This window comes from Ruegeria sp. BA2, from assembly GCF_056539605.1.
This window is the reverse complement of the sequence record NZ_JBQFVE010000006.1, coordinates 110,988-167,151: the sequence shown is the minus strand read 5'-3', so window position 1 is coordinate 167,151 and position 56,164 is coordinate 110,988. Positions and strand designations below refer to the sequence as shown.

At 56.8% G+C, this 56,164-nt stretch carries 55 protein-coding genes, 1 tRNA gene and 1 other RNA gene (2 of these 57 only partly in view); 33 read left to right on the top strand and 24 right to left on the bottom strand.

The genetic code is table 11. The annotated features are described in order from the left end of the window. On the top strand, positions 1–187 hold the end of the coding sequence (locus ACR0NN_RS14770; protein WP_170723544.1) for an FAD-binding dehydrogenase. The gene continues 1,475 nt to the left of window position 1, outside the view; the window shows 187 of its 1,662 coding nt (coding positions 1,476–1,662); its start codon lies off the left edge, out of view; the stop codon is at positions 185–187. Here ACR0NN_RS14770 and ACR0NN_RS14765 read toward each other — a convergent pair whose 3' ends face one another. The 5 genes from ACR0NN_RS14765 to mgtE all read right to left on the bottom strand — a co-directional run bounded on the left by ACR0NN_RS14765 (position 188) and on the right by mgtE (position 5,741). Beyond that, on the bottom strand, positions 188–934 hold the full coding sequence (locus ACR0NN_RS14765; RefSeq protein WP_170723545.1) for a YbaY family lipoprotein: 747 nt from the start codon (positions 932–934) through the stop codon (positions 188–190). Positions 935–1,030: 96 nt separating this feature from the next. After that, positions 1,031–2,809, bottom strand: a complete 1,779-nt coding sequence (locus ACR0NN_RS14760; RefSeq protein ID WP_170723546.1) for an SLC13 family permease — start codon at positions 2,807–2,809, stop codon at positions 1,031–1,033. A gap of 91 nt (positions 2,810–2,900) precedes the next feature. Beyond that, complete coding sequence (locus tag ACR0NN_RS14755) at positions 2,901–3,713, bottom strand: TIGR00282 family metallophosphoesterase (RefSeq protein ID WP_170723547.1); 813 nt, start codon at positions 3,711–3,713, stop codon at positions 2,901–2,903. A gap of 70 nt (positions 3,714–3,783) precedes the next feature. Continuing rightward, complete coding sequence (locus ACR0NN_RS14750) at positions 3,784–4,350, bottom strand: 5-formyltetrahydrofolate cyclo-ligase (RefSeq protein ID WP_480684961.1); 567 nt, start codon at positions 4,348–4,350, stop codon at positions 3,784–3,786. Further along, complete coding sequence (gene mgtE, locus ACR0NN_RS14745; RefSeq protein WP_170723548.1) at positions 4,347–5,741, bottom strand: magnesium transporter; 1,395 nt, start codon at positions 5,739–5,741, stop codon at positions 4,347–4,349. The genes ACR0NN_RS14750 and mgtE overlap by 4 nt, the downstream gene beginning before the upstream one ends. 138 nt (positions 5,742–5,879) lie before the next feature. On the opposite strand from mgtE, the gene guaD reads away from it, so the two are divergent. Continuing rightward, positions 5,880–7,169: a guanine deaminase gene (gene guaD / locus ACR0NN_RS14740; protein WP_170723549.1), complete on the top strand. Its 1,290-nt coding sequence runs from the start codon at positions 5,880–5,882 to the stop codon at positions 7,167–7,169. 65 nt (positions 7,170–7,234) lie between these two features. Here the strand turns inward: guaD and ACR0NN_RS14735 are convergent, their stop codons facing one another. From ACR0NN_RS14735 to ACR0NN_RS14725, 3 genes are all read right to left on the bottom strand, one after another. Continuing rightward, a complete protein-coding gene (locus tag ACR0NN_RS14735) occupies positions 7,235–8,569 on the bottom strand; it encodes an 8-oxoguanine deaminase (RefSeq protein ID WP_170723550.1) in 1,335 nt (444 codons plus the stop codon). Between the two features lie 115 nt (positions 8,570–8,684). Continuing rightward, a complete protein-coding gene (gene hisN, locus ACR0NN_RS14730; protein ID WP_170723551.1) occupies positions 8,685–9,476 on the bottom strand; it encodes a histidinol-phosphatase in 792 nt (263 codons plus the stop codon). A 44-nt stretch (positions 9,477–9,520) separates the two neighbouring features. Then, complete coding sequence (locus ACR0NN_RS14725; protein ID WP_170723552.1) at positions 9,521–9,892, bottom strand: helix-turn-helix domain-containing protein; 372 nt, start codon at positions 9,890–9,892, stop codon at positions 9,521–9,523. Between the two features lie 336 nt (positions 9,893–10,228). On the opposite strand from ACR0NN_RS14725, the gene ACR0NN_RS14720 reads away from it, so the two are divergent. Next, positions 10,229–11,197 carry an NADPH:quinone oxidoreductase family protein gene (locus ACR0NN_RS14720; protein ID WP_170723553.1) on the top strand — a complete coding sequence of 323 codons (969 nt, stop codon included), beginning with the start codon at positions 10,229–10,231 and terminating at the stop codon, positions 11,195–11,197. On the opposite strand, the gene ACR0NN_RS14715 is transcribed toward ACR0NN_RS14720, so the two are convergent. Further along, complete coding sequence (locus ACR0NN_RS14715; RefSeq protein WP_170723554.1) at positions 11,181–12,059, bottom strand: LysR family transcriptional regulator; 879 nt, start codon at positions 12,057–12,059, stop codon at positions 11,181–11,183. The two genes, ACR0NN_RS14720 and ACR0NN_RS14715, sit on opposite strands and share 17 nt — an antisense overlap. 127 nt (positions 12,060–12,186) lie before the next feature. On the opposite strand from ACR0NN_RS14715, the gene ACR0NN_RS14710 reads away from it, so the two are divergent. From ACR0NN_RS14710 to ACR0NN_RS14675, 8 genes are all read left to right on the top strand, one after another. Then, entirely contained in the window at positions 12,187–12,405 is a 219-nt protein-coding gene (locus ACR0NN_RS14710) for a YjiS-like domain-containing protein (protein ID WP_170723555.1), read from the top strand. Between the two features lie 195 nt (positions 12,406–12,600). Next, a complete protein-coding gene (locus tag ACR0NN_RS14705; protein ID WP_170588520.1) occupies positions 12,601–13,338 on the top strand; it encodes a Bax inhibitor-1/YccA family protein in 738 nt (245 codons plus the stop codon). 523 nt (positions 13,339–13,861) lie between these two features. Beyond that, positions 13,862–14,953: a LacI family DNA-binding transcriptional regulator gene (locus tag ACR0NN_RS14700; protein ID WP_480684956.1), complete on the top strand. Its 1,092-nt coding sequence runs from the start codon at positions 13,862–13,864 to the stop codon at positions 14,951–14,953. A gap of 29 nt (positions 14,954–14,982) precedes the next feature. Next, entirely contained in the window at positions 14,983–16,308 is a 1,326-nt protein-coding gene (locus ACR0NN_RS14695) for an ABC transporter substrate-binding protein (protein ID WP_480685007.1), read from the top strand. Positions 16,309–16,365: 57 nt separating this feature from the next. Further along, positions 16,366–17,598: a carbohydrate ABC transporter permease gene (locus ACR0NN_RS14690; protein WP_170723557.1), complete on the top strand. Its 1,233-nt coding sequence runs from the start codon at positions 16,366–16,368 to the stop codon at positions 17,596–17,598. Beyond that, complete coding sequence (locus tag ACR0NN_RS14685; protein WP_170723558.1) at positions 17,598–18,806, top strand: carbohydrate ABC transporter permease; 1,209 nt, start codon at positions 17,598–17,600, stop codon at positions 18,804–18,806. The genes ACR0NN_RS14690 and ACR0NN_RS14685 overlap by 1 nt, the downstream gene beginning before the upstream one ends. Positions 18,807–18,811: 5 nt before the next feature. Further along, the gene (locus ACR0NN_RS14680) at positions 18,812–20,059 is read left to right on the top strand and encodes an MGH1-like glycoside hydrolase domain-containing protein (protein WP_480684953.1); all 1,248 of its coding nucleotides are present in this window, start codon (positions 18,812–18,814) and stop codon (positions 20,057–20,059) included. Further along, on the top strand, positions 20,059–21,114 hold the full coding sequence (locus ACR0NN_RS14675) for an ABC transporter ATP-binding protein (protein WP_170683296.1): 1,056 nt from the start codon (positions 20,059–20,061) through the stop codon (positions 21,112–21,114). The genes ACR0NN_RS14680 and ACR0NN_RS14675 overlap by 1 nt, the downstream gene beginning before the upstream one ends. A gap of 116 nt (positions 21,115–21,230) precedes the next feature. Here ACR0NN_RS14675 and ACR0NN_RS14670 read toward each other — a convergent pair whose 3' ends face one another. Beyond that, positions 21,231–21,737, bottom strand: coding sequence for a membrane lipoprotein lipid attachment site-containing protein (locus ACR0NN_RS14670; RefSeq protein ID WP_170683297.1), 507 nt, complete (start codon positions 21,735–21,737; stop codon positions 21,231–21,233). A gap of 222 nt (positions 21,738–21,959) precedes the next feature. Beyond that, the gene (gene rpmG / locus ACR0NN_RS14665; RefSeq protein WP_010441901.1) at positions 21,960–22,127 is read right to left on the bottom strand and encodes a 50S ribosomal protein L33; all 168 of its coding nucleotides are present in this window, start codon (positions 22,125–22,127) and stop codon (positions 21,960–21,962) included. A 377-nt stretch (positions 22,128–22,504) separates the two neighbouring features. Here rpmG and ACR0NN_RS14660 point away from each other — a divergent pair, with 377 nt between their 5' ends. After that, the gene (locus ACR0NN_RS14660) at positions 22,505–22,837 is read left to right on the top strand and encodes a GYD domain-containing protein (protein ID WP_170723560.1); all 333 of its coding nucleotides are present in this window, start codon (positions 22,505–22,507) and stop codon (positions 22,835–22,837) included. 6 nt (positions 22,838–22,843) lie between these two features. Here the strand turns inward: ACR0NN_RS14660 and rnpB are convergent. From rnpB to gatC, 5 genes are all read right to left on the bottom strand, one after another. Next, positions 22,844–23,237: RNase P RNA component class A (gene rnpB / locus ACR0NN_RS14655), an RNA gene on the bottom strand. A 122-nt stretch (positions 23,238–23,359) separates the two neighbouring features. Continuing rightward, positions 23,360–24,064 carry an N-acetylmuramoyl-L-alanine amidase gene (locus ACR0NN_RS14650; protein WP_170723561.1) on the bottom strand — a complete coding sequence of 235 codons (705 nt, stop codon included), beginning with the start codon at positions 24,062–24,064 and terminating at the stop codon, positions 23,360–23,362. After that, on the bottom strand, positions 24,015–24,719 hold the full coding sequence (locus tag ACR0NN_RS14645; RefSeq protein WP_170723562.1) for a hypothetical protein: 705 nt from the start codon (positions 24,717–24,719) through the stop codon (positions 24,015–24,017). The genes ACR0NN_RS14650 and ACR0NN_RS14645 overlap by 50 nt, the downstream gene beginning before the upstream one ends. A 41-nt stretch (positions 24,720–24,760) precedes the next feature. Next, the gene (gene gatA, locus ACR0NN_RS14640; RefSeq protein ID WP_170723563.1) at positions 24,761–26,248 is read right to left on the bottom strand and encodes an Asp-tRNA(Asn)/Glu-tRNA(Gln) amidotransferase subunit GatA; all 1,488 of its coding nucleotides are present in this window, start codon (positions 26,246–26,248) and stop codon (positions 24,761–24,763) included. Between the two features lie 3 nt (positions 26,249–26,251). After that, positions 26,252–26,539, bottom strand: a complete 288-nt coding sequence (gene gatC, locus ACR0NN_RS14635) for an Asp-tRNA(Asn)/Glu-tRNA(Gln) amidotransferase subunit GatC (protein ID WP_170683302.1) — start codon at positions 26,537–26,539, stop codon at positions 26,252–26,254. A gap of 224 nt (positions 26,540–26,763) precedes the next feature. Here gatC and ACR0NN_RS14630 point away from each other — a divergent pair, with 224 nt between their 5' ends. Then, positions 26,764–26,922, top strand: a complete 159-nt coding sequence (locus tag ACR0NN_RS14630) for a hypothetical protein (protein WP_170723564.1) — start codon at positions 26,764–26,766, stop codon at positions 26,920–26,922. A gap of 153 nt (positions 26,923–27,075) precedes the next feature. After that, complete coding sequence (locus tag ACR0NN_RS14625) at positions 27,076–27,639, top strand: DUF4202 domain-containing protein (protein ID WP_170723565.1); 564 nt, start codon at positions 27,076–27,078, stop codon at positions 27,637–27,639. Positions 27,640–27,668: 29 nt separating this feature from the next. On the opposite strand, the gene ACR0NN_RS14620 is transcribed toward ACR0NN_RS14625, so the two are convergent. After that, on the bottom strand, positions 27,669–28,352 hold the full coding sequence (locus ACR0NN_RS14620; protein WP_170723566.1) for a ceramidase domain-containing protein: 684 nt from the start codon (positions 28,350–28,352) through the stop codon (positions 27,669–27,671). Between the two features lie 58 nt (positions 28,353–28,410). Between ACR0NN_RS14620 and ACR0NN_RS14615 the strand changes: the two genes are divergently transcribed. The 3 genes from ACR0NN_RS14615 to ACR0NN_RS14605 are packed head-to-tail and all read left to right on the top strand — an operon-like array spanning position 28,411 to position 31,237. Continuing rightward, positions 28,411–29,103 carry a metal-dependent hydrolase gene (locus tag ACR0NN_RS14615; RefSeq protein WP_170723567.1) on the top strand — a complete coding sequence of 231 codons (693 nt, stop codon included), beginning with the start codon at positions 28,411–28,413 and terminating at the stop codon, positions 29,101–29,103. After that, a complete protein-coding gene (locus tag ACR0NN_RS14610) occupies positions 29,103–30,272 on the top strand; it encodes a M24 family metallopeptidase (RefSeq protein WP_170723568.1) in 1,170 nt (389 codons plus the stop codon). The genes ACR0NN_RS14615 and ACR0NN_RS14610 overlap by 1 nt, the downstream gene beginning before the upstream one ends. Beyond that, positions 30,269–31,237: an adenylate/guanylate cyclase domain-containing protein gene (locus ACR0NN_RS14605; protein ID WP_170723569.1), complete on the top strand. Its 969-nt coding sequence runs from the start codon at positions 30,269–30,271 to the stop codon at positions 31,235–31,237. The genes ACR0NN_RS14610 and ACR0NN_RS14605 overlap by 4 nt, the downstream gene beginning before the upstream one ends. 4 nt (positions 31,238–31,241) lie before the next feature. On the opposite strand, the gene ACR0NN_RS14600 is transcribed toward ACR0NN_RS14605, so the two are convergent. Continuing rightward, a complete protein-coding gene (locus ACR0NN_RS14600; protein ID WP_170723570.1) occupies positions 31,242–31,691 on the bottom strand; it encodes a nucleoside deaminase in 450 nt (149 codons plus the stop codon). On the opposite strand from ACR0NN_RS14600, the gene ACR0NN_RS14595 reads away from it, so the two are divergent. The 14 genes from ACR0NN_RS14595 (at position 31,690) to ACR0NN_RS14530 (ending at position 46,782) form a co-directional block, all read left to right on the top strand. Further along, the gene (locus tag ACR0NN_RS14595; protein WP_170723571.1) at positions 31,690–32,568 is read left to right on the top strand and encodes a pseudouridine synthase; all 879 of its coding nucleotides are present in this window, start codon (positions 31,690–31,692) and stop codon (positions 32,566–32,568) included. The genes ACR0NN_RS14600 and ACR0NN_RS14595 overlap by 2 nt on opposite strands. A gap of 177 nt (positions 32,569–32,745) precedes the next feature. Then, a complete protein-coding gene (locus ACR0NN_RS14590; RefSeq protein ID WP_170723572.1) occupies positions 32,746–33,660 on the top strand; it encodes a 5-bromo-4-chloroindolyl phosphate hydrolysis family protein in 915 nt (304 codons plus the stop codon). Positions 33,661–33,689: 29 nt separating this feature from the next. Continuing rightward, on the top strand, positions 33,690–34,880 hold the full coding sequence (locus ACR0NN_RS14585; RefSeq protein ID WP_170723573.1) for a toxic anion resistance protein: 1,191 nt from the start codon (positions 33,690–33,692) through the stop codon (positions 34,878–34,880). Further along, positions 34,880–35,851 (top strand): DUF2927 domain-containing protein, encoded by a 972-nt coding sequence (locus ACR0NN_RS14580; protein WP_170723574.1) that lies wholly within the window; start codon positions 34,880–34,882, stop codon positions 35,849–35,851. Before ACR0NN_RS14585 ends, ACR0NN_RS14580 begins: the two co-directional genes overlap by 1 nt. A 22-nt stretch (positions 35,852–35,873) precedes the next feature. Next, on the top strand, positions 35,874–37,022 hold the full coding sequence (locus tag ACR0NN_RS14575) for an SPFH domain-containing protein (protein WP_170723575.1): 1,149 nt from the start codon (positions 35,874–35,876) through the stop codon (positions 37,020–37,022). Positions 37,023–37,057: 35 nt separating this feature from the next. After that, on the top strand, positions 37,058–38,149 hold the full coding sequence (locus tag ACR0NN_RS14570) for a TFIIB-type zinc finger domain-containing protein (protein ID WP_170723576.1): 1,092 nt from the start codon (positions 37,058–37,060) through the stop codon (positions 38,147–38,149). A gap of 62 nt (positions 38,150–38,211) precedes the next feature. Further along, the gene (locus ACR0NN_RS14565) at positions 38,212–38,880 is read left to right on the top strand and encodes a nitroreductase (protein WP_170723577.1); all 669 of its coding nucleotides are present in this window, start codon (positions 38,212–38,214) and stop codon (positions 38,878–38,880) included. A 24-nt stretch (positions 38,881–38,904) separates the two neighbouring features. Then, positions 38,905–39,342 carry a D-aminoacyl-tRNA deacylase gene (gene dtd / locus ACR0NN_RS14560; RefSeq protein ID WP_170723578.1) on the top strand — a complete coding sequence of 146 codons (438 nt, stop codon included), beginning with the start codon at positions 38,905–38,907 and terminating at the stop codon, positions 39,340–39,342. Further along, the gene (locus ACR0NN_RS14555) at positions 39,342–40,445 is read left to right on the top strand and encodes a DUF4147 domain-containing protein (RefSeq protein ID WP_170723579.1); all 1,104 of its coding nucleotides are present in this window, start codon (positions 39,342–39,344) and stop codon (positions 40,443–40,445) included. Before dtd ends, ACR0NN_RS14555 begins: the two co-directional genes overlap by 1 nt. 329 nt (positions 40,446–40,774) lie before the next feature. Further along, on the top strand, positions 40,775–42,361 hold the full coding sequence (locus ACR0NN_RS14550; protein ID WP_170723580.1) for an ABC transporter substrate-binding protein: 1,587 nt from the start codon (positions 40,775–40,777) through the stop codon (positions 42,359–42,361). A gap of 1 nt (position 42,362) precedes the next feature. Then, entirely contained in the window at positions 42,363–43,319 is a 957-nt protein-coding gene (locus ACR0NN_RS14545; protein ID WP_170683320.1) for an ABC transporter permease, read from the top strand. Beyond that, the gene (locus ACR0NN_RS14540; protein ID WP_170683321.1) at positions 43,316–44,173 is read left to right on the top strand and encodes an ABC transporter permease; all 858 of its coding nucleotides are present in this window, start codon (positions 43,316–43,318) and stop codon (positions 44,171–44,173) included. Before ACR0NN_RS14545 ends, ACR0NN_RS14540 begins: the two co-directional genes overlap by 4 nt. Then, a complete protein-coding gene (locus ACR0NN_RS14535) occupies positions 44,170–45,807 on the top strand; it encodes an ABC transporter ATP-binding protein (RefSeq protein ID WP_170683322.1) in 1,638 nt (545 codons plus the stop codon). The genes ACR0NN_RS14540 and ACR0NN_RS14535 overlap by 4 nt, the downstream gene beginning before the upstream one ends. 138 nt (positions 45,808–45,945) lie before the next feature. Continuing rightward, the gene (locus ACR0NN_RS14530) at positions 45,946–46,782 is read left to right on the top strand and encodes an alkaline phosphatase family protein (protein ID WP_170723581.1); all 837 of its coding nucleotides are present in this window, start codon (positions 45,946–45,948) and stop codon (positions 46,780–46,782) included. 10 nt (positions 46,783–46,792) lie between these two features. On the opposite strand, the gene ACR0NN_RS14525 is transcribed toward ACR0NN_RS14530, so the two are convergent. From ACR0NN_RS14525 to ACR0NN_RS14510, 4 genes are all read right to left on the bottom strand, one after another. Continuing rightward, entirely contained in the window at positions 46,793–47,716 is a 924-nt protein-coding gene (locus tag ACR0NN_RS14525; RefSeq protein ID WP_170723582.1) for an alpha/beta hydrolase, read from the bottom strand. A 12-nt stretch (positions 47,717–47,728) separates the two neighbouring features. After that, entirely contained in the window at positions 47,729–49,618 is a 1,890-nt protein-coding gene (locus ACR0NN_RS14520) for an acyl-CoA synthetase (protein WP_170723583.1), read from the bottom strand. 159 nt (positions 49,619–49,777) lie between these two features. Then, positions 49,778–51,598: an ABC transporter transmembrane domain-containing protein gene (locus tag ACR0NN_RS14515; RefSeq protein ID WP_480684945.1), complete on the bottom strand. Its 1,821-nt coding sequence runs from the start codon at positions 51,596–51,598 to the stop codon at positions 49,778–49,780. 279 nt (positions 51,599–51,877) lie between these two features. Further along, positions 51,878–51,952: transfer RNA gene (locus tag ACR0NN_RS14510), tRNA-Gly, on the bottom strand. A gap of 465 nt (positions 51,953–52,417) precedes the next feature. Between ACR0NN_RS14510 and ACR0NN_RS14505 the strand changes: the two genes are divergently transcribed. Beyond that, positions 52,418–54,307, top strand: coding sequence for a PhoX family protein (locus tag ACR0NN_RS14505; RefSeq protein ID WP_170723585.1), 1,890 nt, complete (start codon positions 52,418–52,420; stop codon positions 54,305–54,307). A 59-nt stretch (positions 54,308–54,366) separates the two neighbouring features. On the opposite strand, the gene ACR0NN_RS14500 is transcribed toward ACR0NN_RS14505, so the two are convergent. Together ACR0NN_RS14500 and ACR0NN_RS14495 are read right to left on the bottom strand one after the other, a co-directional pair. Further along, positions 54,367–54,933 (bottom strand): tetratricopeptide repeat protein, encoded by a 567-nt coding sequence (locus tag ACR0NN_RS14500; RefSeq protein WP_170723586.1) that lies wholly within the window; start codon positions 54,931–54,933, stop codon positions 54,367–54,369. 31 nt (positions 54,934–54,964) lie between these two features. Beyond that, a complete protein-coding gene (locus ACR0NN_RS14495; protein ID WP_170723587.1) occupies positions 54,965–55,450 on the bottom strand; it encodes an Lrp/AsnC ligand binding domain-containing protein in 486 nt (161 codons plus the stop codon). Positions 55,451–55,553: 103 nt separating this feature from the next. Between ACR0NN_RS14495 and putA the strand changes: the two genes are divergently transcribed. Next, on the top strand, positions 55,554–56,164 hold the 5' portion of the coding sequence (gene putA / locus ACR0NN_RS14490; protein WP_170723588.1) for a bifunctional proline dehydrogenase/L-glutamate gamma-semialdehyde dehydrogenase PutA. The gene runs 2,788 nt beyond the window's last position; 611 of the gene's 3,399 nt are visible here — the first part of the coding sequence; it begins with the start codon at positions 55,554–55,556; the stop codon falls past the right edge of the window.

The following is a 56,164-nucleotide window of genomic DNA, read 5'->3' as shown; positions in this document are numbered from 1 at the left end:
ACAAACCAACCTCGACAGCCAGATGATCGGTGCAAACGGTCAGGTCGTCCCCGGCCTATTTGCAGCCGGAGAGGTCGCAGGTTTCGGCGGCGGCGGTTACCATGGATACAACGCGCTGGAAGGCACATTCCTGGGTGGATGCATCTTCTCGGGCCGCAATGCGGGACGGTCCCGCGCCGTCGCGTAATTACTGGTTGCGCACGAATTTCAGCACCGGCTCGCCCGCAGAGTCAAGCAGCACCAGACTGTCGCCGGCAACGGCATAGTTCGTTACCTTTTGCAGGGCCGCTAGAAACTGGTCTTCGACCTCTTCAAGTTCTGGAGGGCATGCCATCAGGGTCGCGGCCATGTTGTCTGGAAACTCAAGACTATTGCCGCTGATCTCGGCTTGCCCGGAGAACCTGTTGCAGCCGCCTGTGCCACCGAACGCGCCGCCCTGAGCGAATGAGAGCTGAGGTGGGCGTTTTGAGTCAAGGATAGCTCCGTCAATACCGATGGCCGTCCACTCGGTCCCTTCCAGTGTTTCGGTACCCTGCCTGTTCGTTTGCACCAGCAAAAGCTCTGCCGTGTTGCCTTCGCCATTGGTTAGCACAGGGTGGACGCTATCCGTGGTAAACAGCAACTCGTCCCCACCATAGATCGCGCCGCGTACAGCATAGGTCATCCCTTCGCGGATCAGAGCATCATCATAGGTCAGCTCGAAATCTGAGGGCACACCGTTCAACGCATAACGTTGCGCAGCGAGGGTCACAGCAGCGGCATCAGCGCGCGAGATATCCTGCAATTCCACATAAAGTGTCGCATCCGGCGGCAGAGCAATCCGCTCGCGGTAGGTTGCAGTACCGGTGACGGTGCCGGCATGGCTCTGGCTGCCAAGCAGGGCTAATATGATTGCTCCGGCCACAATGGCCTGCCCGAGTTTTGGAAAAGGCATGATCCCATCCTTTCACTTTCGTCTTTAGCGAAAAGATTGTGGCTGGATCAGGTTTTACAAGTGCAACACATTCAAGTCGGCGAATCCGTGCCGGCCTTAGAGGGGCCAGATAAACGGGATCAGCAGCGATGCCAGCAGACCCACAGTCAGGTTCAGCGGCACACCAACCTTCAGAAAATCAGTGAACCTGTACCCGCCCGGGCCATACACCATCATGTTGGTCTGATAGCCGATAGGCGTCGCAAAAGACGCCGAGGCAGCAACCATTACCGCGACAACCAGCGGACGCGGATCGATGCCCACCGCCTGCGCCAGAGAGATCGCGATCGGTGTGACGACCACGGCCACCGCATTGTTCGAAACCAACTCGGTCAGCACCGATGTCAGCAGGTACACCGCCCAGATGATCAGGAAAGGTGGCAACATGCCCAGCCCAGGTGCGACCGCCTCGACGATCAATGTCACCGCTCCGGATTTGTCGAGCGCCGCGCCGATTGCGAGCATCGAGAAAATCAGGGCCAGCAATCGGCCCTCAACGAATGAGAACGCCTCGTCCGCGTCGATGCAGCGGGTCATCAGTACAACAGCAACAGCGATGATTGAAAGCAGCAGGATCGGCGCAACGCCAAGTCCAGCAAGAGCAACAATCCCAACCAGCGCGCCAATCGCAATCGGAGCATGGCTGCGCCTGAATGCCCGCGCCGATGGCTGCGTGACATCAACCATGTCCATATCCGCCGCCAGCTTCTGAATATCGGCAGGTGAGCCTTCCAAAAGGAGCGTATCACCGACCCGCACTGTCAGATCATCCAATTGGCGTCCGATATTCTGGTTTCGGCGATGAACAGCCAAGACATAAACGCCATACCGCCGCCGCAACCGCATAGACCCCAGCGTTCGGCCAACCATTCGGCATCCTGGCGTGATCAGCACCTCAACCGTCTTGGTTTCAACCGCCGAGACCTGATCGACGCGCTTGAGTTCCTTGTTGCTTTGAAGGCTCAGCAACTCGGTCATCTCGGTTCGCAGAACCACCCTGTCGCCCACTTTCAGGCTGACACCCTTCAGGTTTCGGCGCAGCGATTCATCCCCCCGGATCACGTCGATCAGACGCACACCGGGACGTTTGAACAGTTGAACCCCGGTTACTTCCCGGTCGATCAGGTTGCTGTCGGGGGGAATAACAGCCTCGGTAAAGAACTTCATCTTGGAGCGGTCGCTCAGCATTTCAGCCATACTGTCACGTTCGGGCAGCAAGCGAGGCGCAATAAAGCGAAGATAGACCATTCCGTAGATCACCAACGCGATGCCCAGAGGGGTGACTTCGAAGATCGTGAATGCGGTCATGCCTTGCGCCCGCGCCACACCATCGACCAGCAGGTTAGTCGACGTCCCAATCAGCGTCAGCGTGCCGCCAAGAATCGCTGCATAGCTGAGCGGGATCAATAGCTTTGACGCTGAAACGTTCAGTGTTCGGGCGATCTGAATGAAGACCGGGATCATCACAACAACCACCGGCGTGTTAGAGACCACCGCTGATGCAAAGACGACAAAAGCCATCAGCAATCCGATGGCGAACCGGGGGTTCACCTGCGCCTGCTTCTGCGCAACCGAGGTGAAAGCATCAAGCGCCCCGGTCCGAACCAGTGCGCCCATGATAATGAACATCGCGCCAATGGTCCAAGGCGCGGGGTTCGACAAGACCGCAAGCGCACTTTGATAGGGTAGAATACCGGTGGCCAGCATCAGGGCTGCCCCGCCGATGGCAACAACCTCGGTCGGATAAACCTCGCGCAGGAACATAATGAACATGCCTGCGACGATCATCAGCGCCAGTATCGCGCTGCCCGTCTCTGTCAGTTGAAAGAATTGCATTCTTGGTATTCTGTCCGAAACCTAAACTGGCACACGCGCCCGGTGATCAGTTTCACGTATTGCGTTCATCAGGGCAAGCCTGACGTGTTTTTCAGAGCGTTGCCTGCTGCAACCGCCCACCAACCCGCACCATCTGCACAGTTTTTGCACTGCCGTCGCGATCATCGGTTTCAACAAATACGCCGCTTAGCGTCGCTTCGCCATTTGCAGGCGTAAACCGCGCTTTGGGCATCCCAGTGATGAACCGTCGCATGGGTTCTTGCTTGTCCATCCCGATGACCGAGTCATAGTCGCCGCACATCCCGGCATCAGTCAGGTATCCTGTCCCACCCGGCAATACCTGCGCGTCTGCGGTTGGTACATGTGTGTGCGTCCCCACCACAAGGCTGGCGCGTTTGTCACAATAATGGCCCATCGCCATCTTTTCGGATGTCGCCTCGCAATGCATGTCAACGATGATCGCCTGTGCCTGACCGCCGCGCGGATGCGATTTCAGGATCGGTTCGATGGCCGAGAATGGATCGTCAAAGGGCCGTTTCATGAAGACCTGCCCCAGCACTTGAACCACCAGCACCTTGCGCCCACCCGGAGCCGTGAACAGCCGGTGCCCCCGCCCCGGTGCGCCTTTGGCATAGTTCACCGGACGCACGATGCGCGGTTCTTTCTCGATGAACTGCAGCATGTCTTTCTGATCGAACGCATGATCGCCCAGCGTGATGCAATCTGCCCCGGCCTCAAGCAGCAGCTTGGCGTGATCCCCGCTCAGCCCCATCCCATTCGAGGCGTTCTCGCCATTGATCACCACAAAATCCAGCCGCCATTCGTCACGCAGACGCGGCAGATGTTGCTGAATGGCGGCGCGACCCGAGCGCCCCATAACGTCACCAAGAAACAAAATCCTCATGATTGCGGTCCTAAGCGCCGCAGGTGGCAATAACAAGGCGGAACCAGACAAATGCGCGATTGGCAATTGATTAAAAGGTCAATATCCGGCTTTCGGTGATCACCATGTCCAGCGGTTGATCCGTCGGCTCCAGCGGCAGATGCTCAGCTTCCTGCGCGTCGAAGGCAAAGCCAATGGCAAGCGTCGGGCGTTTTACGCGCAAGCCTTCTAGGGTGCGGTCATAGAAACCGCCGCCATAGCCTAATCGTCCGCCTTTCGCATCATACGCCACCAAGGGAACGATCAGTATTTCAGGATCAAAATAGTCGTCGACTTCCGGCACTTTCGCACCAAAGGGCCCGTCTTTCAGCACACCTTCCGGCGTCCAGCGCGAAAAGCGCAATGGCTGGCCTGCGGCTTGAATGACGGGCACTCCTACAGGCCCATAAGCCGCCGCCTCAGCCATAGCGGGCAGCGGGTCAATCTCGGTGCGGATCGGCATGTAGCCGGACGTAGGAACACCGCGATGTCCTGCCAGAACTTCTGACAAACGACCTGCTGCCCCCGGAATGCGCGCATCAAACGCTGCGCTACGGCGCGCGAAGGCAGCCTTGCGTGCAGCGGCTTTGAGTTCAGTCAGATCGGTTGTTTCGTTCACAATAGCACCACGCTGGCGAGCCCTAGAAAGATGAAGAAGCCCATGACGTCTGTTGTTGTAGTCACGAAGGTTCCTGATGCCAGTGCCGGGTCAACGCCCAGACGATCCAGCACCACGGGTACTACCGTACCTGCAAAGCCTGCGATGATCATGTTCACGACCAGCGCCGATCCGATCACGACACCCAGCAGTGGAGAATCAAACCACATCATCCCAACGGTTCCCAAAACGACGGCAAAACACATCCCATTGAGCATTCCCACAAGCAGTTCGCGCCGGATCACACGCCCCACGTTCGAGCCGGTCAAGTCGCGCGTGGCCAAGGCCCGCACAGCGACCGTCAGTGACTGCGTTCCGGCGTTGCCCCCCATCGACGCCACGATCGGCATCAGGATCGCCAAGGCAACCAACTGATCAATCGCGGCCTCGAACTGCGAAATGACGAGGGAACCACAGATCGCGGCAATCAAGTTAACGCCCAGCCACGGCAAGCGCCGCCTGCTGGTCGCCGCCACGCTATCGGACAGAGAGCTTTCGTCTGAGACACCCGCAAGGCGCAACATGTCCTCCTCGTATTCTTCGTCCAGAACCACCATCGCATCATCGATGGTGATTACGCCGACCAACCGCCCATCTGCATCAACAACCGGGGCCGAGATCAGGTGATACTGGTTGAACGCATAGGCCACGTCCTCTTCGTCCTGTTCGACGGGGATGGTGTGGAAATCTTCCTCGGCGATGTCGTGCAGCGGCACTTCGCGGCGGGTCGCCATCAGCTTGCCCAGCGTGACCTGAGCGACAGGTTTCAATCGCGGATCGACCAGAATCAGGTGATAGAACTGCTCCGGCAGATCATCATTGGCGCGCATGAAATCGATGGCCTGCCCAACCGTCCAATGCTCGGGCGCCATGACAACTTCGCGCTGCATAAGGCGACCGGCCGAGTTTTCGGGGTATGACAACGCCTGTTCGGCCGCGACCCGCTCGGAATCCTCCAGCGCATCAAGGATGGTTTCCTGCTGTGGTTCTTCGAGGTCTTCCAGAAGGTCAACGACATCGTCGCTTTCCATATCTCGAACGGCTTCGGCCAGGACGTCCGGTTTCAGGACGTTGATCACCTCTTCCCGGACGGATTCATCCAGTTCAGACAGGATATCCCCGTCAAATTCCTTGTCGTACAACCGGATTAGGCGGGCGCGGTCATATGGGTTGATCTGTTCCAGAAGGTCAGCGATATCGGCCGCATGCAGCGGCTCCATCAGCTCAATCAGCTTGGCGCGATCTTCGACATCAACCGCATAAAGGATCGCCGCTACGGTTCGCCGATCCAGCGCATAGACGTCCTCTTCCCGGGGCTGGTCAGGTCTGGCTTCGTCATTCCCTGTCGTCATGCGCTGCCCCTATTGCTCGTGGATTGCTTCTAGATAGAAGAAGCAGCTACCGGAAAACAATGACAATGCTCCAATTTACCCACATCTTTCGCGCCCCTATGCTGGTTGACGGCCCCAAACAGGCGGAGAACAAGACAAATGGCGCAAAAGACGCTTCTGAAGGGACGCGTGCTCAGCTTCACCGGCTCACCGTTCGAAGGTGAACCCACGGATGCGACCAAAACTCACGAAGCGGTGCTGATCGAAGACGGTCGTGTCGTCGCGTTAGGATCGGCGTCCGACCTATCTGACGAGCATCCCGACGCCCGCATTCAGGACTATGGCAATCATCTGATCATGGCCGGGTTTGTTGATCCGCACGTTCACTATCCGCAGACGGCGATGATCGCGAGTTGGGGCAAACGGCTGATTGATTGGCTGAACAGCTACACGTTCCCCGAAGAGATGAAGTTCGCAGACCCGAACTATGCTTCGGAAATCGCAAACAGATATCTGGATCTGACTGCAGCCCACGGCACGACGACCATGTGTAGTTTTTGCACCATTCACCCCGAAAGTGTTGATGCCTTTTTTACTGCTGCACAGACACGAGGACAAAGGGTTGTTGCAGGCAAAACCTGTATGGACAGAAATGCGCCTGAAGGCCTGCGCGACACCGCTCAAACCGGGTACGACCAATCCAAAGCGCTGCTTGAAAAATGGCACGGCGTTGATCGGATTTCCTACGCCATCACGCCGCGGTTTTCACCCACCTCAACTCCCGAGCAGTTGGAAGCGATGGGTGCACTTTGGGCCGAGCATCCCGAGTGTTTGATGCAGACCCATCTCAGCGAACAGACTGACGAAATCGAATGGGTCCGTTCCCTTTACCCTGACGCGCGCGATTACCTGGATACGTATGAGCAGTTTGGTTTGTTGGGTGGGAATGGCCTCTATGGTCACGTAATTCATCTGGAAGATCGCGAACGTGATCGCCTGCGCGAAATGGATGCTGCGCTGATCCACTGTCCAACGTCGAACACTTTTATCGGCTCGGGCCTGTTTGACATGAATGGCCTGATCCACGAAGGGCATCGGGTGGGTCTTGCAACCGACACTGGTGGCGGTTCCAGCTTTTCGATGCTGCGCACCATGGCCGCGGCTTATGAGATCGGTCAATTGCGAGGCCGCCCGTTGCATCCGTCGCAATTGCTTTGGCTCGGAACGGTCGGATCATCTCGTACGCTGCGGATGGATGATCGCATCGGCAATATCGCCGTGGGAATGGAGGCCGATCTGGTCGTCTTGGATTTGGCCTCGACTCCAGCCATCGCCCAGCGCGAAGCGCACGCTGATGATCTTTGGGAGGCGGTATTCCCGACCATCATGATGGGCGATGATCGGGCTGTGGTCGATGTATGGATCGGAGGACGATCCGTTTTGGGCTGACCTGAAAGGGCCGACGGCCCATGCCTTCGGCGAGGATATTTGAAGCCAGATGAAGGTGAACCCAGTTACTCGGCCAAAGCGCGCGCGAGACGGTTTTGGGTCTCTATAGCCTTAGGCAAGTCGATTGTGGCGATCTGGCCATCGCGGACGATTTGACGCCCTTCAATAAACAGGTGTTTCACGCGCGTTGGTCCCGCAAGCAACAGCGCAGCCGGATCCCAGCTGCCTGCACTTTCGATACCACGCACGTCCCAGATAGCAATGTCGGCGCGTTTGCCGGGCATAAGGCGCCCGCAATCGGGACGGTTCAGCACGTCAGCCCCTCCGCGGGTTGCAATCTCGAGCGCTTCACGGGCCGACATCGCATCAGCACCGTTTGCGACCCGTTGCAGCAACATGGACTGACGCGCCTCGGCCACCAGATTGCTGCTGTCATTGCTGGCAGAGCCATCAACGCCAAGACCAACGGGTACACCGTTATCGCGCATTGCGCGTACAGGAGCGATGCCCGACCCAAGGCGACAATTCGAACAGGGGCAATGGGCCACGCCCGTTCGACTGCGCGCGAACAGATCAATTTCTGCGCCATCTAGCTTGACGCAATGCGCATGCCAAACATCCGAGCCAGTCCAGCCCAGTTCTTCGGCATATTGGCCGGGTCGGCATCCAAATTTCTCTTCGGAATAAGCGATATCTTCGTCGTTTTCGGCCAAATGCGTATGCAGCATCACGCCTTTTTCACGTGCCAACATGGCTGCCTCGCGCATCAGGTCGCGGCTGACCGAGAACGGTGAACAGGGTGCCAGCCCGACGCGGCACATTGATCCGTCAGACGGGTCGTTAAAGGCGTCAACCACGCGGATCATATCGTCCAGAATGGCCTGCTCGGCTTCGACAAGCGCATCAGGGGGCAAGCCCCCGTCACTTTCACCAATACTCATCGCCCCACGTGTGGGATGGAAACGTAAACCCAGCTCAGACGCTGCATGAATCGTATTTTCCAGCCGGGCGCCATTGGGAAAAAGGTAGAGGTGGTCAGAACTTAGCGTGCAACCAGACAGCGCCAGCTCTGCCAGTCCAATTTGGGCCGAGATAAACATCTCGTCGGGCCCAAAACGTGCCCAGATGGGATAAAGCGTTCGCAACCATCCAAACAGCAGCGCATCCTGCCCACCGGGCACAGCGCGCGTCAGAGTTTGATAAAGGTGATGATGGGTGTTTACCAATCCGGGTGTCACGACACAGCCGGAGGCATCATGGATTTCTCCTTGGCTGGTCAGGCCATGGCCAATCTTTGCAATCTTTCCATCGCGAACCAGAAGGTCAGCGCCTGCAAGCTCTTGCCGCGCATCGTCCATGGTGATGATTACGTCGGCGTTACGGATCAGAATTTCGGTCATTTTGTACACTCCCGCATTCAGCCCGTCTCATGCGTAGAGTGTTTGGCTGGTGGAAAACGGGCGCAAGAACCAGCCGGGATCAGTGTAGTGCCGCAGAAGACCTGCGGCAACCGGTTTAGTATTCTTTCAGGATTTCCAGAGCAGCAGCGTGAACATCCGCATTGGCCGCCGCAAGTGCCCGCCCGCCATCATGTGCCGGATTACCCTGCCAATCTGTCACGACACCGCCAGCGGCTTTGATTACCGCGATTGGAGCCTGGATGTCGTAGGCATTCAATCCTGCCTCAACGACCAAATCGATCTGCCCGGCCGCGAGCAGGGCATAGGCATAACAATCCATCCCATAGCGCGTCAGCTTCGCGTTCTGAGCGACGGCCTTGAAAGCTGCAGCCTCTACCTCGCTGCCAACTTCGGGAAAGGTGGTAAAGATGATTGCCTCGTCTATTGTCCGAGTATCACGGGTTCCAAGCGCTGACCGGCCCAACGGGCCTTCGACATAGGCCTGATCCTTATCCCCAACAAATCGCTCACCGATGTAGGGCTGATCAATAACGCCAAGCTTAGGCCCGGTATCGTCGCTCAGCGCAATCAGGACACCCCATGTGGGCGTGCCGCTGATAAATCCGCGCGTGCCGTCAATTGGGTCCAACACCCAAACCCGTCCGCTTGTGCCAGAGTTCTTGCCGAACTCCTCACCCAGAATCCCATCTTCTGGGCGATGTTTAGCCAGCACCGCACGCATGGCTTGTTCAGCTTGACGGTCCGCAGCAGTGACCGGATCGAAACCGGACGCCAACTTGTTGTCAGTTTTTAGATTCGACTGTCGGAAAAATGGAAGAATGGCCGCACGCGCCGCGTCGGCCATTTCTTCTGCAATCTCTAGATCACTTAGCGGGGTGTTTTGCATGGCTTTCCCGTGCGCCCGACGCCCCGCGAAGTCAAGTGATTGTATCAGGCGACGTCGCTTAACACGCGGGCCAATTCAAACAGACGACGACGCTGGTTTTCAGGTATCGCATAGTATGAACGAACGAGGTCAAGCGCTTCTTTGTCCCCCATCAAATCCGCAGGAACCGATTTCTTGTCCGAAGCCGATTTCTGAGTCTCTTCAAGTCCATCGAAGAAGAAGCTGACGGGAACATCCAATGCCTCGGCAATGTCCCACAAGCGCGACGCGCTTATCCGGTTGGCCCCTGTTTCGTATTTTTGAATTTGTTGAAACTTGATACCAACTTGCTGCGCTAACTGCTGCTGAGTCATGCCAATCAGCCAGCGGCGATGCCGGACGCGTTTGCCCACATGGACATCGACGTGATGGGTCATTGGTAGTCTCCTTTACACAAACACCTGTCCGGGAAACCGCGACAGCAGCCATAACCGCTGAGTTAGCGGGTCGCTGCTTAAGAACTCCCTAATCCGGAACGTGCCCCCCGAACAGCACCATAGCGTAATATTGCCGCAATTAGATTTTTTTTCAAGTTGGTTGAATCAAGGAATTCGCACAGTGGTTTGTGGTTGTGTCGTGAATGTGAAACCTCAGGGTTTCCCATTTGGAAACAGTTCCACGTCACGCCATGCGAGACTTCAGCGATTCTGATGATTGGAATTGACAATTCTCATCACCACGCAACCTATGGCAAAAAACAATGGAGACCGGTGATGCAGGCATTTCGTATAGAGACCAAAGGAACTCCAGCGCGGCTGTGCGACACGCCAGCAGCACCTGTGGGGGACAACCAGGTCCGCGTTGAAATCCGTGCCTGCGGCCTGAACTTCGCAGACCTTTTGATGCAAAAGGGTACATATCAAGACACCCCCGAACCCCCATTTACGCTGGGCATGGAGATTGCGGGGATTGTTACCGAATTTGGAAACAATGTGATGAATCTGAAGCTGGGCGATCGCGTTGCGGTCTATTCCGGTCAAGGCGGGTTAGCCGAATCGGGGGTCTTTGATGCAGACCGGGCGATCCAAGTACCTGATTCCATGAGTTTCGAAGACGCCGCGGCAATCCAGATCGCTTATGGCACCAGCCATATCGCTCTGGAACACCGCGCCCGATTACAGCCCGGCGAGACACTGCTTGTTACCGGCGCGGCGGGCGGTGTCGGTCTAACAGCCGTGGAGATCGGAAAGCTGATGGGCGCCACAGTGATCGCGCAAGCGAGGGGGCGAGATAAGCTGGCAGTGGCACAGAAGGCCGGAGCGGACCACCTGATCGATGCGGACGAAGACCTGCGTGAGCAAGTCCGCGCATTGGGCGGAGCTGATGTGGTTTACGATGCAATCGGCGGTGATGTTTTCAAAGCCGCCTTCCGTGCCACCAATCCAGAAGGTCGCTTGCTACCTATTGGATTTGCCGGAGGAGAAGTCCCCCAGATTCCCGCCAACCATCTGCTGGTTAAGAACCTGACCGTAATCGGCGTGTATATCGGCGGGTATCTGAATTTCCGGCCCGAGGTTGTACGTGACAGCTTCACCACCCTGTTCCGTTGGCATTCAGAGGGACGGATCAAACCGCACATCAGCCACATCCTGCCTTTGCAAGACGTGGCTGAGGGCTTGCGGTTGCTCCGCGATCGCAAATCAACGGGCAAAGTGGTGATCCGTATCAACTCGCCACTTTAAGCGGATGTGCGGTCGGGTGATTAAAGTTCTGACGCAACAAATTCGCAAGCTCTGCCACGTATTCTTCGCGTACCCGTTCAGCACCGTAGAGGTTGATGAACTGGACAGGTAAATCAGGCAACACACCTGCATGATCGATAAGTTCCTGATGGCCAGGCTGGGTGCCTTCCAACAGCACGCCCACAGCCAAATCCGCGCTGACGGTGGCTTCGACAGTGCGATCAGAATCGCTGTCGATGCTCATATCCCATTCGATCCCCACATCATCTAACGCGGTGGTAGCAACAGGTCGGAAAATACAGTTCCGGCAGAATCCCAGACGCAAAGGCTTTTGCCGCCAGGCTGACCCATTTAGGGCACCAACCCAACGCAACGGCATTTGATGCAGGGTTTCCGCCCCCTCGCCTGCCCCCGATTCCGTCGTCAGAATAAGATCGAATGCTCCGCGCGCGAATTCTTCCTTCAGTTGACGTGTGTTCGACGTCACCAGATTCACGCTAACCCGAGGGAAACTGGCATTGAACCGTTTCAAGACCCGCGGAATGAAAGGATGAACCACATCATGCGGCACGCCCAGTACAACTTCACCTTCAAACGCCTGATCTGTCAGCCGACCTATCACCTCGTCATTCAATGCAATCATCCGACGCGCATAAGCCAGCAACTGTTCTCCTGACGCAGTGAGGGCAATGGTGCGGCCAGATCGATCCAGCAGTTCCAGCCCCAAAAGCTCTTCCAGCCGTTTGAGCTGCATCGAAACTGCAGACTGTGTGAGGTGAAGGAATCCGGCAGCACGCGTCACGCCACCATGATCGGCAACCGCTATGAATGAGCGCAAAGTTGTGATGTCCAGATTTCGCATCTTCAATATCCTTTATGAGTCACGTCATAAACATTCATTTCCAAAATATGTCAGACTGCCCCATATAGATCAAGGAATTTGATTGAAGCGCAGTGTTTCATCAAGCAACCAGGAAAGGGCAAACGTTATGACCCATATAGCCATCTCAACCCCACGTCGCATCAAACGCAAAGCATTTGGGACCAGGATACTTGACCTGCTTAGCCTCGCACGACAGCGTCGCACATTGGCGCAGCTTGATGATCGTGCGCTGGATGACATCGGGATTTCACGCTCAGATGCGCAAACCGAGGCTGCACGTCCGATCTGGGATGCACCGGAAAACTGGCACAAGCATCTGTATTAAATAAAAAATACTGGCGGTTTGGTGAATTTGACACCTAAGCCGCCAGTTTTTTGGCACCAGTCGGGAAAATTACTGACAGTTTTGCTGAGTTTCGGTCGTAAAACCCTTGAAACGAGGGCCACACTCTCCGATATTTACCGGGAAACCGGTCCGCAACCGTGGGCTGCGAACAGAATATTGAAGGGAGACCCTTAAATGGCACAATTCGACACGATCCGGACGGCGTCCGGCGCGCGCGCTGCCGAGATTGACGAGGGCCTGCGCGCCCATATGAACAAAGTCTACGGCACAATGTCCGTAGGTATGCTGATCACATTTGCTGTGGCATGGGCTGTCGGGTCCAGCCCGCAACTGCTTTCGATCTTCCGCGATCCGGTCACGCTCAGCCCGAACATTCTGGGTTGGATTGTGATGTTTGCACCTCTGGCGATGGTGTTTGGCTTTGGCGCGGCAATCAACCGCTTGTCTGCAGCCGGTGCGCAGCTGTTCTTTTACGCGTTTGCGGCCGTCATGGGCCTATCGCTAAGCTGGATTTTCGTGGCCTTCACCGGCATCTCGATCGCGCAAGTATTTCTGGTGACTTCGATCGCCTTCGCGGGCTTGTCGCTTTATGGTTATGTAACCAAGAAAGACCTGTCTGGCATGGGCACCTTCCTTATGATGGGCGTGATTGGCCTGATCGTTGCGATGGTGATCAACATCTTCCTGCAGTCGCCTGCAATCATGTTCGCAGTGTCGATTCTGGGTGTGCTGATCTTTGCTGGCCTGACCGCCTATGACACGCAGAAGATCAAGACGACCTACCTGCAGATGGCCCATGCGGGCGATCAGGAGTGGCTGGGCAAAGCGGCCATCATGGGCGCGTTGAACCTGTATCTGGACTTCATCAACATGTTCATGTTCCTGCTGCAACTTCTGGGGAACCGGGAATAAAGCCAACCCTTAATTGATCGATATTGCCTCGCTTGGCCCTGCGCTAAGCGGGGCTTTTTTATGCGAGCAATTCATTTCAGAAGGTCTTGCATCGGTTCATTCGCAATTCTTATTGAACGCAGCCGCTAACAAGTATTGGCAGCTCAGGCAAAGTGTGTGGGCGCAAGCTGAGTTCGCATGACCTCTATCAAGCAATCAAAGCCAAGCCCTGCACTCGGTCAGATACATTTTTGAAGCAAGAAGCAACATTTGCCCTTTGCGTTTCTGATGGGCGCAGCGAGGCACGGCTAACAAGATTGAGCACCAGAATTCGCCCGAATCCAAAGGCACACTGGCTGTTTGTTAGCCTCCTACGACAAGCGTGGGGTTCACGAACTGCCTAGTTCTGATGCGGCAAGCATCAAGAAAGTTCATTTTTTAATTGCCGAAACCGGTTTCGGAGCGAACAAATGGACACATGATGGCGAATCCCATTCCCCAGCGGCCACAATCAAGGCCTCGGCACCTTTCCGGCCCCGGAAGGGTGAAACTGGATGAATTGGCCGAGCATCTGGGGCTTTCGAAAAGCACCGTGTCACGGGCTTTGAACGGGTATTCCGACATTTCGGAAGCCACACGAAAGCGGGTCGAGGTCACTGCGCGTAAGATGGGCTATCGCCCTCTCAGCCATGCCCAAGCGATTCGAACCGGGCGGGTGCGTGCCATCGCAATGGTGATCAACAGCGAAGAACCAGATGGGCACAACCCCTTTCTTCAGGACTTTCTTGCGGGCGCCTGTGAAGCCGCAAGCGCATCCGACTGGACTTTGACCATTTCCACTGCGCGGTCCGAAGAAGACATGCTGAACGTGCTAGGGCGGCTTGTCGAAGAACACAAAGCCGATGGGTTCATCCTACCTCGGACCGAAGTCGACGACGCACGCGTAAAGTACCTTGAACAGCTCAAGGTTCCATTCATCATGTTTGGGCGCACTCGATATGGGCAGCCCGCCGCGCAGGATAATAACTCCTGGTTCGACATCTCGGGTGAAACGGCCATTCGCAATGCGTTCGAGCGCCTCGTCGAATTCGGCCATACACGCATCGGCTATGTCGGCAGCGATCCAAAATTCAACTACAGCCATTTACGCCGTGACGGCTATTTCGAAGGCCTCAAAGCTGCGGGTCTGACATTTGATGCCGAATTGATCCGTGAAGGCGCCCGTACGCGCGAAGAAGGTACTGTTGAGGCGCGTGCGCTTTTGAGCTTGAAACGCCCACCGACGGCAATCATTTTTGCGACCGATCTGGCCGCACTCGGGTGTTATCCCGTCTGTGCCGATTTGGGTCTTGAGATTGGAAAAGATGTATCAATTCTGGGATATGACGGCATACCCGAATGCCAATATGTCAGCCCCGGACTGACGACATTCAGTGTGGATTCCCAGCGCGCCGGTGAGCGCCTTGCGACCATGCTGATCCGCCAGGCGCGTGGAGAATCGTCCGCGGACCTGCGCGAACTTGGTGACGCCGTGTTGATTGCACGTGACTCCGACGGGCCTCCTCGGCTGACACCCGAGGAACTGGCTCAAAAAATCAATCTGTTCAACGATCATAAACGGGGAGGAAACCCATAATGAATCTTAAGACAAATGCATCGCGACTGATGCTTGGAACATCGCTTGCGCTAATTGTGACAGCGGTGTCAGCTCAGGCGGATACGATCCGTTTCTGGACCACAGAAGAACAGCCCGAGCGGCTGGCCAAGCAACAGGAAATGGCCGACCAGTTCAAGGCTGAGACTGGTACCACAGTCGAAGTGATCCCGGTCACTGAAAGCGATCTGGGCACACGCGCCACAGCCGCGTTTGCTGCCGGGGACCTCCCGGATGTAGTTTATCATCCGTTGCAATACGCCCTACCCTGGGCCGAAGCGGGCATTCTGGACACGGAAGCCGCAACCGAGGTGATCGAAGAGCTGGGTGCTGACACTTTCGCCCCCGGCGCGCTTGGCATGGCAGCGTTCAATGGAGAAACCGCATCGGTGCCGGTTGATGGCTGGACCCAAATGGTCATCTATCGCAAGGACCTGTTCGACGATGCAGGTCTTGAAGCCCCGAACTCGTTCGACAGTGTCGTTGCCGCGCTGGACAAGCTGCACAATCCGCCAGAGATGTACGGATTTGTTGCCGCCACCAAGGTGGACGAAAACTTTATGAGCCAGGTACTGGAACATGTGTTCCTCGCCAATGGAGTATCACCTGTCGGCGCGGATGGTTTCCAACCGCTTGATGAAGCCAAAACCACCGAGGTTCTGGACTTCTACAAAGCGATCTCAAAAGCCTCGCCTCCGGGTGAGCTGTTCTGGAAGCAATCGCGTGAGCTGTATTTCGATGGCAAAGCCGCGATGATTATCTGGTCGCCCTTCATTCTGGACGAATTGGCAGGCCTGCGCGACAGCGCCCCGCCGACCATCAATGATGATCCTACCTCGCGCGATCTGGCCTCCAAAACCGGCATCGTTACGAACTTCTCTGGCCCGTCTAACCCTGATGGCGCGGCTTGGGGCGACTTTCGTTACTTTGGCATCACCAACGACGCCGACACTGACGCGGCGATGGAGTTCGTGAAATTCGCCATGGACGACGGCTATACTCAAACACTGGCCATCGCACCCGAGGGCAAGTTCCCGGTCCGTCGCGGTAATGCTGACAACCCGACCGCGTTCTCGGAAGCTTGGGCAGAGCTGCCCGTTGGTGTGGACCGCAAAGCCCCGTTGGGCGAGCTGTATGATCAGGCGATGATCGATGAGATCGTCGGCGGTCTGGACGTGGCGCAGCGCTGGGGCGTTGCTGAAGGCCAGCTGGCTTTGGCGTCCAAAATGATCAACAGCCAGGCCATCAACCGGGTCGTGCGCCAATATATCGACGATGAAATCGATGCCGCCGCTGCAGTGGCCGCAATGAACGACGAGCTCGCGAAGGTTCAGTAACCTTGTGACACATGCAGCGGCGATTGCGCCGCTGCACCCAACCCTTCGAGGTATCCCATGTCTTCGGCCACCCCACCGACAGGGACCGGGGCGTTAGCCAAACGCGAAGCGCGTCTGGCCTGGACGCTGCTGGCTCCGACCATCATCAGTGTGTCGCTGGTTGTGATCCTGCCATTGCTGGCGATCTTCTGGATCAGCTTCAAACCCTTCAACCTGTCCGACCTGCGCCCGCCTGCACCTGTGGTGCGTGAAAGCCTGCGCGGATCCGGCGACGATCTGCGGATCGAGTACCGGCTTCGGAACTCCAGTCAGGACATCGCCGTTACCGGTGTCACCCTGACCGACGTATTGCCTGACGGCGTTACTGCGCAAGAGGTGACAAGCCCTTGCATACTGGACGGGCAAAACCTGTTCTGCGATTTCGGCGACCTGGAAGGTGGCCAACGCGAGCGCATCCGTATCCCCGTTTCTGTAGACGGAGAACCGGATGAATTCGAAGACTTGATCGAAGGGTCTGAACCGGATTTGACCGGCAGTGGCCCCAGTGTGCTTACGAACTTTGAATTTAGCCTTGAAAACTACGCTCGCGTCTTCGACGGGGACGAGTTTTGGGGCGTGCTTTGGGTTACGCTATTCTACACGGTGTTTGGCACGATCGGAGCTCTGTTGATGGGCCTGTTCGCAGCCTTGCTGTTGAACAAAAGCTTCAGGGGGCAAGGTTTCATACGGGGCCTCTACCTGTTCCCCTATGTGGCCCCGGTGATCGCTGTCGCCTTCACATGGGTTACCCTGTTCGATCCATTCTCGGGCTCGGCCAACGCGCTGTTGGTTCAGATGGGCCTGAGCAGCGAACCGATCAATTTCTTTGGTGAACGCCCCTTGGCATTGATCATGGTGACGGTGTTCGAGATCTGGCGCTACTTCCCGCTGTCCTTCCTGTTCATTTTGGCGCGGATGCAATCCATCGACTCCAGCATGTATGAAGCAGCGGATATGGATGGGGCCTCTCCCTTCCAGAAATTCTGGCTGCTGAGCATCCCGCAATTGTTGGGCATCCTGTCGGTGCTGTTCCTGCTGCGCTTCATTTGGACGTTCAACAAGTTTGACGACATCTTCCTGCTGACCGGGGGCAACGCGGGCACCCGTACTCTGACCGTGAATGTCTATGAACAGGCCTTTGCGATTTCCAACATCGGTGCAGGCGCGGCTGTCGCGGTCGTGATCCTGATGTGCCTGATCGCATTCAGCTTCGTCTTCTTCCGCTTCATCAGCCGTGAGGAGGGTCTATGATGCGCAAAGGGTATATTACCGCCCCGCTTTTGGGTGCACTCTGGCTTGTGGTCATCGCGACTTCGGTTGCCATCACCATGTCATTCTCAACCGGCGCGGCATTCAGGCCGCAGGTCCTGCTCTGCCTGATTTGGGGGGCAGTCGCCGGTCTAGTCTATGTCCGCTTCCCGGCGCAACACGCGCCGGCCCGTCTGGGCATTTCCGCGCTAATGGGTCTGTCTTGTCTGACCAGTATCGGCCCGGTTTTAATCGGTGCAGACACATCCTTGCAGGCGATGTTGGTGACCGTGATCGCAATTGCGGTTGTCATGCATCTGTCCATGGCCGCAATCCTGAATGAGACGCCATTCGGAGAGCTGACCCGCCATGAATACGAAGAGGCCGTGATCCGGTTCTGCACCGGCTTTGGCTATATCTTCTTCACCGCGATTGTGATCATCCCGTTCTATGTGATGGTAATGACCAGCCTTAAGTCGCAGCAAGCCCTGTTGCAGAATCCTCTGGATTTCTCGGTCGACCTGTCTCAAGGCTTCGAGCTGTTCCGCAGCTATACCGAGCTGTTCCGGGATTTCAATTTCGGTACTTATCTTTGGACCTCGCTTTATGTCTCGGTCCTGACGGTGTTCATCACCCTGCTGTTCAGCGTGCCCGGTGCCTATGCTGTAGCGCGGTTCCGGTTCAAAGGGCAAAAGGCGTTCTCGCGCTCGATCCTGTTGATCTACATGGTGCCGATGATCGTTCTGGCGCTGCCGATCTATATCGCGTTTTCGCTGACCGGGCTGCGCAACTCGATCCTAGGCATTGTGATGATCTACCCGGTCACAACGATCCCGGTCGCGCTGTATATGCTGCAAGGTTACTTCCGCGGACTGCCGACTGAGGTGGAAGAGGCTGGCCTGATGGATGGTCTGTCGCGTATTTCGGTGATCTGGAAGATCACTCTGCCGCTCAGCCTGCCTGCACTGGCCTCCGTGTCGCTCTATGTCTTCATGATCGCCTGGAACGAGTTCCTGCTGGCCTTCATGCTGCTGGACGACCCATCGAAATTCACCCTGACCCGAGGTGTGACGATGCTGAACTCCTCGGAAATCCCCAGACAACACCTGATGGCTGGTGCGGTGATTGCCACTGTTCCAATCATGGCGCTGTTCCTGGGGCTTGAACGTTTCATGACCAAGGGCCTGACTGCAGGGTCCGTCAAAGGATGACCAAGATGAACCAACATACAAACCCTGACCGCGAGGCGCGCAACATACTCGTTGCAAACGATCGCGGCGGATACACCATCCCAACTGAAGGGCTGTACCCCTATCAGTGGAATTGGGACAGCGCGATTGCAGCGCTTGGCTTTGCCGAGTTCGACATTGACCGGGCCTGGACCGAGATCGAAACGCTGTTCACAGGCCAATGGGACGACGGCATGGTGCCCCATATTCTGTTTCACAAACAGGATGACGGATATTTTCCTGGTCCTGATGTCTGGGGAGGCCACGGGCCGATCCCGTCCTCGGGCATCATCCAACCCCCTGTAGCTGCGACCGTCGCGCGCAAGATTTGGGAACAGGACGGCGAGGCTGGCGAGGATCGAATTCGCGCACTGTTCCCGGCTTTGCTGGCTTGGCATCGATGGATCATGAAATGGCGGCTCGATGACCATGGCGCGGTCTGTACGACGCACCCTTGGGAAGCCGGGCGCGACAACGCTCCGGATTGGGACAAGGCAATGGAGGGTGTCGATCCCTCAGGCGTTGGGGAATACCAGCGTCGGGACACAAGCCATGTCAACAGCGCCGACCGGCCGACCAAATACGACTACGATCGCTATATCAAACTGGTTCAGATCGGTCGTCAGGTGAACTGGGATCAACAGAAGTTGCTGGGCCTGAACCCCTTCCGGGTTGCGGATCCCACCATGACTTTCATCGCCTTGCGCGCCGCGCGTGATCTGCTGGTGATCAGTGAAAACCTTGGTATCGCTGCAGACAGGCTTAGCGAAGATATTCAAAAGCTTGACGCCGGTGCCAGATCCTTGTGGAACGAAGCGCTGAATTCATTCGATGCGCGCGACGCGCGGACAGGCGAATGGGCAGAGAGCGTGTCAAACGCATCATATCTTTGCTGGTATGCCGGCCTCGACTCGCAGCCCATGCTTGAAAGGTTGCAGGCGATACTTGAGAACGTGCCGTATCCGGTTCCCAGCTATGACCCTTCGATGCCCAAATTCGACCAGCGCAGGTACTGGCGAGGGCCCACATGGGGGTTCATGAACATGCTGATCGGGTTCGGGTTGGCTGATATGGGGCACCTGCCCGAAGCCGAAGCGTTACGTCAAAAAACAGCGCAATTGATCGCAACGAACGGCTTTGCGGAATACTACGATCCGCTTTCCGGCGGCCCCGCCGGCGGCAATTCATTCACCTGGACTGCAGCTGTATGGCTGCACTGGGCAGGGAGGAAATAATGGGTAGCATTGAACTGAAATCAGTCGAAAAGTGGTTCGGCTCGGCGCAGGTTATCAAAGGCGTTGACCTCAAGATCGAAGAAGGAGAGTTCATCGTCTTTGTGGGCCCTTCAGGCTGCGGTAAGTCCACGCTGCTGCGTATGATCGGCGGGCTTGAGGATATTTCGCGCGGATCGCTTTTGATCAATGACAACGACGTCACGGATCATCCGCCTTCCAAACGCGGCCTAACAATGGTGTTCCAGTCCTATGCGCTGTATCCGCACCTGACAGTTGCCGAAAACATGGGCTTCTCGCTTAAAGTGGCCGGTGTTCCGAAGGCTGAGATCGCCGAGCAGGTCAACACGGCCGCCGAGGTCCTGAAACTTGGGCCGTTCCTTGAACGTCGCCCCAAAGATCTGTCAGGTGGTCAGCGTCAGCGCGTTGCCATCGGCCGCTCCATCGTACGTGACCCAACGGCGTTTCTGTTCGACGAACCACTTTCGAACCTCGATGCTGCGCTTCGGGTCGAGATGCGCTACGAAATCGCCAAGCTTCACCAGAATCTGAAGCGCACTATGATCTACGTGACGCACGATCAGGTCGAAGCGATGACATTGGCTGATCGCATCGTGGTGCTGGAATACGGTAAGATCGCCCAAGTTGGCACGCCACGAGAGTTGTACGAACGCCCGGCCAATCTGTTTGTGGCCCAGTTCATCGGTAGCCCGAAAATGAATATCCTGCCATGCACGACCCAAGGCAGCAGCTACTCACTTGAACACGGCAGAGGCGGAGACTTCGCCCGATCAGGCAATGCAACCAAGCTTGGAATTCGTCCTGAACACATACAGGTCGTCGCGGCCGGAGACGGGCAAAGCGATGGCATCATTGAGGTGATTGAGTATCTGGGCGCTGACACCTTCCTGATCGTTGATTGTGGCGTCGAAGACAAAGTGACGATACGTCTGAATGGAGATACAGACCTGACACCTGGTGAGAAGATCGGTTTGCAGTTCCCGACTGACAATCTCCATTTCTTTGATGAAAACGGGCAGGCGTTGATAGGAAACTAAGCCCAATCCCGGGCTCGCGCCGATTTTCAGTACGGCGTAAGAGCCGCGATAGTATCAAAAGAAAAAGCCCCCACCTTATCGGCGGGGGCTTAATTTATGCTTGAAGCAAGCTGCGATCAGCGGCAGTTCAGCGGAACAGCAAAACCCGAGCTGCGCTCGGATGAACCTTTGCGGAACACATCGCCTGCAGGCAGACATCCGGTAAAGCGTTCGGTCTGCTCGCCAAACGCCGACCCGATCGATGTGTCAACCTTGGTCGAATTGTTTTCGGTGCGAAGTACGCCGTACAACTGACCGTTCACCCCAACCGTGCTTAGGTACAGGTTGGTGTCGCTACCTGAGAGCGGCACCGCATTGGCATCCGTGCGACCGCCACTATCGATCGCAACACCCGCCAGCTTGTCAGCGCCAGCTTTGTCCGAGGTGACCTGAATCGTCGGAAGTTTAGCCAATTCGGCAGGAATGTTGGTTTCTGGCGGCAGGAAGGCGACAGCACCTTTGACGTCGGACACTGTACGCGGTTCACCATCGATCCCGGTGAAACCAACACCTTCGCGGTTAAACGGGTCTTCGCAGGCTGACAACGTCAGAACAGCAAGAGCAGGCAATAAGATTTTTTTCATGGCGGTCAACATTTTGGAAAGGTTACCTCAAGCGTAGCGGCAGGCTGCTCGAAAAAGCAAGATGGCCGGGCTTAGAAGGGTCCAAAGGCTGATGCGCCCGTGCAACGCCCGCGATAGGCGAGTTGCATGGCCACTTATGACATTATGGGCGAACTACTTCGGGCAACAAAAAAGGACCCTGCGCCAGCAGAGCCCTCTTAAACGTTCTTTCCAAAAGGCAGATTACTTGATCTTGCCTTCTTTGTACTCGACATGTTTCCGAGCGACCGGGTCGTATTTACGAATGGTCATTTTCTCGGTCATGGTGCGTGCATTCTTCTTGGTCACGTAGAAGTGGCCCGTGCCCGCGGTCGAGTTCAGACGGATCTTGATTGTCGTCGGCTTCGCCATGGTTATCTCCTGCGTCCGAAAAGGCAGGGGCCTTTCGGTTGAATTCATATGAGCGTGCGCTTTTAACCGCTCATGCGCCCAAGTCAACCGGATTCGCCGCGTCTGGGTACAATTCCTGACATGGTTTCAAGAGCAGACGATTTGGTGCGCTCACGATTCTGTGATAGGGTCGCCCAACCTTCGAACCCCGCTTCGCGGATAGAGGTAATATCAGGTCGGATAAGAATTCCGGCAGCCAACACCACTCACACTAATAGATACGCCCGGTTGACCACCATTCCGGGATTTTCCGATTTGCGCGCAATCATGCACGCAGCCCGGCCACGGGGGCGGCCGGTCTAAAGGCTCCTGATGAACTAAAACCAAGGGAGATCAATATGCCTGTTTTCATCACTTACGCGTCTTATTCGCAAGATGGGGTCAAAGGAATGTTGGCGAAGCCAGAAGATCGCACCGGGCCCGTCAAGGCCTTGCTTGAGAAAGCAGGCGGCAAACTGATCTCTTTTTACATTACCACCGGAGGCAACGATGTCGTCGTTATCAGCGAACTGCCTGAAGGCAGCGATGCTGTGGCGATTGGCATGGCCGTCGTGGGTACGGGTGCTGTTGCAAGGATCGAGACCGTTCGTGCATGGTCCGCCCAGGAGTTTGTTGCCGTCGCCGAGAAGGCGGCCGCCCTCGGTGGCACATACACACCGCCGGGTGGGTAACAGGATATGCGCGGAGGGCCTGTAAGCCGGATCCTGTTCCAGGGTTTCCCCCTTCGATGACCATTCCTCTAGGCCGTGCATTGCTGCGCGGCTCAAGCTGCCAACCCGGTCCCTCTCGGCCAAGGCGAGCCTAGCGGCGGTATCGGTTTGCACCGACCGGCCCGCGCGGGGACCCTATTCGGCATTGCTCCCGGTGGGGCTTGCCGTGCCGCCACTGTTGCCAGCGGCGCGGTGGGCTCTTACCCCACCGTTTCACCCTTGCCACACGTGTGTGGCGGTCTGATTTCTGTGGCGCTTTCCGTCGGGTTTCCCCGCCCGGGCGTTACCCGGCACCGTTGCCTTGTGGAGTCCGGACTTTCCTCTCGGGCCTTACGACCCCAGCGGCCATCCGGCCCTCCGCGCGAGGGCTGGGTATGCGTTGGATCAGGCGACGTCAAGGGTGGAGAGGGTTCGGAAGGGGCCAACCCCTTCTTGGCCTGCGGCCAATTCATCCCCGGGATATTTTTGGCCAGATGAAGAGGATCAGGTTGGTAAATTGTGCGCGCTGAGCGCTTTGAGATCGTCAGTGTGTAGGGGCCCGTTGCCCCACGGGCGATAGCGCAAGCGGACGGCGGCGAGGAGCGCTGCCTCGTCCGCCTGCGCTGTGTAGCCGCGGGATTTGGCAAGGGTCCGCAGTGTCGTGTTTGTCGGTGCTTTGGTTCCACGTCTCGCAGCGAGGTTCTGGTGTTCGAGTCTTTGCCAATCAAACCGCAGGCCAGGGTCGGACTTACGACCCGGGGCCATATCGGAATGGCCAATCACACCTTCAGCGGGGATGCTCCAGCGTCCCATTATCTGCCGCAGCAGCAATTCGAGCACTCTCATTTGCGGCTCCGCGAACGGGTGGTCACCTCGATTGTCCAGTTCGATGCCGATTGAGCGGGAATTGATATCTGTTTGCCCATGCCACTCCCCTGCCCCGGCATGCCAAGCGCGGTCGTCCTCACTGACAAGCTGCCAGAGTGTGCCATCGCCGCCAATAAGGTAGTGGGCAGAGACTTCGGGACCGGGATCGCAGAGGCGTTCAAGCGCGGCTGAGGCGCTCTCCATCGCGGTATAGTGCAATACGATCAGCGTAGGCTTCAGCCCATCCCTACGGGGGCCGAAATTGGGGGACGGATGCCGGATCGGCGAGAGGTCAGTTGTTGACGGCACTGCGGAACGGGCTGGGATCCCAGCCACAGGCATAGCCGTCGCCGTCCGGGTCCAGCCCCTTGCGATCACGCTGAGGGCCGCCGCTCGAAAGGAACTCGATCTGGGCCTGATCGGGTGAAGCGTATTGTGCGCAGTTGCGTTGTGCCTTGGCCTGCAGGTTAAACCCGGCCCGGCTGTAGAGCTGAGTACCGACGGGGTTCGAAGTGTTTAACGCATATTGCACGATGTTTGGTTGCCCGTCAGAGCCACGCTCGGGCACGGCGGTGGGGGCGACGACCTCATAGGTCTGCCGATTCTGTTCGATACGGGCGGCGTCGGCGTCGATGCTGCGACGGTTCGAGACGGCCTCGAAATCCTGCTCGTCCGAAATACCGGTGTTGCTTGTCGAAGTCAGAGGCGCGACACGCGTCTCCTGATCGGAGGTATTCGCCAAGGCAATAGCCGTCTGGTTGGCGATGTCAGAGGCATCGCCTGTTGGTGCGCCACCAAGAGTTCCCTGCGCCGAGAGCGGTTGTTCCGAAATTGCCTCGGGTGGGGCAAGCGGATTGCCTGCCAGGCCCTGCCCGGCCAGTTCAGCCTCGCGCTGCGCCTGATATTCCGGCGTGTTGAAACCGGTCCCCGAAACCGGGGTAACGGTATCACAGGCCGCGATCAGCCCAATGGCTGGGATCAGAAGCAATTTGCGCATTCCGCTGCTCCGGTTCTTTGTTGCCGTGTCAGGTCTGAGGATTACCACCATTTCCCAGGCTTGGCCACAAACCTCGCTGCGCTTTCCAGCGCATAGGCAGTGTTGAGCAGATCACCTTCGTCCCAGGGGCGACCAATCAGTTGCAGACCCAGAGGCAAGCCCTGTTTGTCCAGACCAGCAGGCACTGAGATACCGGGGAGACCAGCGAGGTTCACGGTCACGGTGAACACATCATTCAGGTACATCTGAACCGGATCAGCTTCGGTCATCTCACCCAAGCCGAACGAAGCCGACGGCGTTGCCGGGGTCAGGATCGCATCAACGCCTGCGGCAAAGACATCTTCGAAGTCCTTCTTGATCAGGGTCCGAACCTTGCGGGCGCGGTTGTAGTAGGCGTCATAGAAGCCCGCAGACAGCACATAGGTGCCGATCATCACGCGGCGCTGGACCTCGTGGCCGAAGCCCTCGGCACGGGTCTTTTCGTACATCTCGGTAATGCCATCACCCTGCGCCAGCTGCGCGCGGCGGCCATAGCGGACACCGTCATAGCGGGCGAGGTTTGACGAGGCTTCGGCCGGAGCAATCACGTAATAAGCAGGCAGCGCGTATTTGGTGTGCGGTAGCGAGATATCAACGATCTCGGCCCCTGCGTCTTTCAGCATGGCAGCGCCATCAGCCCAAAGCTTTTCGATCTCGGCAGGCATGCCTTCCATGCGGTATTCCTTGGGGATACCGATTTTCTTGCCCTTGATATCACCGGTCAGCATCGCCTCAAAATTTGGCACGGCCAGTTCGGCGCTCGTGGAATCCTTGGGGTCATGGCCACACATGGTTTCCAGCATGATTGCTGCGTCGCGTACGTTCTTGGTCATCGGACCGGCCTGATCCAGCGAAGACGCAAACGCCACGATACCCCAACGCGAGCAACGACCATAGGTTGGCTTAATGCCGGTTATGCCGACAAAGGCAGCCGGCTGGCGAATTGAGCCGCCGGTATCAGTGCCGGTGGCCGCCAGACACAGGTCAGCAGAGACAGCCGAGGCTGAGCCTCCGGACGAGCCACCGGGTGTCAGCTGCGCATCGTCATTGCCGCGCCGCCACGGGCTGACCGCATTACCGTAAACGGAGGTTTCGTTGGACGATCCCATGGCGAATTCGTCCATGTTCAGCTTGCCCAGCATCACGGCACCGGCATCAGCCAATTGCTGCGACACGGTGGATTCGTATTCGGGTTTGAAACCTTCCAGAATCTTCGACGCAGCCTGCGATGGCACGCCTTTGGTGCAGAACAGGTCCTTGATGCCGATCGGCAGGCCGCACATCGACGGCGCGTCACCGCCTTTGATCCGCTCATCCGCCGCCTTGGCGCGCTCCAACGCGATCTCGGGCGTCTTGTGGACAAACGCGTTGAGCGCGTCGGCGTCGTCAATCGCCTTGAGGCAAGCCTCGGTCAGTTCAACGGATGTGACATCTTTGGCACGCAGCGCGTCGCGGGCCTCGGCCAGGCCCAGTTTGTTCAGTTCGCTCATGACTTACTCCACAACTTTGGGAACAGCGAAGAACCCTTCGCGAGCATCGGGGGCGTTGGACAAAACCTTGTCCTGCTGGTTTCCATCGGTGACCACGTCCTGACGACGCTTCAGGCGCATCGGCTCAACCGAGACCATTGGCTCGACGCCGTCGACATCCACTTCGTTCAGTTGCTCGATAAACCCGAGGATATTGTTGAACTCGGACGCCAGCGCAGGCAGCGCGTCATCCTCGACCTTGATCCGGGCCAGTTTGGCCACCTTGGCGGCGGTGCTTTGGTCAATCGACATCGGAAACCCTCATCTACGTTAGGGGGCGTTTACCTGTCTGCCGCAGCACTCGCAAGAGCAGCGGACGGCAGACACAGCTTCAAACCAAAGATCGCGAGTTGCCATGCAAATTTGAATGCCTGATATGCAAATAAGTAAACTAATTAGTTCAGAATGGGTGTTGAATAACTGAACCGGACAGTTCACCTCAATATCGTGACGCAACGAAAAATCGGAGACACCTCATGAAAACCTTTTTTCCTGCCTTCATCTTGTCCGCTTTGATCCTGACCTCGCCTGCCCTGGCTCTGGGTATTGATATGAGCAACTTGACCCGAAACCTGAGCTTCCCCACGCCTGTTACGGAACCCGTAACCAAGGACCACACCCGGGTAGGCAAATAATCCTGACCCGAACACCGGATCGGCTTCCCCCTCCCGTTCCGGCGCTTTTTGCAATTGGCTGCTGCACCCAATCCAACAACCCGTTAGCATGGTCATGAAACTTACGCCGAACCAACCGTCAGGTGCCGTTCAGGCGAGCTAACGGAGCAGAGAATGAGCATACGCAAGCAGACCGTTCTGGACGCGATTGACGCAGCTAATGCGCAAGATCCCAATATTGAGGATGGCCAGCCGGTTGAGCTGCTCTATGGCCAACGCATGAGCGCAGAGCTGGATCGGCTGTTTCCCGACGCGTCGGACGCTTTGCAAATTTCCGCACGTGGCCAGCATGTGGAACGCTGGAAGCTGAAGCGCACCGAATACCCTGACGGACGCGCGGGATATCTGGCCTGGCGGAAGGCGCAAGGCGTCTATCATGCGGATGTTGTCCAGGGTTTCATGGAACTGGCCGAATACGGTGCGGACGACATCGAAGCAGTAGGTCAGATGCTGCGTAAGCAGGGAATCAAGCGCAACGCCGAGGTTCAGGCGCTTGAGGACGTGATCTGTTTCGTTTTCCTGAAATGGTACTTTGCACCTTTTGCTGCCAAGCATTCCGACGAAAAAGTTCAACGCATCGTCGAAAAAACAGCTTTGAAGATGTCGGCAGAAGGCCGCGCCCGCGTTCTGGAAGAGTTTGATCTGCCCGAGGCATTGGCTGCTGCGTTCAGGAATTAACCACCAGAATGACGCTTAGGCGATTCTGTTCAGTATCCTGACTCTCCGGCCGCCACTGTCCCGGTACGAGGGTTTCGGATCGCCCGTAGATAAACCTCGATCATCAAGCCCAGCATGATGGCGTTCAGGATATGCCACATGAAATGTGTTCCCATCGGCAGGTGCCCACATATCGGCTCATCCAGTGAGCGGAACGTGATCGAGGCGATCAGGATTCCTGCCCCGATGGCCAGTCCACGCGCCGTATCCGGTGCCCTCTGACGCAAAAGGACGGCGTAGATCAGGATCAACAGGGGAACCGGGGCGTAAGCTGCCGAGCCTCCAAGCCCAGGCACCAATTGAAATACAGGGATCGTCAACGCTGCATAGGGTAGGAATAGTGCCGTCAGCCCAGCCGCGAATAATGGCTTCATCCCCCAAATGTCGCGATTTACCGCATAGATGTAGACAAGAATGTACATCAATATGGGCGTAACATCTGCAATAGCGGCCCAAACCTGTGCATGGGTATGAAACAGATAGCTGCCAATGCCGATGATCGCGAGGATAACAACCAAAGCCATCGCCAAGGGCGCGCCCTGCCCGCGCACCCTGCGCCACATCACAAATGCCGCGATCAGAAACGCTGCATTGGTGACCGCGTTTATCGGTTCGGCCCAGTAAGCAGGCGAGAGCCGCTCACAATACCCATCAACATACTGCGTCCAATCCATGGATTTTTACATAGCCGATGCTAGGCTGACTCCAAGCAGAAAATTGGGAGGATTCTTCATGGAAATCATTTGGCTGGGACATGGCAGCTTTCGTATCGAAACCGCAGGCCAAGTTCTGCTGATCGATCCCTGGCTGACGGGAAACCCGTCGCTAACCGAAGATCAGCATGACGCAGCCGTTGCTGGTGCTACACATATCCTGTTGACCCATACCCACTTTGACCACGTCGTCGATGTGCTGCCGCTGGCCAAACAATTGAGTATTCCAGTGATCGGACAATACGACCTCATGGGATATTGGGCCGAAGCTGAAGGGATCGAAACTGTTGGTTTCAACAAAGGTGGCACTGTTGACCTGAATGGCGTGAAGGTTTCGATGGTCCCTGCCTCTCACAGTTCAACCTTCGCTACCCCGGATGGTCTACGTACGGGCGGGACTGAGGTCGGCTATATGATCGCATCCGAGGATCACATGCTCTACGTTTCAGGCGATACCGACATTATGGCGGATATGGAGTGGATGGGAAATTACTACAAACCCGATATCGGCATATTGTCGGCGGGCGGTCACTTTACCATGGATATGAAAGGCGCGGCCTACGCGGCCAAGCGGTATTTTGATTTCAAGACCGTGATCCCTTGCCACTACAAGACCTTTCCAATTCTGGAACAATCGGCTCAGGCTTTGGTCGACGGAATATCCGAAGTCGATGTAATCGAACCTGAGGTCATGCAGGCGATCTCTCTCTGATGCTCGCCTCGGATTTCAGCGCACAGGAATACGCTGACCGCATCAGCAAAACCCGCATCGCAATGGATCAGCAGGGCATCGAGACCTTGCTGATCACGGACCCATCGAACATGGCGTGGCTCACCGGTTATGACGGGTGGAGCTTTTACGTTCCGCAGATGGTAATCCTGCCTGCTAAAGGTTCACCTCTTTGGTGGGGTCGGACGCAGGACAAAGCAGGCGCGGCACAGACAACATGGCTAGACGCGTCCGATTTGCTGGATTGGCCAGAGGAGCATGTGCAGCATCCAGATCACCATCCGGTCGATTCTCTTGTGCTTGCACTACGCGAGCGCGGCTGGACCTCTGGGTTGGGCGCCGAGATGGATAACTATTACTACTCCGCCACCAGCCACCGTATTCTTGAACGCGCCTTTGGGTCCTTGATCGACGCCACTGGTCTGGTGAACTGGCAGCGTGCCGTCAAAAGCGACGCTGAGATTGGAATGATGCGAAATGCGGGTCGGTTGACCGCGCATATGCACGGCGTCCTGCGCGACGCGTTTCGTGAAGGCCTGCCCAAAAATCAGCTGGTTGCCAAAGTGCAAGCAGCAGGCATTGCAGGGCTTCCCGACCTCGCTGGGGACTACCCGGCGATCGTACCGATTGCGCCGTCGGGCCACGAAGCATCGGCCTCGCACATTACTTGGAATGACAGGCCTTTGGCTCGTGATGAGGCGACTTATTTTGAGATTTCTGGTTGTTATCGCCGGTATCACTGTCCAGCCAGTCGCAGCCTCTATCTCGGTGATCCGCCCGACGATATCCGCCGAGCTGAAGTCGCTGTTCTAACGGCCATCGAAGACACAATGACTGCAGCGCGACCCGGCACCACCTGCGAAGAAGTGGCGGCCTGTGTTTACGACAGCTTTGCCCGCGCTGGATACGTCAAAGCCAACCGCACCGGCTATCCGATCGGGCTCAGCTATCCACCCGACTGGGGCGAGCGCACGATGAGCCTGCGACCGGGTGACAAAACAGAGCTGCAGGAAAACATGACGTTTCATCTGATGCCCGGCCTGTGGACTCCGGACTGGGGGTTGGCAATCACCGAGAGCTTTGTGGTGACAAAGGATGGCGGCCAGCCTCTGGCCGGCATCCCACGCGAAATGGTGGTGAAACCCTTATGAACCAGCCGATCCGCCCTTCACCAGAATTGATCGCAGTTGTGCGACGGTGGAACGACGCGGTTCTTGGCAAGGACAGCGCGGCGCTGTTCAACATGCTGTCGACTTCAGAACATCTGCGATATCAGGGCTCGGCAGAAGGCGAGTTCTGGTCTGGCTCCTTGTTTCGCAAAGGTTTTCCCGATCACGTAGCCGAAATTCCCGAATTTGAATGGCAGGAACACAGTTTGGAGGCGTTTGAATGCGGCGCCATCGGCTGGGCCAATTGCGCAGCCACGTTGCACTTTGCCGGCAACCAGAGGGCGATGGTGCACCGCTTCACCTTTATCCTGCATCTGGAAGACGGCGTCTGGAAAATGGTGCACTGCCACGTGTCCAATCCAGTACCCAACTTTGAGAAAATGGGTGTCGAGCACAAAGCACTGGATGCTCTGGTCGCAGCCGCGCGTGAAGGGTTTCGTCAGGACCAGCGCGAGGGCATGGCTTCGGTCATGTTCACTGACATCGTCAACTCTTCGGCCATCGCTGAAAAGCTGGGTGACCGAGTGTGGACTGAAGCAATTCAAAAACACTTGGAATTGGCCCGCGAGGTCATCGAAGCGCAAAGTGGAACGCTGGTGAAATCGCTGGGGGATGGAACCATGTCCAGCTTCTCATCGGCACGGGCGGCGCTGATGGCTGCAGCCGAACTGCAGCGACGCAACGCAACAGAACAGAGCGAGCCGCCCCTGCGGATTCGTGTCGGAATACATACAGGGGATGTGATTCAAACCGATGACGATTTCTTTGGAACGGTGGTAAACAAGGCCGCGAGAGTTGCGGCATCCGCCGCACCGGGAGAAATCTGTTTATCTGATGCAACCCAACTTTTGGTAGATGGGCAAGATGAGTTAACCTTTGGCGAGCCAAGATCGGTTTCGTTGAAAGGTTTGCCCGGCAATCACACAGTCTACAGCCTGAAATGGTAGCGCGCTAACGTCGCCCTGCGAAGAAACTCTTGAGCAATTGCGTGACCTCTTCGGCACCGATCCCATCATAGATTTCAGGTGTGTGGTGCGCCTGCGGATGTGAAAAAACCCGCGCGCCGTGGGCGACACCGCCGGATTTAGGATCGGATGCGCCATAATAAACACGCCGAATGCGCGCTGCGGCCAGCGCGGCCGCGCACATAGCGCAAGGCTCCAACGTCACATAAAGATCGTGATCCGGCAAGCGTTCTGACCCAGCCGCAGCGCAGGCCGCACGCAGCACCAAAATCTCTGCATGGGCGGTGGGATCATTCAACTCGCGGGTCCTATTGCCATCTGCCGCAACAACCTGTCCGTCCGGCCCGATGATCACGGCGCCAACCGGCACTTCACCGCGATCCGCCGCAGCCTGCGCCTGTTCCAATGCCAATTTCATGTGGGATCTGAACTCCATGCCTCTGACTGCCTCAGAAACCCGCCTTTCGCAAGCCGCCGGGATGCGTTATGGCCGGGGGATGACCAATACCCCTCCTCCTGGCGATCGGATCGCCAAAGTGCTGGCCCGCGCCGGTGTTGCTTCGCGACGCGAGGCTGAACGCATGATCGAAGCGGGTCGTGTTTCGGTGAATGGTAAAGCGATCAGCAGCCCTGCCCTGAACGTCACCGCCAAAGACAAGATTGCCGTTGATGGAAAGCCAGTATCGGAGCCAGAGCCCTCGCGTCTTTGGCTGTATCACAAACCGCCGGGTCTGGTGACGACCGCGCGCGACGAAAAAGGCCGCAAGACGATCTTTGACGATCTGCCCGACGATATGCCGAGGGTCATGAGCGTTGGGCGGTTGGACCTGAATTCGGAAGGGTTACTGCTGCTGACCAATGATGGCGGCATCAAGCGCAAGCTTGAGTTGCCTTCAACCGGATGGCTTCGGAAATATCGCGTGCGGGTGAACGGGCGGCCCAAGGACGAAGACTTCGCCCCCCTTCGCAAGGGTTTGGTGATTGACGGAGAACGTTTTCAGCCAATGACCGTCACGCTGGACCGCCAACAGGGAGCAAACGCATGGCTAACCATCGGCCTGCGCGAAGGCAAGAACCGCGAGATCCGCCGGGCAATTGAAGACATCGGCTATGTGGTGAACCGGCTTTTGCGGGTTTCATACGGCCCCTTTCAACTTGGTGACCTGAAATCCGGCGAAGTCGAAGAAATTCGTCGGCGTGTTATGCGTGACCAACTGGGGTTGGACTCTGAAGAAAGCGGTAAGCCAACCGCCAAACGCCCTGCCCGACCCCAGCGCAAAAGACCGGCAATCGGCAAGAAATCTCGCAAGTGACGCGCGATAGGCAACCTTCCCCCTAGCGCCAAGCCCACGCATCGCCTAAATTTTCTGTGATAGCCACAGTTTGGGGGGGCGCCATGTCCGGGACCGGAGTGCAAAAATTGGCATATGCAGCACTTCTCGTGCTGTTGTTTGGTGTTTGCACTGGCGTTCTGGGGGGCTTGTAAGGACATGGCCAAAAGGTTCGGCGGGAAATTCAGCCCTCAGGGTGCGTCGTCAGACCAGGATCAACCCTCTCGAGGACAGTTTGACGGGGCTCGGGTGGAACCGGCGGGCGCTCGGGCAAATTTGCTTTTTCTTCCGGCAATACCGCTTGTGTTCCTGTCTTTGAATGACGGCGCGATTGGAATGACGATTGGTCTAATCGCTGCTGCATTGCTGACAGCGGCAGCGTTCCTGCTGCGCGAAGGCTTGCGCGCAGAATCCGCTTACAACACCAAACGGACCGCACGCAGACCTGCTTTTCCCCGCAAGATCTTCTCGAGTGTTCTGACCGGCCTTGGCGTCGCGCTGGCCTCGTACCGGACCGAGTTTCTGGATGCGGAAACTGCCGCAGAGGCCAGCCTTGTGGCACCAGTTCTGTTTGGAGTTGTTGCGACCGCGCTGCATTCGGTGTCCTTTGGTATTGACCCAATGAAAGACAAAGGCATGGAAGGTATCGATACCTTCCAGCAAGATCGCGTGGCGCGTGTTGTTGAGGATGCGGAAACTCACCTGAGCCAAATGACCGATGCAATCAAGCGGGCCGGTGACCGTAGGATTGAAGCACGGGTCGAGCGTTTTCAGGACACCGCCCGCGATCTGTTCCGCACCGTCGAAGAAGACCCGCGCGATCTTGCCGGGGCTCGGAAGTATCTTACGGTTTATTTGCAAGGCGCGCGCGACGCGACAGTCAAGTTCTCCGACGTCTATGCCCGCACCCGCGATGCGCAGGCGCTGGCGGATTATTCGGCTCTGCTTGACGATTTGGAACAGAACTTCGCGGCACGCACGCGGAAGATGCTATTGGATGACCGCAGCGATCTGACGGTTGAAATTGATGTGCTGCGCGACCGGCTGCAGCGCGAAGGCGTCCGGTTGGACTGACCGGCTTTTATGTGAGCGAGGATTACCCCATGTCCGATGAGATCAAGAACAAGGCAGTTGAGGCCGAAACACTGGTCCAAGAAGTCACCGCTGTTGCCTTGCCCGAACCCCAGGCCGAAATCGTGCCGCTAGAACAGGCTGACGAGCCAGTCGGGGCCGAAATCCGCAAGCGGATGGGTGAGATTGACATGGGCGATACCAACTCGATCGTTTCCTTTGGGTCTTCCGCGCAAGCCGAGCTGCAGGAAATAAGCCAGGCCATGTTGGCCGATGTCCGCAACAAGGACGTAGGTCCTGCGGGCGATAGTCTGCGCAATATCGTGACGACGATCCGGGGCTTCTCGGTCAGCGAATTGGACGTTCGGCGTGAACGGAGCTGGTGGGAAAAACTGCTGGGACGTGCCGCGCCTTTTGCCAAGTTCACGGCGCAGTACGAGGACGTACAAAGCCAGATCGATCGGATTACCGACGATCTGTTGGGCCATGAACATACATTGTTGAAAGACATCAAATCGCTTGATCTACTGTATGAGAAGACACTGGAGTTCTACGATGAACTGGCCCTCTACATCGCGGCCGGTGAGGAAAAGCTGACCGAACTGGACAGCCACGACATCCCCGAGAAAGAGGCCGAAGTTGAGGCCGCGCCAGAAGATCAACAAGTGATGAAAGCACAGGAACTGCGCGATCTCCGCGCGGCGCGGGATGATCTGGAACGCCGGGTCCATGACCTGAAGCTGACGCGTCAGGTGACCATGCAATCGTTGCCCTCGATCCGGTTGGTGCAAGAAAACGACAAGTCACTGGTGACCAAAATCAACTCGACCTTGGTCAACACCGTTCCGCTTTGGGAAACCCAGCTGGCGCAAGCGGTCACCATCCAGCGCAGCGCCGAGGCCGCCGCTGCTGTGCGTGATGCCAATGATCTGACAAATGAATTGCTGACCTCAAACGCGGCCAACTTGCGCGAGTCCAACAAGATGATCCGTGAAGAGATGGAACGCGGTGTCTTTGACATCGAAGCCGTCAAACAAGCCAACGCAGATCTGATCGGCACCATTAATGAAAGCCTTGCCATTGCCGACGAAGGCAAAGCCAAGCGTGCCGCCGCAGAGGAAGAGCTTAAGAAGATGGAAGCCGAGCTGCGCGACACACTCGCATCGGCCAAAGCGCGACAGGACGGGATCGGCGACAACGCCGGGACGGCCGTCCCCGGGTAATGAGAACAGCAGGCGTGCGGCCATTTCATCGTACTAAGACCATAGTATTGGGATTATCATTGCTGGCTCTGGCCGGTTGCGAAACTGCACTGACAACGCCCGACGCGCCTGAGCCCCGCCCGGTTCAGCCGCAGGGTCTGAGCAATGCCTATCAGCCACCTTCAGCCACCAGCCTTGATCTGGCGCGCTATTATGAAAGCGTGCAAAACAACCTGCTGACACGCGGGCTTTTGCGCACCGATGGCGGCGGGCCGGACACGCCTTACGACGCTGATGATCTGGCCCGGAATTTTGAGACCATTGCGTTTTATAACGAATATCCAGGGCAAGCTGTCGCCGGCAGCAGCGGTCGCACCAGCCGACAACTCAGTCGCTGGTCCTCGCCTGTGCGAATCCAGCCAGAGTTCGGCCCATCAGTGGCGCCAAGTGTTCGCCAGCAAGAGACCGGCCGAATTGATGCTTACGCCAACCGTTTGTCGCGGTTAACCGGTCATTCAGTTTCAACCACGTCCAGAAACGCGAACTTTCACGTCTTTGTCGCGGGCGAGGATGATACCGAATATGTTCAGGCCCGGCTGCGACAACTGATCCCGGGTATAGGGCAGGCGCAGCTTGACCTTTTCGACAAGCTGCCGCGCTCTTTCTATTGCTTTGTGTTCGCGTCGGCGTCGAACAGCGCACCGCAGACGTATACCCGGGCTGTTGCTTTGATCCGGGCCGAACATCCCGATCTGGTGCGGCTGAGCTGCGTCCACGAAGAAATTGCACAAGGACTGGGTTTGCCGAATGACAGTCCCTCGGCCCGACCTTCGATCTTCAATGATGACGACGAGTTTGCCCTGCTGACAAGTCATGACGAAAAGCTGCTGACCATCCTTTATGACCCGCGCCTTAAGGCTGGTATGACCGCTGATCAAGCGCGCCCGGTGATCCGCATCATTGCACGCGAATTGATGGGGCAGTCGCTCTGACCCCAAGAACAGGAGAAATCCAATGGGAATTTTTGATTTTCTAACCGGCGAATTTATCGACGTCATCCACTGGGTCGACGACACGCGCGATACCATGGTCTGGCGGTTCGAACGTGAAGGGCACGAGATTAAATACGGTGCCAAGCTGACCGTGCGCGAAGGTCAGGCGGCGGTCTTTGTGCATGAGGGGCAATTGGCGGATGTGTTCACACCCGGGCTCTATATGCTTGAGACCAACAATATGCCGATCATGACGACCCTGCAGCACTGGGATCACGGGTTCCAATCACCCTTCAAGTCCGAGATTTATTTCGTCAACACCACCCGCTTCAATGATCTGAAATGGGGCACCAAAAACCCGATCATGCTGCGCGATCCCGAGTTTGGGCCTACGCGCATTCGGGCCTTCGGCACCTACACAGTGCGGGTCAAGGATCCGGCGAAATTCTTGGTCGAGATCGTGGGCACGGACGGCGAATTCACCATGGATGAGATCAGCTTTCAGATCCGTAACATCATTGTACAGGAATTCAGCCGCGTCATCGCAGGTTCGGGCATTCCGGTGCTGGATATGGCAGCAAACACCGCTGATTTGGGCAAGCTGATCGCCGCCGAGGTGTCGCCTGTGCTGGATGGGTATGGCCTCAGCATGCCTGAGTTTTATATCGAAAACATCTCACTGCCGCCTGCGGTTGAGGCGGCGCTCGATAAGCGCACGTCGATGGGACTGGCCGGCGATTTGGGTAAATTCACCCAGTACTCTGCAGCAGAAGCGATGACGGCAGCCGCAAACAACCCCGGTCAGGGTGGCGGTATGGGCGCAGGTCTTGGCATGGGAATGGGCATGGCAATGGCGCAGCAGTTGTCGAACATGGCAGCGGGTCAGCCAAGCGGCCCGTGGGGCAGTTCCGCCCCCGCTGCCCCGCAGGCCTCGGCGCCTGCGGCACCCCCGCCCCCTCCGCCCGTCGAGCATGTTTGGCATATCGCAGTGGATGGTCAGACCAGCGGGCCGTTTTCCAAGGCCAAGATGGGCCGAATGGCGACCGATGGTGAGATAACACGCGAGACCCACGTCTGGACCGCCGGACAGGACGGATGGAAAAAGGCAGGCGACGTGCAAGAGTTGGCACAGCTGTTCACGATTTTACCGCCGCCTCCTCCGGGTGCGTGATCTGACAATCGGCAAGCTAAGGTCGGGGATCTGACATGGCGAAAGACGAACACCGTTTTCCCTGTGATCAATGCGGGGCGGATTACCGGTTCAATCCAGGTGATGGCACACTGACTTGCGATCATTGCGGGCACACCAAATCGATTGGTGCAGGCCCGTGGGGCGGTGCCAGTCTACGCGAGTTGGATTTCGACGCAGCTGTTGCAGATCGCTTGCCTGACAGCGAGATTGAGGAAACCCGGGTTCTAACTTGTTCGAACTGCGCCGCTCAGGTCGAGTTCGATCCGAACACCCATGCTGCCGAATGTCCGTTCTGCGCCACCCCGGTCGTGACTGACACCGGTGTGAATCGCCACATCAAACCGCGTGGCGTGCTGCCTTTCGCGCTTGACGAACGCGCAGCGCACAAAGCCATGGGGGATTGGCTGGGGCGGCTTTGGTTCGCACCAAATGGGCTGAAGGAGTACGCCAGGAAGGGGCGCAAGATGCAGGGCATCTATGTCCCCTATTGGACCTTCGACGCCGATACCAAGTCGAGTTATCGGGGCGAGCACGGAGTGGTGTATTACGAAACCCGTACCGTGATGCGAGATGGAAAGCGCGTGCAGCAACAGGTTGCCAAGGTGCGCTGGACGCCAAAATCCGGGCGGGTCGCGCGGTTTTTTGACGATGTTCTGGTGCTTGCGTCACAATCTCTGCCAAAATCTTATACCGACGCGCTTGAACCGTGGGACCTGCCTGCGCTTGAGCCGTATCAGCCGGAATATCTGGCCGGTTTCCGGGCCGAGGCTTATACGGTCCAACTGCAGGAAGGTTATCAGGAGGCCCGCGCGCATATGGCGCGCGTGATCGAGCGTGACGTGCGGTTTGATATCGGGGGTGATCGCCAACGCATTCACGCCGTCGATACCGAAGTGCGCGACGTCACATTCAAACACATCCTCTTGCCCGTTTGGATGGCCGCATACAAATACCGCGGTGAAACCTACCGCTTTGTCGTGAATGGCCGAACCGGTCGCGTTCAGGGTGAACGCCCGTGGTCTGCAATAAAGATAACCATCGCTGTGATATTGGGTCTTCTCGTTGCAGCTGGCGTCGGGTATCTGGTGGCAACCGGACAACAATAGCATTGAAAAGCGCAAAGCGCCTTGAAGGAAATAGTCTGGCGCGCGCCGAAGGAGATGCTGAATTGCACCTTGATGATCTGAACGTATTGTTGGCTAGGCGCCACTCCTGCCGCGCCTTTCGTGCAGACCCGGTGCCGCGCGCGCAGATTGAACAGATCATAACCAGTGCGATGCGCGTTCCAAGCTGGTGCAACGCTCAACCTTGGCAGGTCGTGATTACTAACGGGGCTGAAACAGATCGGTTTCGGGACGCGTTGCAGCGCGAAGCTTCACATACTGTACCGGCCCCTGATTTGCCTTTTCCAACCGGGTATTCCGGCGTCTATCAAGAGCGCCGCCGCGCCTGTGGCTGGGCACTGTACGATGCGGTCGGCATCGAAAAAGGCGACCGCGCGGCCTCGGCCCGGCAGATGATGGAAAACTTTACTCTGTTTGGAGCCCCGCATTGCGCAATTCTATCCAGCCCGGCTGAGTTGGGCCCCTATGGCGCGATGGATTGCGGAGGGTTCGTAACCGCAATTGCGTTGGCAGCGCAAGCTTTGGGCGTGGCCTGTATCCCGCAAGCAGCAGTCGCGGCCTATGGACCCTTTCTTCATCGGTATTTCGAGATACCGGATGATCGCTTAATCCTGTGCGCAATCTCATTTGGATATGCCGAAGAAGAAGACCCGGCAAATGCGTTCAGGACGGATCGGGCCGCATTGGATGATGTCGTCGACTGGCGCGAATAATCAAAAAAAGAACGGAATCTGCAGATGCGTGCTTTGCTTCAAAGAATTTCCAGTGCCTCGGTTACCGTCGACGGGAAAATTATCGGGCAATCGGGACCAGGATTGATGATTTTGGTTTGCGCAATGCAGGGGGATAGTGCGGCACAAGCCGACCAATTGGCCCAAAAGATCGCCAAGCTTCGAATCTTCAAAGATGAAGCAGGCAAAATAAACCGGTCGATTTTGGACGTTGAAGGCTCGGCACTGGTGGTTAGCCAATTTACCTTGGCCGCTGATACATCACGCGGAAATCGGCCCGGGTTTTCAGAGGCGGCCCCTGCGGCAGAAGGTGAAGAACTGTATGAAGAGTTTGTTCGCAAACTGTCGGCGCAGGGTATTCCTGTCGAAACTGGTGCTTTCGGGGCTGACATGACAGTAGAACTGGTCAATGAAGGGCCGGTGACAATTTGGATGGAAAGCTGATGCAAGAGTTTCAACAGGTTCAAGATCTCTGGCAAGCAGGTGTGGCGGCGGTTGATGGGTATCGTGCAACGCTGGCCGCCACCCAAAGGATTGAAGCACCGGATCAGATTCTGGCAGTCGGCAAAGCTGCTGGTGCTATGGCCCGCGCAGCAAATGAACGGTTTGGAAACCTGCCCACTCTGGTTGTTACCAAGGATGGTCACGGGAGTGACCTGCCAGAGCATGTGGTGGTTATCGAAGCCTCGCACCCGGTTCCAGACGCACGCAGTCTAGCGGGCGGGAGAGCTCTGCGCGAAACGATTGAGGCCATGGCCCCCGGCAGCAACCTTTTGCTGCTTGTTTCTGGCGGGGCATCGTCTTTGGCCGAGGATCTTGTTACCGGTAAAACGCTGGATGATCTGGAAATGCTGAATCATAGGCTGCTCAGCGAAGGGCTGGATATCGGTGCGATGAATACCGAGCGGCGCAAGCTGTCACGGATCAAGGGCGGCGGGTTGTTGTCTCATTTCAACGGAGCGCGGGTGACCGTTCTGGCGATTTCGGACGTTCCCGGAGATGACTTGGGCGTGATCGGGTCCGGTATCGGATCTTTGCCCGATACGCCTGCGTTTGCGGCCCAAACCTCGATAATTGCATCAAATGCGCATTCCCGGGCCGCTGCGGAACAAGCTGCGGTTCAAGCCGGCCTTAATGTGCATGCCAATGAAGAATCGATGCACGATGACTATCTGTCGGTCGCGGCCAATATCGGAGAGAGACTGCGCAACATGCCCAAGGGTGCCTTGGTCTTTGGCGGAGAGCCGACCGTTGTTCTTCCTGATGAACCCGGGCGTGGTGGCCGAAATCAGGCTCTGGCGCTGGCGTTGGCCAAAGAAATTGCTGGGCAACCAGATCTAACCGTCATCGTTGGTGGGACGGATGGCACGGATGGCCCAACGGAGGCCGCAGGCGCCATCGTCACTGGCGATACATGGTCGGAGGATGCGCAGACTTATCTCGATCGCGCGGATAGCGGAAGTTATCTGGATAAATCTGGTTCATTGCTGGTCACAGGCCCTACAGGTACCAACGTAATGGATTTGGTTGTGGCGATCAGAGGCTGAACGATCGCGGCGAACGTTTGCAATTGTCAAAAAGAAGAATCATCCAATGACGCGCGCAGTACTTAATCATAAGCGCAATAACTAATTTGGATGATGATTTGACGGCCTTCAGATGGTTTGTTCAGTCCAGTGTTTGCTGGTAGGTAGAAGAGGAATTGGCATTCCTCATGCACACATCTGCACTGGCTAATGCGATCAATGGCAGGACCACCCCCTTATTCAAGAGAATTTCACTTGCCCGCTGACGGCAATTGCACCTAAGTTGACTCAAGCGTCAACAAAAAAGCCCGCTAACGGGCAGGACATCCAATCAACTGGGAGATCTCTGGATGAACGATCAACTCACTCACATGTCGAAAATGGTAGCGGCAGGACGAATGTCACGCCGCGAATTCATGGGCAAAGCTGCGGCCTTGGGTGTAACCGCCGCCATGGCAAGCAGCGTTTTTGCCACAGCCGCCCGCGCGGCAGGTCCGGTCAAGGGCGGTACCATTCGCGTTGGTATTCAGGGCGGTGGGTCTTCCGACAGCCTTGACCCGGCACTTGCTGCAAACGCCACCGCAACTCAGGTTATCCGCTTGTGGGGTGAACCTTTGCTGGAGCTGGATCCCAATGGCGGATTGTGGCCGCGGCTGGCCGAAAGCTTCGAGGCATCTGCCGATGCGCGTATCTGGACGTTCAAAATTCGTTCGGGCGTGAATTTCTCGAACGGTCAGACCATGACCGCAGATGACGTCCTAGCCACTATCGAACGCCACGCCGGTGAAGATTCGCAGTCCGGTGCGCTTGGCCTGCTGCGTGGCATCCAGGCCATGAGCGTCGAGGGCGACAAATTCATTGTCGAGTTGGACAAACCCAACGCCGACTTGCCCTATCTGCTGACCGACTACCACCTGATCATTCAGCCCAATGGTGGCAAGGACGATCCGACCGCGGCAATCGGAACCGGTCCTTATGTCCTGAGCGATGTCGAACCAGGGGTCCGCTTTGTCGGAACCAAAAACCCTGACTATTGGGATGAAAACGTTGGCCATGCCGACACGATCGAACTGCTTGTCATCAACGACGACACCGCCCGCGTGGCGGCGTTGCAGTCGGGTCAGGTCCATATGATCAACCGCGTACCGCCACGCACAGCAGCGTTGGTCGGACGCGCGCCCAATATCAACCTGCGCACCACCTCGGGTCCGGGGCATTATGTTTTCATCATGCACGCCAATACCGCGCCATTCGACAACAAGGACCTGCGGCTGGCGCTGAAATACGGCATCAATCGCCAGGAAATGGTCGACAAAATCTTGTCCGGCTTTGGTTCGGTTGGGAACGACTCTCCCATCAACGACTCTTACCCGCTGTTTACCCAGTTGGAACAACGTGAATACGATCCTGAAAAGGCCAAATTCCACCTGGACAAATCGGGCTTTGATGGGACCGTTCTGCTGCGCACGTCGGACAACTCGTTCCCTGGTGCACCGGATGCTGCGGCGCTGTTCCAGCAATCCTGTGGCGCTGCCGGTATCAACATCGAAATCAAGCGCGAGCCCAATGACGGTTATTGGTCAGAGGTCTGGAACAAACAGCCCTTCTGCACCAGCTACTGGGGTGGTCGTTCGACACAGGACTTCATGTTCTCGACTGCTTATCTGTCGACCGCAGACTGGAACGACACACGTTTCTTCAACGAGAAGTTCGACCAACTTCTGTTCGCCGCACGTGGAGAACTGGACGAAGGAAGCCGCAAGCAGATGTATGCTGATATGTCGACCATTCTGCGCGACGAAGGCGGCCTGATCTGTCCGATGTTCAACCAGTTCGTGGATGCGACATCAACAGAAGTCGACGGCTGGATCGACTCGCAGAACGGGTTTGACCTGAACAACTTCTACGCTCCGATGACCATGTGGGTTGCTGCCTGATATGGGAATCGCGATGAAACTTGTGGTCCAGCGCATTGCGCTGGGCCTTTTGCTATTGTTGGCCGTGTCAGTGCTGATTTTTGCCGGAACGCTCATTCTGCCCGGCGACGTTGCACAGTCAATCCTCGGCCAGTCTGCAACCCCCGAGGCCCTCGCCAACATCCGCGAAGAGCTTGGGTTGAACGAACCAGCCATCACCCGCTATTTCGACTGGCTTTTTGCCGCCTTACAGGGTGATCTAGGTACTGCGCTGACCAATGGTCGTGACATCGCCGAGAGTATCGGTCAACGCATGTCAAACACCCTGTTTCTCGCCTTCTGGGCCGCTATCATTTCGGTGCCGCTGGCAATTCTTCTCGGCCTTATAGCGGTTCGGTACAAGGACCGCTGGCCCGACAAACTGATCTCGGCCGTGACGTTGGCCTCGATCTCTATTCCCGAATTCCTCATCGGCTACCTTTTGATGTATTTCATCGCTGTGAAACTGGGCTGGTTCCCATCGGTGGCGATGATCGGGGACCACATGAGCCTTCTGCAAAAGCTTCAGGCCATCGCACTGCCCGTCATGGTTCTTACTCTGGTTGTACTGGCGCATATGATGCGCATGACGCGCGCGGCAATCCTGAACGTTATGCAGTCAGCTTATATCGAGACCGCTGAATTGAAGGGTTTGACCGGATTTCAAGTTATCGCACGACACGCCTTTCCGAATGCCATTGCCCCAATCGTCAACGTCGTGATGCTGAACCTTGCCTATCTGGTTGTCGGCGTCGTGGTGATTGAGGTGGTCTTTGTCTACCCCGGAATGGGTCAATATCTTGTGGACCACGTGGCGAAACGTGACGTGCCGGTGGTACAAGCCTGCGGCCTGATCTTCGCCGCTGTCTATATCGGCCTCAACATGGTTGCGGACATCGTCTCAATCCTGGCCAATCCGCGTCTGAGGCACCCGAAATGAAAAACATCCCTATTTCTGCAATGATCGGGTTGTTCCTGACGGCCCTCTACTTTCTCATGGCGATTTTTGCGCCCCTCATCTCACCTTATGGCATGGCCGAAGTTGTCGGCGGTGTCTGGGAGCCCTCGAAGATCGAGATCATGCTGGGGATCGCGCCCCCTGGATTTACCGAGTCGAACTTTTGGCTTGGCACCGACAATATCGGTCGGGATCTGCTAAGCCGGATGATCTACGGTGGGCGTACCACAATCTTCATCGCAACGGCCGCGACGATCCTGTCCTTTGTGACGGGCTCGGTCCTTGGCTTTTTCGCTGCTGTGATGGGCGGTTGGGTCGATCAAGCGCTTTCGCGCTTTGTCGATCTGATCATGTCGATCCCGTCGCTGATCTTTGCCCTTGTGGTGCTGTCGGTGATGCCCGTGACCGTTCCAATCCTGATTATTGTCATGGGCTTGTTGGATTCGACCCGCGTTTATCGTCTGGCACGTGCTGTCGCCGTTGACATCACTGTCATGGACTATGTCGAAGCGGCACGCCTGCGAGGTGAAAAAATCGGTTGGATCATCTTCCGCGAAATCCTGCCCAACGCGCTGTCACCGCTGGTGGCCGAAATGGGGCTGCGGTTCATCTTTGCTGTTCTGTTCGTTTCAACCCTGTCGTTCTTGGGTCTTGGTGTGCAACCGCCCGAGGCTGATTGGGGTGGCATCGTGAAAGAGAACAAGGAAGGCATTGTCTACGGCATTCCCGCCGCTCTGTTGCCCGCCGTCGCAATCGCGACGCTGGCCATCTCGGTCAACCTTGTGGCTGACTGGGTCCTGAACCGCACCACATCGCTGAAAGGAGGCCGGGGATGAGTGATACCCTTCTCAAGGTCCGCGACCTCAAGATCGGCGCGACCGTTTATCCGCCGGGTGAAAAACCCCATGACATCGAAATCGTGCACGGGGTCAGCTTTGACCTCGAACGCGGCAAGGTGCTGGGGCTGATCGGCGAATCCGGGGCTGGTAAGTCGACTATCGGCCTTGCTTCGATGGCCTATGGCCGGGGCGGCGTTAAGATCACCGGCGGCGAGGTCTGGGTAAATGGGCGCGATATCCTCAAGACGTCACTTGGCGATATCCGAAAGCTGCGCGGGGGTGAAGTCACGTATGTGTCTCAATCCGCGGCGGCGTCTTTCAACCCTGCTAAGAAGATCATGGATCAAGTGGTCGAGGCTGCGGTCGAACAGAAAAAGTTCAGCCGTAAAGAGGCTGAAGCCCGCGCGCGTGAGCTGTTCGCCAAACTTGGCCTGCCCGACCCCGACAACATTGGGGACAGATATCCACACCAAGTCTCAGGCGGCCAATTGCAGCGTTGCATGACGGCGCTGGCGCTGTGCCCCGAGCCTGATCTTGTGGTGTTCGACGAACCCACCACCGCATTGGACGTGACCACTCAGATCGACGTTCTGATGGCGATCAAGGAAGCCATCGCAGATACCGGCGTTGCCGCGCTCTATATCACGCATGACCTGGCTGTTGTGGCTCAGGTGAGCGACGACATCATGGTTCTGAAGATGGGCAATACGGTCGAATACGGCACCACCGATCAGATCATCAACAACCCGCAAGAGGAGTATACGCAGGCGCTGGTCTCGGTGCGCTCAATCGACCATGAAGAGAAAAAGCCTACGCCGGAACCGGTGCTGCAAGTTGACGGCATCACCGCGCGCTACAAGGGGCTGAATTTCGACGTCCTGCACAACGTCAATGTTGAGCTTCATCCGGGGCAGACGCTGGCTGTGGTGGGCGAATCCGGCTCGGGCAAGTCGACACTGGCGCGTGTAATCACCGGTCTGCTTCCGCCCCGCGATGGCGAAATTACCTTTGCCGGGCGCAAGCTCAGCCCCGATCTGAAGGGCCGGTCGCTTGAGGATCTGCGCGAGTTGCAAATGATCTATCAGATGGCTGACGTGGCGATGAATCCACGCCAAACTGTCGGCACAATCATAGGACGCCCGTTGGAGTTCTACTTCAACATGCGTGGGTCTGAGAAACGCAAGCGGGTCATCGAACTGCTGGATGAGATCGAACTGGGCGAAAAGTTCATCGACCGGTATCCTGCAGAGCTGTCGGGTGGTCAGAAACAGCGTGTCTGTATCGCACGGTCGCTGGCGGCGAAGCCCAAGATGATCATTTGTGATGAGGTCACTTCGGCGCTCGATCCGCTGGTAGCGGATGGCATTCTTAAACTGCTGCTCGACCTGCAGAAGATCGAGGATGTGGCCTATCTGTTCATCACCCACGATCTGGCGACGGTCCGCGCGATCAGCGACAGTATTGCGGTGATGTATCAAGGCCGTGTGGTGCGTTATGGCCCCAAATCGCAGGTGCTGAACCCGCCATTTGACGATTATACCGACCTGCTGCTTAGCTCGGTTCCCGAGATGCATCTGGGCTGGCTGGAAGAGGTCGTCGCCCACCGTAAGATGGAGAGCGCCGGGAACTGATCACATCTCGACAGTCAGAAAAAAGTTCGAAATCCCGGCACTCTGGTGTCGGGATTTTACAATTCAGGACGCGAATACGCGCATCCGGTTGGGCGAATCCAGTATGTTCGCCCACGAGCACGCAAGGAAGGTTGGGTTATGGACCGCAAACTGCTTTTGATTATCCTGGACGGTGTCCCGTGGCGTAACTTTCGCCGCCTTTTTGGCAACCTTGAAGGCTGGGTTGATTCAGGCGATGCACGGGTTTGGAAACTGCGTTCAGTCCTGCCATCGACTTCCGCCAGCTGTTATGCCTCGATCCACACCGGTGTCACCCCACAAGAGCATGGTTGCACCGGCAACGGCAACGTCTTTCGGCTAAGCCATAAGGACGTTTTCAGCCAAGTGCGCGCGGCTGGGGGCGTGACTGGGGCCGTGACCCACAGTTATTGGTCGCAATTCTTCAATCGTCACCCGTTCGACTATGTCCGCGACGTGGAATATGACGAACCTGACAGTAAAACCATTAACCATGGTCGTTTCCACTCCATGACGGGATACGGCAAAACGAACCAAATGACTCCGTCGGATGTCGATCTTTTTGCGTCTCTAACCAATCTGTGTCTGCGGTTCGGGTTGGACTATGGCATTCTGCACACCTGCACGCTGGACAGCATGGGCCACCGCTTTTTTCACGATTGTGAAGAGATGGACCACGCCTGTTTCGTCATGGACGAAATGTTGGCCCCCTTCATTCCGCGCTGGCGGCAGCTTGGATATGACGTCATCGTCACCGCAGACCATGGTCAGGATGAACGCGGCCACCACGGAGGGCGCGGCGCGTTGCAACAGGAAACCGCGCTTTATTACTTTGGCGATGCCGAAGGACCCGAGGCGGAGACCTTGATCGACCAGCTTCAGCTGGCGCCAACCATTTTGCAGCGTCTTGGTGCACCAGTGGCAGACACGATGAAGGCGAAACCATTCCTGAGTTAAAATGGCTGGATCAGTCGTAGGACCAGATCCCTTGCCCCAACGCCTCAATCGCCACTGAAATTCGTTCAAAGCTGTCTGCGGCACGCTTGACCGAGGTTCGGGCTCGCAGAAATCCATGAACCAAGCCGGGTTCATTGATGCAATGCGCCTGACCACCGGCAGCAATGATCCGGTCGCAATAGGCTTGTCCGTCATCGCGCAATGGATCGCAATCAGCTGTGACAACGACTGTTGGCGGAAGCCCCGAAAAATCATCATCCTGCAACGGCGCATAAGTCGGATCGTTGCGTGGCGCCGCCCCTTCGCATCGAATGGTCTCATAGAACCGGACATCGTCCAAAGTCAGCAGCGGGGCATTGGCGTGTTCGATATACGACCCTGCCGAAGTATTGCCCCCTAAAGCGGGATAGATAAGGACCTGCCCCAACACATTGCCCAGACGACCCCGCCCGTGATGCGCCACGGCCGCAGCCAGATTGCCGCCTGCGCTGTCGCCTGCCAAGACAATCGGATCACCATACTCCTGAACCACCCAGCACGTCGCTGTCCAACTATCCTGAAACTGCGCCGGGTGTACGTGTTCGGGGCACAAACGATAGTCCACGGAAATGACGCGATATCCAGTCTGGGCACAGATTTCAGCGCACACGTCATCATGGCTGTCCAACCCGCCCACGACAAAACCGCCGCCGTGAAAATAGATAACACTCCGGGTCGGGTCACCGGCCGTATATAATCGAACAGGCACGCCGTTGGCGGACTTGTCTTGCACATCAATGCCCAGCGGGCGGGGTTGGCGGAAGGCCTGACACATCGCATCATAAACCCGACGCTGGTCCGCAACCGACATCTCGACCGCATCATCGGGATAGCTTTCGGACGTGCGACGTATGAACGCCCAAGTTTCTTCGTCAATCAGGCGTTCATAGTCCATTGTCCCTCCGGCTTACGCAGACCACTCCCACGGCCGGGTAAATGAGCCCAGCACTTTTGAGACATCGTCCTCGGAAGACCCGTTCGCGTCAAGCTGCGCGACAAGACCACGTTTCTTGTCATCGATCACAGAAACAACCCGTGCTGCCACACCGGCATCCTCAAGCGCTCCGTTGTAAACACGCGTGATCGCATGTTTGCGCAGATCGGGTTTGAACACTTTGCCGACGGCGGTTTTTGGCAATTCGTTCAGGATGGTCATATGCTTGGGCTGCGCCGCGCGTTCGTGAACATGCACCTTGCAGAACTCCATCAGCTCATTTTCCGTGGCCGAAGCCCCGTCAACCAATTCAACAAACGCACAAGGAAGCTCACCCGAATGGGCATCCGGCTGACCAATTGCTCCGGCAAAGGCAACAGCCTCGTGGCCCAACAGCGCCTCTTCGATTTCTGCAGGGTCGATATTGTGACCGCCGCGAATGATCAGGTCTTTCGCACGGCCTGTAATCCACAAATAGCCATCCTCGTCAAATCGACCCAAATCGCCGGTGCGAAGGTATTTGTCGAAGTGGTAGAGATCTACGTTCTTATCGGCCTCGGTATAGGTGTTTCCGGCGTAAACGCCGGGGTTCGAGATACAGATTTCACCTACCTTATCTGTGTCGCATTCAGTTGGCCCATCGGGCCCATCCTGCAGGATTTTGACATCTGTATAGGGGAACGGAATCCCGATCGAACCTATCTTCTTTTCTCCATCCACCGGATTACATGAGACCAGACAGGTGGCTTCGGTCAGGCCATAGCCTTCGACGATGGTAACGCCCGTAGCTTCTTCAAAGCGGCGGAACAGTTCAACCGGCAGCGGGGCTGAACCCGAGAAGGCCGTCTTGACGCTGGAGATATCTGCGTCCACTGGGCGCTGCATTTTGGCAGATATGGCTGTCGGCACTGTGATGATGAACGAGACTTTCCAGCGTTCGATCAGCTTCCAGAAATTGTCGAACACACCGTCGCCACGATAGCCAGCGGGTGTCGGGAAGATGACATGTGCACCAGACGATACCGCCGCCATTACAATTACGTGCACAGCAAAGACATGGAACATCGGCAAGGGGCACATGATCACGTCGTTTTCGTCAAACAGCAGCGTATTGCCCAGCCAGCCGTTATAGATCAGGCCCGAGTACTTGTGTTGCGCAACCTTCGGCATGCCCGTGGTACCACCAGTGTGGAAATAACAGGCAACGCGATCCTCGGCGCTGTCTTCAAACGAAAGTGTTTTTGGCTGTTTGTTCAATTCAGCATTGAAGTTCTTGTATGTCGCATGCGCCAGCTTTTCCTTATCCCCCATCTTGGGGCGCAGGAATGGCACCAGCCACGATTTTGGAGGCGTCAGATACCGATTTAAATCGATCTCAATGATCGTGTGAACGCCGGGGGCATGGCGAACGGCCTCTTCAACCTTCTGCGCCACGTCCGTCTTGGGAAAGGACTTCAGCGTTACCACCACCTTTGCCCCGGTCTCCCGCAGGATGGCCGAAATCTGCTCAGGCTCGAGCAGCGGGTTGATCGGGTTCACAATCCCCGCAACTGCTCCGCCCATCATCGTCACCAGAGTTTCGTTACAATTGGGCAGCACATAGGCCACCACATCCTTTTCTCCGATCCCCAGCGATCGGAACAGGTTGGCGGCCTGGTTGACCTTGCCCAAAAGCTCGGACCAGGTGAGCGTCTCGGCCTTGTCGGTCGGGCCGGACAGCAATTGAAAGCTGATCGCTTTGTGGTTCGGGAACCTGCCCGCCGTCCGCGATAGCAATTGGTGGAAGGTAACGGGCACATCCCGATCTTCCCACGGCATCTCCTGCTCAATGCGTGCCTTGTCTTCCAATCCCACAAAGGCCATGTGGCTCCTCCCCTGATCTCTCTCCCGTGTCGCGCACAGGCTTGTTTGTGCCTCCAAGATGGAAGCAAAACACACCATGCGCAAGCGAGGGCTTAGCGATCAGTTCCGGGAAACTGTAGAATGACGCTACGGAGATTCTGGATGTGCCGGAGCGTCACTTTATTCTGCGGCCACCCCGTCGGTGAATTGCAGACGGGCCAGACGAGCATACAGACCGTCCTGCGCCACCAGATCATCATGCGTACCCTGCGCCACAATGCGCCCAGCCTCAAGCACGATAATCCGATCCGCTTTTTTTACGGTCGCCAAACGATGTGCCACGATCAGCGTGGTACGCCCGGCCCGCATGTTGTCGACTGCTCCCTGCACTGCACGCTCGCTTTCCGCATCAAGCGCCGATGTCGCCTCGTCCAACAGCAGCACAGGCGCGTCACGCAGAATGGCACGGGCGATAGCGATGCGTTGTTTCTGACCACCTGACAGCATCACACCGCGTTCACCGACAAAGCTGTCATACCCTTCGGGCAAGGCCGAGATAAACTCATGCGCAGCAGCAGCCTCTGCGGCAGCCTCAACTTCTGCGTCCGAAGCGTCCAGACGGCCAAAGCGAATATTTTCGCGCGCCGACGCCGCGAAAATCACCGGATCTTGCGGCACCAATGCGATATGCTGGCGGAAGTCATCGCGGTTTAGGCCCCGCAAATCGATGCCGTCTAAGCTGACATGACCAGCGTCAGGGTCGTAGTACCGCTGGATCATCTGGATCACAGTCGTTTTGCCCGCCCCCGATGGGCCGACGAATGCGACGGTTTCTCCGGGATTGATCTGCAGCGAAAACTGATCCAGCGCGACAACATCTGGGCGCGCCGGATAGCGGAAGGTCACGTCGTCAAAACGAATCTCGCCGCGCACCGGGGCCGGCAGCACTTTTGCCTGCGACGGATCATTTACTGTATCTTCAGCGTTCAGCAACTCGACCAACCGCTCAGTCGCGCCAGCTGCCCGCTGCAACTCACTCCAGATTTCCGACAATGCTGCGACCGAACCCGCCATGATGATCGAATAGATCACGAACTGGATCAGCACCCCTTCGGTCATCACACCGTTGCGCACATCATTCGCACCCATCCAAAGCACGCCAACAATGCCCGAAAATACGAGGAAGATAACTATGACGGTCAACACAGCGCGAGTCTGGATCCGGCGCAGAGAAACTTCGTACGAAGTTTCTGTCATTTCTCCAAACTGGGCTCTGCTGGCCTGTTCATGGGTAAAGGCCTGAACAGTTTGTACCGCCCCCAGCGCCTCGCCCGCGTTCCCTGACGATGCTGCAATCCAATCCTGATTTTCCCGGCTGATCACGCGCAGTCTGCGGCCCAATACCAGAATCGGCACGACCACCAGCGGGATCAGCAATAGCACCATTCCAGTCAACTTGGCTGAGGTCAGGAGCATCAGCACCAGCCCACCCACGAACATCAGAAGGTTACGCAGTGCAATCGACACTGATGAACCCAAAACGGATTGGATCAGGGTTGTGTCCGTCGTAATTCGGCTCAGCACCTCTCCGGTCATGATGCGTTCGTAGAATTCGGGGCTCATGCCAATCACGCGGTTGAACACCGCTTTTCGGATATCGGCGACCACGCGTTCACCCAACCGGGTGACCAGCGCATAGCGGACGCCTGTGCCCACCGCGAGTATGGCCGCAATACCGAGCGCAGCCAGAAAGTACCAATCCAACAGTTCGCCGTCTTCAATGCGGAAATTGTCGACCACGCGGCGCACGGCCAAAGGCAGTGTCAGCGTCATGCTGGCAGTCAGGATCAACGCAAGCGTGGCTCCGGCCATCAACAGCCGGTAAGGTTTCATGAAGGGCCAAAGCGACCGCAAGACACCTATTTTCTTGGACCCGACCCGTTCTTCATGCGCACCTGGCGCTTGTACGTTTGCTGGACTGGCGGAGCGTGTTCTTGCCATGTCTGGCCCTTGTCTTCTGGTCATCGCCCGCATTGGGCTTACATCAATGCTTCTTGGCGGCAGAGGCAGTTGGGGTCAAGCATTGCGCACAATTGCAAGTGTGATCCGGGCCTTTTGACGCATTCCATGACGGTATCGAACATAGGCATGCGACCAGGGTCCAAGCTGATGTAACGATCACGGCGATCCAGCGTGGGAATACTCAATATTCTGTGCCTTTTGCGCTATAACATTTATCGACGGCGCAAACAGCAAGTTGTTTTTCAAGGATGATTTCGTTGGAGCGGGCGGCGGGAATCGAACCCGCTTCATCAGCTTGGAAGGCTGAGGTAATAGCCAGTATACGACGCCCGCTCAGCGAAGGCGGGTGTATTTCATCGCATATTTGTGGTCAAGGGTGGAATTGTAGATTTTCCCTCTGCCGGTATCGAAAACGTCATTCCGATCGGTGAGGCGAAGATGGAGCGGGATATCGCGTCGAGGTCCGGTTGCCATCAAGGTAGTTTGGCTTTGTCACGCCGGTCGATCAAACGAGATTGCGCAATGGTCAAAACGTACATTGGCGGTCGGATGCATTCCCGCGGAAATTGAAGCTCACATAACTGCACGAGTCACAATATCGCCGCGGCCAAGCCAAAGCCGCCCCGTTGGTTTGCACCTTTGACTGCGCTGTTGTTTTAATCAAAGCTACGGGTAGATCAGCGTCAATCTGCCTGCGGAGAAGCCAAATAAAAACTTTAGTCAAACTGTTATATTACTGTCATGCACCGCCCCTAAATCCGCTGGACCAAACTGAATCCAGACAGCCAGGAGCTATCCATGAAAGACGTCGATCCCACCACTCTGTCCGCCGACGATTGGGACGAACTGCACTTCCCCCGCCCGGAAGAGAATGACTTTGACCGCGTGGTTGAAAGCGCCATTTCCCGCCGAGGTTTTCTGGCTGGTGTCGTGGCCTTTGGTTCGGGCGCAGCGGCGATGGGCGCAGGACTACTGGGTTCAACTTCGGCACAAGCAGTTGGGTCCTCGCGTTTTGCATTCCAGCCAATCCCTGCTCAGACTGATGGCACCGTTCATGTGCCCGAAGGGTATGAATGGAAGATGCTGATGCGCTGGGGTGATCCGCTGTTCTCGGATGCCGATGGATATGATCTGACTGATGGTGGTTCGGTTGAGAACTCCGACAAAGTCTTCGGTGAAAACACCGACGGGATGGAGACGTTCTCCTTCCAAGGTCACGAGCTGATCGCAATCAATCACGAGTATCCGAACCGCAAAATAAACTTGCCAGCCGCTCAGGAAGGTGTTCCGGCCAGCGCCGATGACGTTCTGAAGTTCCAGAACATTCAGGGCGTGACCGTGATGGAGATCAAGGAGGGCCCCGAGGGTTGGTCGGTTGTCAAAGACAGCCCCTTCAACCGCCGCATCCATCACAACAGCCCGATGAAGATCATAGGCCCCGCAGCCGGTCATGACCTGCTGAAGACCGAGGCCGATCCAACAGGCACAGCCTCGCTAGGCACTATGAACAACTGTGGGTCTGGCAAGACGCCTTGGGGCACTTATTTAACCTGCGAAGAAAACTTCAACGGCTACTTCGGGTCCTCGGACGAGAATGCCAGCTACGACCAGAAGGTTGCCGATGGCATGAAGCGCTATGGCATCAAAGCCGAAAGCTGGAATGGGTACGAGCTGTTTGATCCGCGCTTTGACACCTCAAAAAACCCGAACGAACCGCACCGCGCCGGCTGGATCGTTGAAATCGATCCAACCAAGCCGGACAGCACGCCGGTCAAGCATACCGGTCTGGGCCGTTTCAAGCATGAGAATGCCGAAGTGACCCTGGCGACTGACGGTCGCGTGGTGGTCTATATGGGTGACGACGAACGCGGCGAGTACTTGTACAAGTTCGTCTCGAGCGCGGCTTATGCACCGGGTGTCGACACTGAGAACCTGCTGAATGACGGCACGCTCTATGTCGCCAAGTTCAACGACGACATGAGCGGCCAGTGGTTGCCGCTGACACCGGAAACCACCGGTATGGACGCGGCCGAGATCCTGATCTTCACCCGCATGGCCGCTTCGGCCGCAGGTGGCACCACAATGGACCGCCCCGAGTGGGTTGCGTCGAGCCCCGTTGCAGTTGAGGCCTATTGCTGCCTGACTAACAACAAGAACCGTGGCGTGAAGCCAAACGCCGGTGGTGATGACACCTCGGCCAACGGACCCAACCCGCGCGACGCCAACAAATTCGGGCAGATCGTGCGTTGGCGCCCTGCAAACGAAGATCACGCTGCCGATGGCTTCGATTGGGATCTCTATGTCATGGCGGGCAATCCGACCGTGCATTCGGATGACCGCGCCGGGTCAGCCAATGTGAACGAGGGTAACCTGTTCAACTCACCCGACGGTATGGCAATCGATTCGACTGGCCTGGTCTGGATCCAGACTGACGGTAATGACGACAACGAGGAAGATTTCGCAAGCAATGGCAACAACCAGATGCTAGTTGGCGATCCCGTCACCGGCGAAATCGTGCGCTTCATGACCGGCCCGAACGGCTGTGAAGTTACCGGTCTGGCGTGGTCGTCCGACCTGCGCACTATGTTTGTCGGCATCCAACACCCGGGCAGCAACTGGCCCGATGGTGGCACGCCTCGTTCGTCGGTGATCGCGATCAAACGCACCGACAACGGCCTCATCGGCTAAGCAGACCTGGCAACAGAAAGCGCCCTTGAACTTCGGTTCGGGGGCGTGTTTGCGTCAGCTCAGATATCTTCACCCGGAGGATCAAGTAGACCACCGGGTGCCAATAAGGCGCGCTCGGACAGCCAGGGATTCAGCGAAAGCGCATAGTTGAGTGCCGAACGCGCGTCATCCAAACGCTTGAGACCCAGCAAAGAAAGTGCCCGCCCACTCAGCGCAGCAACATGGTTCGGAGACAGCGCAATTGCCCGATCCAAATCCACCAGCGCGGCGCCATAGTCCTGCCTCAGGTAGTTGACGAAGGCACGTTGGTTGTAGCCCTCGGCATATTCGGGGCAGTAGCCCACCAAGCTGTTAAGATCCTCGAGCGCACCAAGCAGATCCCATGCCTCGCGTCTGGCCATACCCCGGTCAAGCAATGTCTGGGCACGTAGGTCTGGTGCGTCGGTCCAGAACTGCCACATTTGGCTTGAAATAGCGCGCGCCTCGCGCTCGCTGGTTGCGTCTTGCGCCTGTTCGATCAGCGCATCAATTTCCGCGATGTGATCTGGCGAAGTTGGACATTCCGCAGCCGAGACGTGAAACGGCAAAGCAGTCAGCAAAGCAAATATAGCAACAGAGGGCCTCATCGCCCCTAATCTGGCACGGACAGACGATAGGTCAACTGCTGTCGATCGGACTCAGCAGCCCAGTCTCTTTCACAGCCTCCATCGCCACGAAGGTGGATGTGTTGGCAACATGCGGCAGAGATGAGATTTTCTCGGCCAGAACTGTCCTGTACTCGGTCATCGAACGGGTGCGAATCTTAAGCAGATAGTCGAAATTGGATGCAATCATATGCGCCTGTTCAATCTCGGCGACTTTGCGCACAGCGGTGTTGAACTCAGCTAGCGCCTTTTCACGGGTATCGGTCAGGCGTACCTCGACAAAGGCAACATGATCCAGACCAAGACGGATCGGATCCAGCATGGCGCGATAGCCCGTTATGATCCCGTCTGCCTCAAGCCGCTTTAGACGCGCTTGCGTGGGCGATTTTGACAAGCCGATTCTGCGCGCAAGATCAGTTACCGAGATGCGGCCATCTTCGGCCAGCGCCATCAGGATGGCCTGATCAAAGCGGTCAAGACCAGACAAGTCGTTTTGCATTTCATTACTCCTGCGATTCAGTCGTTTCGACCGCCTGTTGGTAAAATTCAGTCCATTTGCCTGCGCACTCGTAGTTATATTAGTCAAAAGCCCCGGAGTACACATGTCACACAGTCTTCGCACTAAAATCGATACCCAAACCTATGCTGAACAGTCCGCAGTTCTGGGCGCGCTGATCGCTCAGGCCGCGCTAACACAGTCCGACCGAACGGCAATCTGTGAAGCTGCAGCACAGCTGGTGCGCGACATCCGTTCCAGCACTTCGCCCGGCATGATGGAGGTTTTTTTGGCCGAGTACGGCCTGTCCACAGACGAAGGCGTCGCGTTGATGTGCCTGGCCGAGGCGCTTTTACGTGTGCCTGACGCCGATACCATCGACGCTTTGATTGAAGACAAGATCGCGCCTTCGGATTGGGGAAAGCACTTGGGGCAGTCTTCTTCGTCACTGGTAAATGCGTCGACATGGGCGCTGATGCTAACCGGACGGGTATTGGATGAAGACAAATCCTCGCCTGTTGGTGCGTTGCGTGGCGCGATCAAACGACTGGGGGAACCGGTAATCCGAACCGCGGTGGGTCGGGCAATGAAAGAGATGGGGCGACAATTCGTACTGGGCGAAACCATTCAATCCGCGATGAAGCGCGCCAAAGGTATGGAAGACAAGGGCTACACCTATTCCTACGACATGCTGGGTGAAGCAGCACGAACCGAGGC

Excerpts from the sequence above, each read along its gene's own strand:
- ACR0NN_RS14765 (WP_170723545.1), bottom strand. The coding sequence starts at position 934 with ATGCCTTTTCCAAAACTCGGGCAGGCCATTGTGGCCGGAGCAATCATA.
- ACR0NN_RS14760 (WP_170723546.1), bottom strand. The coding sequence starts at position 2,809 with ATGCAATTCTTTCAACTGACAGAGACGGGCAGCGCGATACTGGCGCTG.
- ACR0NN_RS14755 (WP_170723547.1), bottom strand. The coding sequence starts at position 3,713 with ATGAGGATTTTGTTTCTTGGTGACGTTATGGGGCGCTCGGGTCGCGCC.
- mgtE (WP_170723548.1), bottom strand. The coding sequence starts at position 5,741 with ATGACGACAGGGAATGACGAAGCCAGACCTGACCAGCCCCGGGAAGAG.
- guaD (WP_170723549.1), top strand. The coding sequence starts at position 5,880 with ATGGCGCAAAAGACGCTTCTGAAGGGACGCGTGCTCAGCTTCACCGGC.
- ACR0NN_RS14735 (WP_170723550.1), bottom strand. The coding sequence starts at position 8,569 with ATGACCGAAATTCTGATCCGTAACGCCGACGTAATCATCACCATGGAC.
- hisN (WP_170723551.1), bottom strand. The coding sequence starts at position 9,476 with ATGCAAAACACCCCGCTAAGTGATCTAGAGATTGCAGAAGAAATGGCC.
- ACR0NN_RS14725 (WP_170723552.1), bottom strand. The coding sequence starts at position 9,892 with ATGACCCATCACGTCGATGTCCATGTGGGCAAACGCGTCCGGCATCGC.
- ACR0NN_RS14720 (WP_170723553.1), top strand. The coding sequence starts at position 10,229 with ATGCAGGCATTTCGTATAGAGACCAAAGGAACTCCAGCGCGGCTGTGC.
- ACR0NN_RS14715 (WP_170723554.1), bottom strand. The coding sequence starts at position 12,059 with ATGCGAAATCTGGACATCACAACTTTGCGCTCATTCATAGCGGTTGCC.
- ACR0NN_RS14710 (WP_170723555.1), top strand. The coding sequence starts at position 12,187 with ATGACCCATATAGCCATCTCAACCCCACGTCGCATCAAACGCAAAGCA.
- ACR0NN_RS14705 (WP_170588520.1), top strand. The coding sequence starts at position 12,601 with ATGGCACAATTCGACACGATCCGGACGGCGTCCGGCGCGCGCGCTGCC.
- ACR0NN_RS14695 (WP_480685007.1), top strand. The coding sequence starts at position 14,983 with ATGCTTGGAACATCGCTTGCGCTAATTGTGACAGCGGTGTCAGCTCAG.
- ACR0NN_RS14690 (WP_170723557.1), top strand. The coding sequence starts at position 16,366 with ATGTCTTCGGCCACCCCACCGACAGGGACCGGGGCGTTAGCCAAACGC.
- ACR0NN_RS14685 (WP_170723558.1), top strand. The coding sequence starts at position 17,598 with ATGCGCAAAGGGTATATTACCGCCCCGCTTTTGGGTGCACTCTGGCTT.
- ACR0NN_RS14680 (WP_480684953.1), top strand. The coding sequence starts at position 18,812 with ATGAACCAACATACAAACCCTGACCGCGAGGCGCGCAACATACTCGTT.
- ACR0NN_RS14675 (WP_170683296.1), top strand. The coding sequence starts at position 20,059 with ATGGGTAGCATTGAACTGAAATCAGTCGAAAAGTGGTTCGGCTCGGCG.
- ACR0NN_RS14670 (WP_170683297.1), bottom strand. The coding sequence starts at position 21,737 with ATGAAAAAAATCTTATTGCCTGCTCTTGCTGTTCTGACGTTGTCAGCC.
- rpmG (WP_010441901.1), bottom strand. The coding sequence starts at position 22,127 with ATGGCGAAGCCGACGACAATCAAGATCCGTCTGAACTCGACCGCGGGC.
- ACR0NN_RS14660 (WP_170723560.1), top strand. The coding sequence starts at position 22,505 with ATGCCTGTTTTCATCACTTACGCGTCTTATTCGCAAGATGGGGTCAAA.
- ACR0NN_RS14650 (WP_170723561.1), bottom strand. The coding sequence starts at position 24,064 with ATGCCTGTGGCTGGGATCCCAGCCCGTTCCGCAGTGCCGTCAACAACT.
- ACR0NN_RS14645 (WP_170723562.1), bottom strand. The coding sequence starts at position 24,719 with ATGCGCAAATTGCTTCTGATCCCAGCCATTGGGCTGATCGCGGCCTGT.
- gatA (WP_170723563.1), bottom strand. The coding sequence starts at position 26,248 with ATGAGCGAACTGAACAAACTGGGCCTGGCCGAGGCCCGCGACGCGCTG.
- gatC (WP_170683302.1), bottom strand. The coding sequence starts at position 26,539 with ATGTCGATTGACCAAAGCACCGCCGCCAAGGTGGCCAAACTGGCCCGG.
- ACR0NN_RS14630 (WP_170723564.1), top strand. The coding sequence starts at position 26,764 with ATGAAAACCTTTTTTCCTGCCTTCATCTTGTCCGCTTTGATCCTGACC.
- ACR0NN_RS14625 (WP_170723565.1), top strand. The coding sequence starts at position 27,076 with ATGAGCATACGCAAGCAGACCGTTCTGGACGCGATTGACGCAGCTAAT.
- ACR0NN_RS14620 (WP_170723566.1), bottom strand. The coding sequence starts at position 28,352 with ATGGATTGGACGCAGTATGTTGATGGGTATTGTGAGCGGCTCTCGCCT.
- ACR0NN_RS14615 (WP_170723567.1), top strand. The coding sequence starts at position 28,411 with ATGGAAATCATTTGGCTGGGACATGGCAGCTTTCGTATCGAAACCGCA.
- ACR0NN_RS14610 (WP_170723568.1), top strand. The coding sequence starts at position 29,103 with ATGCTCGCCTCGGATTTCAGCGCACAGGAATACGCTGACCGCATCAGC.
- ACR0NN_RS14605 (WP_170723569.1), top strand. The coding sequence starts at position 30,269 with ATGAACCAGCCGATCCGCCCTTCACCAGAATTGATCGCAGTTGTGCGA.
- ACR0NN_RS14595 (WP_170723571.1), top strand. The coding sequence starts at position 31,690 with ATGCCTCTGACTGCCTCAGAAACCCGCCTTTCGCAAGCCGCCGGGATG.
- ACR0NN_RS14600 (WP_170723570.1), bottom strand. The coding sequence starts at position 31,691 with ATGGAGTTCAGATCCCACATGAAATTGGCATTGGAACAGGCGCAGGCT.
- ACR0NN_RS14590 (WP_170723572.1), top strand. The coding sequence starts at position 32,746 with ATGGCCAAAAGGTTCGGCGGGAAATTCAGCCCTCAGGGTGCGTCGTCA.
- ACR0NN_RS14585 (WP_170723573.1), top strand. The coding sequence starts at position 33,690 with ATGTCCGATGAGATCAAGAACAAGGCAGTTGAGGCCGAAACACTGGTC.
- ACR0NN_RS14580 (WP_170723574.1), top strand. The coding sequence starts at position 34,880 with ATGAGAACAGCAGGCGTGCGGCCATTTCATCGTACTAAGACCATAGTA.
- ACR0NN_RS14575 (WP_170723575.1), top strand. The coding sequence starts at position 35,874 with ATGGGAATTTTTGATTTTCTAACCGGCGAATTTATCGACGTCATCCAC.
- ACR0NN_RS14570 (WP_170723576.1), top strand. The coding sequence starts at position 37,058 with ATGGCGAAAGACGAACACCGTTTTCCCTGTGATCAATGCGGGGCGGAT.
- dtd (WP_170723578.1), top strand. The coding sequence starts at position 38,905 with ATGCGTGCTTTGCTTCAAAGAATTTCCAGTGCCTCGGTTACCGTCGAC.
- ACR0NN_RS14555 (WP_170723579.1), top strand. The coding sequence starts at position 39,342 with ATGCAAGAGTTTCAACAGGTTCAAGATCTCTGGCAAGCAGGTGTGGCG.
- ACR0NN_RS14550 (WP_170723580.1), top strand. The coding sequence starts at position 40,775 with ATGAACGATCAACTCACTCACATGTCGAAAATGGTAGCGGCAGGACGA.
- ACR0NN_RS14545 (WP_170683320.1), top strand. The coding sequence starts at position 42,363 with ATGGGAATCGCGATGAAACTTGTGGTCCAGCGCATTGCGCTGGGCCTT.
- ACR0NN_RS14540 (WP_170683321.1), top strand. The coding sequence starts at position 43,316 with ATGAAAAACATCCCTATTTCTGCAATGATCGGGTTGTTCCTGACGGCC.
- ACR0NN_RS14535 (WP_170683322.1), top strand. The coding sequence starts at position 44,170 with ATGAGTGATACCCTTCTCAAGGTCCGCGACCTCAAGATCGGCGCGACC.
- ACR0NN_RS14530 (WP_170723581.1), top strand. The coding sequence starts at position 45,946 with ATGGACCGCAAACTGCTTTTGATTATCCTGGACGGTGTCCCGTGGCGT.
- ACR0NN_RS14525 (WP_170723582.1), bottom strand. The coding sequence starts at position 47,716 with ATGGACTATGAACGCCTGATTGACGAAGAAACTTGGGCGTTCATACGT.
- ACR0NN_RS14520 (WP_170723583.1), bottom strand. The coding sequence starts at position 49,618 with ATGGCCTTTGTGGGATTGGAAGACAAGGCACGCATTGAGCAGGAGATG.
- ACR0NN_RS14515 (WP_480684945.1), bottom strand. The coding sequence starts at position 51,598 with ATGGCAAGAACACGCTCCGCCAGTCCAGCAAACGTACAAGCGCCAGGT.
- ACR0NN_RS14505 (WP_170723585.1), top strand. The coding sequence starts at position 52,418 with ATGAAAGACGTCGATCCCACCACTCTGTCCGCCGACGATTGGGACGAA.
- ACR0NN_RS14500 (WP_170723586.1), bottom strand. The coding sequence starts at position 54,933 with ATGAGGCCCTCTGTTGCTATATTTGCTTTGCTGACTGCTTTGCCGTTT.
- ACR0NN_RS14495 (WP_170723587.1), bottom strand. The coding sequence starts at position 55,450 with ATGCAAAACGACTTGTCTGGTCTTGACCGCTTTGATCAGGCCATCCTG.